The following is a 57671-nucleotide window of genomic DNA, read 5'->3' as shown; positions in this document are numbered from 1 at the left end:
CGGAGGCCGGCTCCAAGAAACGCTATGCGGGTTTGGTAGTGAAAGGGGGCGAGGAGAAGCTGGTATTCAAAGGTCTGGAAACCGTGCGCAGCGACTGGACCCCCCTGGCCAAGCAGTTCCAGACGCAACTCTACGGGATGGTGTTTAAGGGTGAAGATCCGTCCGACTATATTCGCGAGACCGTGGAGAAAACCCGGGCAGGGGAGATGGACGAGCTGTTGGTGTACCGCAAGCGGCTCAGACGCAAGCTGGCGCAATACGTAAAAAACGTTCCGCCCCAAGTGCGCGCGGCGCGGCTGGCCGATGAACTCCGACAGCAGCAGGGGCTGGCACCCCGCTACCAGAACAAGGGCTGGATTCGTTACGTGATCACCCTAAATGGTCCGGAGCCGGTGGATTACTGTCAATCACCGGTGGATTACCAGCACTATATCGACAAGCAGCTCAAGCCCGTGGCGGATGCCATATTACCTTTCATAGATCTGGATTTTGACACTCTGGTGGACGGCCAGCTGGGCCTGTTTGGAGGGGCCGAGTGATGGAGGAAAAGCGCATGGAAAGGAAAACCCTTGTCGCACTTTTGTCCATCAATGCATTCATGTTTTTCCTTGAGCTGGTGCTGGGGTTGATTGCGGAGTCAACCGGTTTGCTCGCGGATTCTCTGGATATGCTGGCGGATGCTTTCGTGTACGGGGTGTCGCTCTATGCGGTTGGTAAGGCGGTGGCGAAAAAGGCAAGTGCAGCGAGAATCAGTGGTTATCTGCAGATTCTGTTGGGCGTGGGCGTGCTCTTCGAGGTGCTTAGGCGTCTGTTTTTTGGCAGCGAACCGCAAAGCACCTTGATTGTTGTGGTGGGTATCGTGGCATTGCTGGCCAATATTGTGTGTCTTGGGCTTATCTCAAAACACCGTAGTGGCGGTGTACACATGCGCGCTTCCTGGATCTTCTCGGTCAATGATGTCCTCGCCAATTTAGGGGTTATTCTGTCCGGTGCTCTTGTTGCGATTCTCGGCAGTAGATATCCGGATTTGTTGATCGGTATGATCATTTCTGCGCTCGTTGTCCGAGGTGGTATCCAAATCGTGCGCGAAGCCAGGGAGGCAGAGAAGTCTGTTCAAGACCGCTGATAAAAAGGCCAGGGCGTCCGCGTTCGAGTGTTAGAATGCCGGCCTGTCTGGTACATCACTGGAGAACTAGCGACATGAATACTGCTCCCGCATTTTATCCAATCGGCACCCCCGGCACGCCATGGGGCGATTCTGAACGCAACCAGTGGTTGTCGCGTCAGGTCCGTCACCGCAGCTACGGGTCTGAGGTGGTAAGCAAGATCGAGTATTTGCGCGCGCGCTTCGATGTGGAGGAGTATGGCCGCCTGGAATACGGCGACGAGAGCTTTCCGCTGCTGGCAATCCGCAGCCGCGATTGGAATGACGATCTGCCGGTGGTGCTGGTGACGGGTGGGGTGCACGGGTACGAAACCAGCGGTGTGCACGGTGCGTTGCAGTTTGTGGATCAACATGCCGCGGATTACGCCGGCCGCGTCAATCTACTGGTCGCTCCCTGCGTCAGCCCCTGGGCCTACGAGCGCATCCACCGCTGGAACCCGAATGCCATCGACCCGAACCGCTCTTTCCGTGAAAACAGCCCGGCGGAGGAGTCCGCGGCGCTGCTGCGACTGGTTGCACCCATTCGCGACCGCGCATTGATGCATATCGACCTGCACGAAACCACCGATACCGACGAAACCGAGTTCCGCCCCGCGCTGGCGGCGCGCGATGGCAAGCCGTTTGAGCCGGGCGGCATTCCCGATGGCTTCTATCTGGTGGACGACAGCGAAAACCCGCAGCCCGAGTTCCAGCAAGCGGTGATCGCGGCGGTGGAGAAGGTCACCCATATCGCCCCGGCGGATGACAACAACGAGATCATCGGCTCACCGGTGGTCGCGCGCGGTGTTATCGAATATCCGCTTAAGCAGCTGGGCCTGTGTGCCAGCATCACCAACGCCCCATACAAGACCACCACAGAAGTCTACCCCGACAGCGCTCGTGCCACTCCCGAGCAGTGCAACGCCGCGCAGGCCGTCGCAGTGTGTGCGGCGATTGACTATGCGCTGGCGCACCAGTAAGAAAGAGCTTTTACTGGTTGGGTAAATTTATGCGCTGTGGTCGCGGAGGCAGGCATTCGGAGTGCGCGGTTCCTCTGGAAAGCATTGTGCTGAAGGCCAAGCTGAGCCCCGATTGTCAGAACGTTTCCGTATGGATACGTTCTGGCTGAACGCCACTCTGGCGGAGGGTGGCGACGATATCGGCCAGGAAGCCTTCGGGGCCACACAGGTAAAAGTCGGCATCCAGTCCCGGGACCAATTCTTTTAGCAGTTCAATGCTGATGCGTCCGCGATGATGGTAATCGTTTCCCTGTCGGTCAGTGTTGCGGGGTTTGCTGTAGACAGCGTTGAAACGGATCTTGTCGTGACGCTTCGCCAGTGCGCGCACTTCATTGGCCAGGGCATGGTGACGGCTGTTGCGCACACCGTGGATAAAATACACGGGCCGTTCGCCTGCCTCCCCAGCCAGGGCATGCAGCATGCTGACCATTGGTGTTACGCCTACACCAGCGCTGACCAGCGCGATGGGGCGGTCATGATGCGCCAGCACAAAGTCGCCCCTTGGCATCCGCGTGTTAACGATGTCTCCCACGGCGAGTGTGTCGTGCAGATATCGTGAAACCGTACCCTGGGGTTCGCGCTTCACGGTAATTCGGTAGCGGCCCTCGCCGGGTGCATTGGACAAGGAATAGGTGCGCCTGATCGGCTGTGTATGTCCCTCGATGCGCACTTCAATCGGCAGATGTTGGCCTGGTGTGAAGTCCGCCAGTGCTGCGCTGTCCTGTGCCACGAATTCGAATGATGTTACGTCTTCGCTTTCTTTCGTCTTTTTGATCAGCCTTAATGGTTGTGAGGGTTCTGGTGCGCTCCACCGCAGTGGCAGGACGCCGTCGAGTTGCACAATCTGCTCGATATCGAAGGCGATCAGGCGCTGTGCGCCGGGGTGCCGCGCCACTTCGGCGGAGTCCCAGTCGATTGTTGCCTGGCCGCTGATCTGCAGCAGGCTGCCCGTGTCAAAGTCCACAAACAGCAGCGCAGCGCGGGGATCGGCAACGAGGTTACCAATGGTGTTGAAGTGGTTGTTGCCAGAATAATCGGGCAGGATCAGCCGCCTGTCGTCGAGGACGGTAACGAACCCCGCCGCGCCCCCGCGATGGGAGGCGTCCATCCCATAACCCACGTGTTGGCCCTGGCCGCGGTAGCCGCTCCCGATAAACAGTGTGGTCGCCGATCCGATCCATGCCTGCATACTACGGGTAAGCCGCTGATAGCGGGTCGCGGACGCGTCGCCTGGCTTGACGCCGACCTGATGCCAGCTTCGCTCGGTAATGTATTGCGGACAGTTGCCGAACGACTGGCCAACAGCGAAGGTGAGGCCATTGGCCCCGGCCGCGTTAATTGTCCCATTCACACGATTGCGTCGCCGCGTATCCAGCTCGATGCCGAGCAGGCCGAGCTCCGCACCCGCAGTCAGCGAGTTTTCCAGCGCATCTCCTGGCAATGCGCGCGCCGCAATATGCAGGCTCGTCGGGTCCGGTGTGCTTATGAAACCGGGCGTCCCTGTGAGCAAGGTCACCCAGGGCCGCCCGGTAGCATCCCGTGCGGCAGCCACAACGAAGGGCAATTGCTTGAAGAACTCCCGATGCTGTTCCGGTAGAAAGGGTCGGACCACCTGGCGCGCCCAGGGTTCAATAGCGTCGCGAACCCCAAGCCGGGCCTGCACCGCCTGCTCGCCTTGATGGAACGGTGACGCATCATCCGATTTCCCATGCAGTGCTTGCATCAGCGCTTCCTCCGGTGTTCAGACGGCGATCAGTTCGAGGCGGATATTGCCCGGAATTCGGCACATCATATGCTGGAGGCCGGAGCTGCCCAGGCCCTCGGGGGCAAACTCAATGTCCAGGTCGTTGCGCTCCCGGAGTTCTGCGTACAGCTGCTCCAGATCCGATGTGGTACCGACGCGAAGCGCAAGGTGGTGAAGACCGATATTGGTGCGGCGGTTGAAGGGAATGGCGTTGGCAGGATCTTCTGCCTGCCACAGTGTGATCATGGTTGCGCCGTCGTTTAGAAAGACCGCTGGGTAATCGGCAACTTCACCGACCTGCTCAAAACCGAGCGCATCTACGAAGAAGGCACGAGCGGCGGCGAGATCGGGCACGGTCAAGCCTACATGATGCACGCCCCGGGTTTTTGCGGAATTCTGGTTCATGGTGTCCTCGCTGATGGGTTTTTCAGTTGATGGCCCAACTGTAGGGAGGAGGGTGGTGTTAATAAATGCCGCCATTCTGATAACATTGCTGCATTTACTGGAGTAATCGGTTATGGATAAACTAGCCGCCATGCGGGTCTTCGTCGAAATCGTCGACCAGGGCAGTTTGACCGCGGCGGCAGAGGCATTGGGCCGCTCACAGCCGTCCGTGGTACGAACGCTTGCCGCGCTTGAGGACCACCTCGGGGCCCGGCTGCTGCGGCGCACCACACGCCGTATGTCCCTGACGCCGGAAGGGCGTGACTATCTGGAGCGCTGCCGCCGGATACTTGCTGACGTCGACGATGCCGAACTGGCCGTCGGCCAGAATGAAGCCGAACCCCGGGGAGACCTTCGCATCACCACGCCGGTGCAGTTCGGGCAACTGCATATGGTGTCGGCAATCTCAGACTTCCTCTCCCGATATGAGCACGTTCGCGTCGATCTGCTATTGCTGGATCGCGTTGTCGACCTGGTTGACGAAGGTATCGACCTGGCGCTGAGAATCGGCCCCCTGGCGGATTCTTCGATGACGGCAATCCGTGTCGGAGAAGTGCGCCGGGTTGTCTGCGCCAGCCCGGCGCTGCTGGAACGAGTCGGGGTGCCGGACCATCCACGCGCATTGTCCCAACTGCCATGCATACGACTGCGGAATCTATCCTCGACGAGTACGTGGCCATTCCGTGATAGCGGACACGACGTCGCCATCAGAGTGAGCGGAAGATTGAGCTGCAACCATATTGCAGCGGGTGTTGCTGCTTGCACGGAAGGTGTGGGCTTCGGGCAGTTCCTCTCCTATCAGGTTCAGCAATTCATCAGTGAGAAAAAATTGTGCAGGGTGCTCGAAGATTTTGAGCCCGAGCCCTTGCCAGTACATCTGGTCTACCCGGGCGGCCGACTGGTATCGACGAGACTGCGAGCGCTCATCAATGCATTGAAGGATTCGCTTCGCAACAGTGAAGCACTTTGGTGATTGGGAAGACCGGTACTTTGATATTTCCGCTGGCCTCTTTGATGGTGATCGTTAGAACAAGGCGCTCTCATCCATGAAAGCACACCGTATGATTTAAGTAGATGAACACTAAAACTCCCGCCAGGCACTGAAGCTACCAAGCCTGGGCGGCTCCTGCTGTTGCTCGAATTCGCGGCTGCGAAAGTAGTGGGCAAAGGCGAATCGCCAGTGCTCATAACTGCCCGCCACGCCAATGCCCAGGTCTGTCATTAGCGATTCGCGCGTGACGCTGTGACTGTTTTTCCAGGTGTTGCCGTCCAGCGTTACGTCATACAAAACGCCGCGTATGTTGGTGACGATAAAGCCGTGCAGTTTCAGTCGGCGGCTGTAATCCATATGGCGTGTGGGGGCGGTATTTTCTGATGCTGGCAATTGGGGAGCACTGCCGAAGTTGTTTGGCAGCTCCGGACCAAACCGCCACTCGGCACCGATATTGAGATCGGTGACCAAGTTTCCCAAGCTGCCTCCGGTGCGCAGTATCAGATCCTGTTGCCAGTCGTCGCCGGTGGGGTTGAACTGCAGGCGTCGCAGACGCTGGGTCGACAGGCGAAAAACAACTTCGTCGCGAAGCTGGTTGTCCCACCCGCGAAATGTCTCCGAGCCCAGTAGCTTGTGCACGCCTTTCTGCAATTCTTCTCCCAGTGCCGAGGGGCCTACCATGCCCAGGCTCAGGCCGGTACTTTGCATGCGATTTTCGTTTCTGCCGTTATAGGTTACTCCGGCAACCAGCACGCCGGCATAGGGGCGGTCTTCCTTCACCAGCTCGCGGGTGTGCCAGTCCCCCGGAGTAAAGATGCCGTGGCCAACGGTCAGCACCATGTTGTACTGATCCCAGCCCTTTGGTTGCAGCCAGCGCAATCCATGATTCAGCCGGCGGTAACCGGATGGCAAGCGGGAATCCTGAAAGCTGTCGACGGTCTGCGAAAGAAAACCGACATTGATACCGTTGGAGTATCCGCGGTCGCTGCCGGCAAAAATGTCGTTGTCGATACGCAGGGTGATGGCCTGCAGCGCGCTGTGGGTATTGTCGGTATCTTCCGCGAGGGACGATGGGCTGAGCGTGCACAGCAGTGCGGAAAAACTGAAGAGAAACAAGTGAAAAAACCGAAGGGTTTTGAGGGAATTTTCGATACGAAAATAATGGGTACTTCTGGGCATGTGACTTCTGAACAGTTGTGGGTTGGGCGGGAAGGCCCTGGTTGGATGCGAATATTTGGGCGGGAGGGCAGTATTAAAGTTTGGTTACCGTGGGATATGTTCGCTTCGTCTCACCTCTGTGGATGCAGCGATTGATTGAGCCATCGTGCATCGGAAATTGGCGCAGCTGGGGCGGTGGACGCTCGTCGATCAGAAGGTCACGGTGGCGGTAATCGTATCCTGGTAGGTGCCGGGGGGCTTTGCGCCCTGTATCGGAACCCGGCCATACACGGTGAGCGACTGGGCAGCGCCGCTGCCGGTGCCGCCCACCATTGTGCCCGGGGTATCGCCCCACGTCTGTGTGCGCGCGGCATCCTGGTAGAGCTGGTAGTCGACGGTATCCGGGCCCAGCTGCATCTTGCGGTCGTTGATGTCGGCGTTGTCGCCGCCATCCAGCGCTACGGTATAGGCGCCGTTCAATGTGCAGGTCACCGACAGGTTGCTGCTGGCATCTGTCTGGGTGACGCTGGTGACGGTGCCGAAATCGAGCGGGCTCGCAGATATGCTGCAGTTGGGTTCGATCTGCAGTTGTGACGTCAGGGTGTCGGGCAGGCTGTACACTCCGCTCATTGCGGCACAGGTTTGCAGGGTTGATCCTTCGCGCGCTTCGATGGCGCTCAGTACCGACTGATACAGGCCCACCGTTTTTCCCGTTTGCGCGGCAAATACCCGCCCGTATACCGTTGCCACCTGTGTGCCGCCGAGCAGTGGAAATTCCAGGATCCGCTGCTGGCCGCCGGCGACATTTCCCCACACCAGGGTGCGCGCGGCGTCGCGAAACAATTGATATTGCACGTCGAACGCGCCGCTCACCATACGCCTGTCGGCAATGGAGATGCCGCCGCTGCCTGCTGGCAGGCTGATACAGACGCGACGCAGGAGCAGGCTGCCGAGCGCTGGGCACTCGACGGTGATACTCGCGCTTACATCGATCTGGTGTGTCGGCAGGCCGGCGATGGTGCCGAAGTCGAGAACTGGCGTCACGGTATAGTTGCATGCCTGTCCCCAGGCGTTACCCACCCCCAGTAGTAAAACCAGCAATAGAGCGCGCCGGATCATCATGGCACCTCCATGCAATCTTGCGGCGACAACCGCAGACGTGTGAAGACGGTTGCGGGCTCGGCGATGGGGTTAATGGTGTAGTTACACACCCGTTCCCGTTGCCGTACCTCGATACGTGCCCCGCCGGAAATGTCCTCCAGGTAGACTTCACCATCAAATCCCACGGGAACCGCGCGGCTTGCATTTTCCTGATACAGGGTCGCGCCACTGCCGGCGTTTACTGCGCGGCCGGACTGGTCGAGGAGGGTGATGATGGCCGGTTGCATTTGTGCAACCGGGAACACCACAAACTGGCCCGCGTGATCGGCGGGTATTGCGAATTGTTCCAGCTCGTTCACCAGGAAATTTGCGGCCAGTTGGTCCGGATCAATACCGATCCGGTTGCGCTGCCAACCGCGGAGGTCGGGGATAAGTAAGTAGCCTTTGTCGTCGGTGTGTCCGTAGAGGCGGTTTTCGCTGAGTATCGGTATGTCTTCGACGCCGGTGTACACCAGGGCGAAGGCATCGTGGATGCGACGGCTGGCGATCAGCTGGCGGTCCATAACCGCGACACTGCCGCCGGCTTCCAGGAAGTAGCCGTGTTCGTCGCGGTCCCAGTCGAGACCTGCGCGCGCTTCCATATAGCGGCCGCGGGTTTCAATGGCGGCCTGGCCGTAGTCGCCGTCGATGTCGCCGCCCTGCAGCCACCAGCCCCAACCGCCATCGTAGGGGGCGGTGCGGCGGAGCAGGGCTCTCGGTTCGTTGTCGCCGTCGCTGCGGCGTTGTACTCCAACGGAGAGGTAGGCCAGATGTTGCAGCGGGACACTGAAGGTGAGGCTGCCGCCGGAGCCGTTTTCGTCGTCTTTGAACAGGGCGGCGGAAACCGATAGCCGCCGGCCGATGTTTTGTGTCCAGCTCAGGCTGTGGGTGCTGAAAAATTCCCGCGGCAGGAATGGAGCGCGGTGGTCGCGCCGGCGCAGGTAGCTGTAGCCGAAGCTTCCCCGGCCCATCTGCAGCCACACGGTGGCGCGGTCCTGGGCGTTGAGCCAGCGCTCGGTGAGGGTGCGGTCGGTATCCATATCCGCGAGGTCGCGATAGCCGCGGGACCGGCGCAGGGTCTGCAGATCGAAACCGACAACAGGCCCGATCCACTGGTAGCCGAGGCTGTACTGGTGTCCGGATTTGTCGTTCTCTCCCGGCACCTGACCGTCGCTGTAGGCGAGGGATGCGGATGCCAGGCCCCAGCGGCCGCCCGGCGACCAGACACCGCCGATTCCGGTGAGGCCGAGATCTTCCGCCAGTTCGGCATGGGCCTCGAAGGTAAAGGCACCGGTGACGCCTTGCAGCCAGCTGGCGCTTGCCACCGGGTGCTCGCCGTAATCGTTCCAGCCACCTTCGAAGTCGGTGCGCAATACACCCGCCTCGAGGCTGAAGTCACTGAGGCCTGGCGCCAGGCGGCGGTGGTCTACATACAGCGGCGCGCTGGTCTCGGTGGTGCGCCCGAGGGCATCAGTTACCACCAGCGTGGCCATACCGGCACCACCGATTCGGGGCAGGGCATCGAGCACAAAGGGGCCGCTGTCCACGGCGTTGTCGTACTGCAGGATATTGTTGACATAGAGCTCTACGGTGGAGGGCAGCGCGGCGCTGCCATCGAAACGCGGGACCGGTAGCGTAATCAGATCCGGACGCACGCCGAAGTTGCGTCGCCACTGCAGGCCGGCCATGCGCACCGGGCGACTCCAGCTGTGGCCGCCACTGATCAGATCGCCAGCGGTCCATGTCCACAATTGTTGCGGATCGCTGTAGGTCCAGTAGCTGTCGAGGCGGCGGTAACCGATATCCTCATCGCCGCTACGGCTGACTCCGGAAACCTGCAGGCTGCCATAGTCTCCGAACCAGTTTAGCGATGTGCCGAGGGACGTGTTGCTGCGGCCCTGCCAGTGGCGACCGTAAAAGTCGTAACTGAACAGCAGCCCGTGATCGCGGCGCACCTCAACCGGTGGCGGTGGCCGGTAGCCCAGGTGCTGTCCCTGGCGCAGGCTGGGCGGCGCGTGCAGTACCAGGGACTGGGTGGGGACGTCATAGCGATAGGCGAGCCCGGGCAGGGAATCCAGTGCTATCCAGCCTGTGGGGTCTTCCTCCGGTAACTGCAGTCCAATTTCCTGCAGGTCGCCGACGATCACAAACAATCTGTTGTCGCGCAGCTGTGCGTGCACGATCAGCCGGGTGGTGGTTTCACCGTAGAAGGCTTCCAGATACAAATCCTGTTCGCGATGCACTGCGGGCAGAAATGTATCGGCATCGTCGGCGGCCAACATGTGGTGCTGCAGCCGGGAACCGGCCTCCGCGCTGATGGCGAGTGCGCCGGCGAGCAGGCCGATGAGCACGCGTTTCGGGAGGCGACCGCAATAATTATTGTTGCAGCGGAAGCGTGGTGGGCTGGCCATTGAGCAGTGTTTCCAGTCGCACGTCTCGCGTGAGGTCCGCCGTGGGAGAGACAGAGTTTTCTGGCAACGCCCAAACCCTGCGGCTACCGGGTAACACATAGCCGAGCAGGCCCGCGCTCAGCGGCAGTGCCCACCCGGAATCGTCCATCAGTTGACTGGCGCCCAACTGGGCCGCCCGCCCGCCGGAATTGATGCACTCCAGCAGTGCGGCATCATCGCGCACGCTGCAGGAGAGTTTCGCGTCGGTCGCATCCTGCGCGCGCACAAACAGCGGCAACACGTAGCGCATGCGTACATTCACCCGGCCGTGTGCTTCGCCGTTTGTTGTTGGAAGCTCGTCCACCACCAGCCGGAAGCTGTGGTCGTTGCCCGAGGCGGGAGGTCCCAGCCGCACCAGGCGCACTATCTGCTCCGCGCCGGGCATCAACTCCACGATGGGCGGGCTGGCTACCACCGCATCACTGGCGATCAGCTGGTCTTTCCCCTCCGCCTGATGCCAGGCGAACACCCGCACCTGGGCCGTTAGCCGCGCGTCGCCGCTGTTGGAGAGGCGCAGGCGTGAGGCACTCTCACCCGCGTCAATCTGCAACAGTATCGGTCCTGCCTGTAGCTGACCTTTGGCGAAGGTAGGGGAGCACACAAGCAGAGCAACTGAGAACGCACACCATAGTAGGAGGTATCGCGTTACTCGCATATCAGAAGGTTGCCGTGGCGGTGATGGTGGAATTGTAGGTACCGGCGGGCTTCGGGTTTTGCCCGGCGCCGGTCAGGCCGTAAACATCAAAGGCGTCGGCACCGCCGGTGCTGGTGAAGTCGATGGTAAAGGTGCCGCCGGTGCCGTCACCCAGAATCTCGGTGTTCGCCGCGTCGCGGTAGAGGTTGTAGTCGATGGTATTGGTGCCGTCGTCCATTTGTCGGGTAGTGAAGCTGCTGGTGCCGCCGGTGCCCGCACTGAAGGCGACGCTTACCGGCGCCAGGCCGGTACAGGTCACTGTGCCGGAGGTGGAGCCGGAAATAGAGGGTGTCAGGTCGTTGACGGTTCCAAAATTCAGATCGTTTATGGAAATGGTGCAATCGTTCTCAATGGTGATCGAGACCAGGAAGGTGGTGTCTTCGGTGGCGGAAAATACCGGTGTTGAAAGCAACAGGGCGCACAGGGAGAGAGCCTTTCTTTTGTTCACGATGACCTCAGCTTTTATGGGGGCTGCCGGAAAATTCTTGTTCCGCCTAAAAGCTAGTTCATTTCCGTGCGACCGCCTGATGAAATCAGAGAAATGGCGGGAAAAGTTGCTCCTCATTAAGCAATTCCCGCCATTTCCTGTGAACAGTTCAATCAGGAAAGTGAGATCCTTGTCGCTGTAGTTTTTGCTGTTCCACAGCACAGCACTACAGTGGCCGTGGCGGCGGTCAAGAGGTGGTAACTTCCGCGTTCAATGTCACCGGCGCACTGAGCGAATTGGTGATCAGGCAGTTCTCCTCGGACTTTTCCAGCAGCTTGTGCGCCTTGTCTGTATCCGTGCCCTGGGGCACTCGCAACGTGGCATTGACTTCAAATTCGGTGAAGCAGGTTTTGCGTCCGTCTTTGTCCAGGGTGCCGGTTGCGCTGCATTCCAGGTTGGTCCAATCGAGGTTGTTGTACTTGGCAATGGCGCGGAAGGTCAGAATAAAGCAGTCCGCCACTGCCGCTACCAGTAATTCCTCCGGTGACCACTGATCACCCGGGCCATCAAACTGGCTGGGTGCGGCGGAGGCCAGGGGCGCCAGCCCCTCGGCCGTCAGGGTGATATTGCCTTCGGCCGTCGCGCTGGCGGCCACTTGGTAATGGTGGGGAAGGGTATCCATGGTATCTCCGTCAGGCCCATTAATAGTCCAGACAGGTTAGCACCGCCATCCCTCTGCCTCCATTACCTTGTTTACTGTACCGTTGACAGGATTCTGCTCCTGATGGAGTTTTCCCATTCTAGATAGGTGGAATACACGGGTGGCTTGGCTTTCTTTTTTGTCCAGTGCTCTGTTTTTGCCCGGCTGAATAGTATGGCTTCAGCGAAAAAAGGTGAGCCGCTGTTGCCACTTATTAAAGTAAGGGAGTATGGGTTTTTCTCCTGGGAGTAATAGGCTATAGAGTTTCTTGCCTGCCCATAGAGATCGACGTGGCGTCGGAAATTATGTTTGTCTGCTCTTTTTCTGGGGTCGAGAGTGGCAACCAGGTTTTGCCCGGTCAGCATGGCGGCTTGGGCCAGATCACACACATCAATAAACTCTGTCTTGTTGCTCGCGTAGCAGAAGTGGCGGCCATGAACTGAAGATTCATTTTTCAGAACGGCTACAGATAGCCTTTTTTGCGTGTTATATATTTCGACCTTCACTTTTTCTACCCCGATTTCCTCGAGGGATGTCTGAATGTAACCGAGCATTTTGTTGGAAGAGGAAAAGCCGAAGCGATTGTGGATCACAGTTACTTTTGTTGCACTTTTCGGCGGGTCACCAAGTAATTGAAAGACGGATAATAGATAGGCCTGTATTCCATCTTTACCATGCAGGCATAAAGCGTCGTTGTCATAGGGTACATGCGACAGTGCAAATTTTACCGCCTCATCTTTCGAGTATTCTAAAAGTAAAGCTATGCATGTTCCCAAACCGTCTGTTTTGAGTACATCCGTATTGGTGCTCAAAACGCCTACCCCGTTCATGGGGACATACTGGAACGTAAGCGGCATAAAAACCTCCTGTTTAATTGACACGACGAACGATCGGATAGACACCAGGGTGTTCGGCAACAGGGTATTAGGCGCCAGGGTACTCTGGTCCAATGTCGCCACTGCGGTGAGGCTCCTGACTCCCACGCCATCTGCTACCACAAGCAAATGGCCCGTGCGCTAAACGGTACGATGCCATGCTGACTCTAGCAAGAAACACTTGTGTCATTATTTGGTACTTCCGTACATGTTTTGGCGCCGCCACACAGCGCACCCGCGCAACTATCCTCTCCATATTCGCCCTGTTGCTGATGCTTCGAGGAATGAAATATGAATACCAATACTGCGCTGACTTTCCGTCCTGACTACGACGAGGTTATCCAGGACATCGCCGACTATGTGTTGACCTATCGTATCGACTCGGAAGAAGCCTTCACCACCGCGCGCCACTGCCTGATGGACTCTCTCGGTTGCGGCCTGCTGGCGCTGCGATTCCCGGAGTGCACGAAACACCTCGGGCCGATGGTGCCCGGTACGATGGTGCCCAACGGCGCGCGCGTACCGGGTACGGATTTGCGGCTGGATCCGGTGAAGGCCGCCTGGGATATCGGCTGTTGTGTGCGCTGGCTGGATTTCAACGACACTTGGCTGGCTGCGGAGTGGGGGCACCCGTCAGACAACCTCGGCGCCATCCTGGCGGTGACTGACTACCTGTCGCAGAAACATCTTGCGCAGGGTGGGAAGCCGTTCACCATGCAACAGGTACTGGACGCCATGATCCGCGCCCACGAAATCCAGGGAGTGCTAGCGTTGCAAAACAGCTTCAACCGCGTGGGGCTTGACCATGTACTGCTGGTGCGAGTCGCCTCCACTGCGGTTGCCACCATGCTCAATGGCGGCAACCGCGAGCAGGTGATGGCGGCGCTCTCCCACGCTTGGGTAGACGGCGGTGCACTGCGCACTTACCGCCACGCGCCCAACGCCGGTTCGCGCAAATCCTGGGCGGCGGGTGACGCCAGTAGCCGCGGTGTGCGTCTCGCTGATATCACCCTGCGCGGTGAGATGGGCATTCCCGGCGCGCTCACTGCAGAGCAGTGGGGCTTTTACGATGTGTTGTTCAGTAAGACTGTGGCAGACCAGAAGCTGAAGCCGGAAGACGAGCGCCGGTTTCGGTTCCCCCAGCGCTACGGCAGCTATGTGATGGAGAATATCCTGTTCAAGCTGTCGTTCCCCGCGGAATTCCATGCCCAGACCGCCTGCGAGGCCGCGGTGATCCTGCACCCACTGGTGAAACACCGTCTCGACCAGATTGAGCGCATTATCATTACTACCCACGAATCTGCCATCCGTATCATTTCCAAGGCCGGTCCACTCGCCAATCCCGCCGACCGCGATCACTGCCTGCAGTACATGACAGCCGTGTCGATGATATTCGGCGACTTGCAGGCAGAATATTACGAAGACGGCTTCCACCGGGCGCACCCGGAGATCAACCGGCTGCGCGAAAAAACAGAGGTGGTGGAGGAGCCCCGCTACAGTGCCGACTATCTGGATCCGGCCAAGCGTTCCATTGCCAATGCCGTGCAGGTGTTTTTTACCGACGGTACCGCCACGGAGAAAGTAGAAGTGGAATACCCGGTAGGGCACCGGCGCCGGCGTGGGGAGGGCATGCCACTGCTGGAACAGAAATTCCTGGCCAACCTGGCTACGCGTTTTCCGGAACAGCGCTGCGCGGAAATCCTGGCCTTGTGCAAAGAGCAGAAGGCGCTTGAGGTCACTCCGGTCAACGAATTTATGGCGCTGTTTGTGATCTAGAATGCGCGGGTTGATAGCGCATCAGCACAATATCCCGGCCCTGTTTTTCGTAGGTGTGAAAGCGATCCACGATGGCCGATGGCTGGCCCTCCAAGGGAGACTCAATAAACCCGAGTGAGGCATAAAACGGCATAAGGTGCCGGTAGGGGAAGGTAAATGTCTGCGCATCGAACTTCTCCGCCATGCCGTTCAACAGCAAACGCGCCACACCACGGCCCTGCCAGTCCGGTGCTACCGCCACGCCCGCCAGCAGCTGGCTGTCGGTCAGCTGTCGCAGGCAACCACAGGCAATAATGCTATTCTTGGCATCCCTAACCACCGCGCAGGGATCATGCCGCTTCGCCTTACCACGAAACTTGTGCTCACGATAGAACTTGTTGGCCAGCGGCATCTCCGCATCGGAGAGCCACTGCACCGAAAAAGCATCCATTACCATCACCTATGTCGCGTCCACTCTGCTCAACCTGCCAACGCCCACTGAGCGTCTGTTACTGCAGCGCGCTGGTGCATATCCGCAATCGAATCAAGGTGCTGATCATACAGCACCCCCTGGAACAGAAGCACCCGTTCAACACCGGGCGGATGGCACATTTGTGCCTGGAAAACAGTGAATTGATTGTGGCAGAGCGGCTTGCGGATGAGCAATTGGCTCAGTTGCTGAAACCCAACTCGGCCTTGCTTTACCCGTCACTGAGTTGGTTGCCGGACGTGGATCCGGTCGAGCCCGGCACGTCGCGGGCCGGTACGCTAGAACAGTTAACTGTGATTGATGCCACCTGGCGCAAATCCAAGAAGATGTTGCATTTGCATCCAGACTTGCAACGGTTGCCACGAGTCAGCTTTGAGGGGACGTTGGCTTCTGAGTATCGTATTCGGCACTCGTCCCTCGGCAACAGCCTGTCGACGCTGGAAAGTATTGCGCTTGCCATGCAGCAGCTGGAGCCAGGGAGCGATTTTCAGGCCATGTTGCGGCCATTCAAGCATATGGTTTCGTTACAGATTGACGTGTCAGGGGCAGGTGAGAGGGGCCACAGATAACGTCGATTAGCATGGCTGCTTATTGATGTATACCCGACACCTGTTGGGTGGCGAATCAATACCTTTGCATTTATTGTCGCCCGATCAGGTTGGCAAGTGCTGTTGTTTAGAGTAACGACAGCACTTGAGGGGCGCCACTGCATTGAACCCTCGCGTTACGAATCCGGTCAGCCCGATTTTCCACCGCTGGTATCAATATACAGAGTCGCGTTTCCGCACAGAGTCGGTGCTCCATAAACACAGGGCAGCGATATACAGAAATGAGTATGGAGATTCAATAATGGCTGATCCGCATTACGCAGCGCATATCAAAGTGCTGAATGCTGCCACCAAAAATAACGGAAGACTTGGGTGGCGTTTTCACCAGAATATGCCTGAATGCCGGCCAATTGTGGGGAGAGGTGTCTGCTGGGCGATTTCGCTTGAGTATCTGAAACTGATTCGGAGAGGGTTCGATCCGGGCCAGTACTACGGCGCTTATATGAGCATCCGAAATGGGAGGTCAGTGTATCGCGGCGTAAATATTGATGCGTTAATGACGTTGGTTGCCGCCAACCGCGCGTTGAACGAGGACGAAAACTACTTTGACTTTCAGTTACAGAGCCAGAATGATTTCATCGTTCTCAGCCGCCAGGGCGACGTTGATCTGAATCCGGTCGAGGTGCTCGCTCATGCAGATCGGATGGCAAACGGCACTATCAACCGCAATATGATGGTTTATATTGATGGGGAAAACGGTGGGCACGCGATGGCCTACCGGCTATTCAACAATCGGGTTCGCTTCTTTGACCCGAATTTCGGTGAGTATCTGTTTAATTCGCCGGCTAGTTTCATGGACTTTTTCACCTATTTCCTGCCGGCCATGTACGAGGATGATTACGATACATTTTCATACGCGGACCTTTCTGCATGAGCGGCATGCTGGTCGTCTAAGCCCAATGTGATGGTGCGGCAGTTCAATCGAGGATAAAACCGAGCTGCCGTGCTTTCAGAACCGCTTGCGTTCGGTTATCACAGTCAAACAGTTTCAGCAGATCTGAAACATACTCTCTGACCGTGGCCGGAGAAATATTGAGTTGCGCGGCAATTTCCTTGTTTGGCAGGCCCAGCGATAACAGTTCCAGGGTTGTTACCTGGCGCGGTGAAAGTGCCATGGGGCCGTTATTGTTCTGACCGCCGACAACTACCACTTCACCGTCCATTACATCTCTGAGTGCTTTGAGCATTGTGGCTTTGCCGCTTGTTTTCGCAATAAAACCGTCGGCTCCATACCTTAACATCTGCTGGATGCTGGCATGGTGATCGACGGTAGATACTACTATCAGTGGAAGTGCGGGATGGCGGGCTTTGAGTTCTTTCAGGCCGTTGAGTCCGCTGGTGCCCGGGATATGGATATCCAGCAGTAGCAGGTCAATATCCGGATGTTTTGCCAGGGTCGTCAGAGTGGAGCCAAAATCGCCGGCTTCGAAAATCTGGACGGCAGGGAATGCTTCCAGCAGTAGCAGATATAGACCATCCCGATAGAGCGCGTGGTCTTCTGTGATCAGTACTTTGAAACTCATTCCTTTACTCATTCTGGCTGATGCCAAGGTAAGGTTGTTACACCGGGTGGAAGATTGGCACAGGAAATTCACTTGTGGTGACGGGCAGCGGAGTGGGGTGGTTGTTTGTCATGCGCGAAAGGGTCGGTTCGTGATGGGCGGGTAATCTACCATCTACTGTTGTCCAGTTCTATCGTGCCTGATTAGCGCAGCACTGCTGGCCAGGCCTTTTCTCTGGCGCAAAACCCGACATTTGTCGGGTACCCGCCTGTCCGAATAAGACGTAAATTATCCGCATTGTTTGGGTTTGCGTTCTTGTACATCGGGAGACTCTTTACGCTCAAGCGTTGGCCTTTTCTGTTTTTACCAGAAAGGGCTTTTTTATTTTAAGCGTTCAGCAATATACCCGATAACCATATCTCATGTTTCAGAATTCTGAAAATTTTCAGATTAATTCATATTTAAACGGTTATTTACACGGTTATTCAAACGATTATTTACACGGTTGCTCAAACGTTTATTCCAATGCCTGTTTACACGGTTAGTTAAACGATGACTCGCATGGTTATCTCCTACCTTTCTATTCACTTTCGATAAGTTCGTATTATGAGAAAATCAGGAATCCTTACAGGAATAATAAGATGGCGTCACCTGCTGGTGATACTGCTCCTCACGACCCTGACCGCCTGCGGCGGCGGTAGCAGTGGCGGCGGCGAGAGCGTCGAACAACCTTCCGGCGAAGTGCCTTCTGATACACCGCCGGAAACGGAAGATCCACCGGAAACAGAGGAGCCGCCGGAAACGGAAGAACCTCCGGAAACGGAAGAGCCGCCGGAAACCGAAGAGCCACCAGAAACGGAAGAACCTCCCGCACCTGATACTGCGCCGGATGCATTCTCTTTCGAAGCGCAGTCGGATGTCGCATTCAGCGAGGTGATCGAATCCAACATTATTGTTGTGACTGGTACAGATTCGTCGGCACCGATCAGTGTGGTGGGTGGCGAATACGCTATTGATGGTGGCGACTTCACCAGTGCTGAAGGCACCGTGGAACCCGCTCAAAGCGTACAGCTGAGATTGCTCTCTGGCGACTCATTCGGTGTAGTCACCAGCATGACACTGACCATCGGTGGTATTAGCGCTGAATTTACGGTGACCACTTTGCCGGATTCCGTAGCCCCGCAAGCCAGTGTGCATTTCCCGCTGCCCGTCTCTTCCACTACCAGCCAGACCATCATCGTGCGTGGAACCGCCGTGGACGAGGAAGAGAGTGAAATTGTCAGCGTTCTGGTCGAAGACGTTGCTGCAACCAGTGACGACGGCTTCGCTACCTGGCAGGCCGAAGTGCCTGTACCGCTGGGGAGAACCACTCTGCATGTCACCACCGAAGACAGTGCTGGCAATATTGATACCGATGCCGCCCATTTTCAGCTGACGTCAGGCACTTTGGCAGGCGCCTTTGCCTCGCCGACAGCCATAGAGTTTGATGCGGAGAACAACCGCGCCCTGGTCGTTGACGCCGGGTTGGACGCGTTGATCGCGGTGGATCTCACCACCCGCGTGCGCACGATTATTTCTGCTGAAAATGTCGGCATCGGCCAACCTTTCAGTCAGCCGGAATCGCTGGCATTTGATGCGGCCAACAACCGTGTTCTGGTGATCGACAATGCCGCTGGTGGTGTTTTGTTCTCGGTGAATCCGGCCACGGGTGATCGCACTGTGCTTTCCAGCAGCACTGTGGGCGGCGGCGATGTGAGTTTCAGTTTTCCGTCCGCGGTAGCCTTGGACACTGACCGCAACCGCGTGCTGGTACTGAACAACCAGTTCGAAAATGCCAGCCAGTGGACTGTGTACGCAGTGGATCTGGATACCGGTTTTCGCAGCCGTGTGGACACCGGTGGAGTGCTCTTTAAAGACCCGGAAGATATTGCCGTCGATGCGCTCAATAGTCGCGCGCTGGTGGTGGATTCCGGCAGGCGCTCGGTGATCGCCATTGATTTTGCCACCGGTGCGCGCACCAACTTGTCCGGATTTACCCAGGGCGGAAGCCTTATCGGCGGGGGCGACAACATTTTCGATTCGCCGGTGTCCATCAGCATGGATGCGGCCAACAACCGCGCGCTGGTAATGGACGCCACCATTGATGACAGCGGGGCCCTGTTCGGCGTGGACCTGACCTCCGGTTTTCGCAAAGTGCTCGCCGGTCCCCGTACAGGTGGCGGTTTTGTCGGCTCCAATAGTCCCGCGTTTAAAACGCCGGTTTCAGTGGTGCTCAATAGCAATAGCAGCCGCGCCCTGATTCTGGATGATGACACCGACATTATTCTCAATGTAGCCACAGACGGGAGCGGAACACGTCGCCTGATCGACAATCCGGGAACCAACGCACTGATTCAGAGTGCGACCGGTATGGGCATCAACGCCGATCAACGCGCCGTGTATATCGCTGATGTGACCCGCGGTGTCCTGATGGCAGTGAACCTGCGTAACGGTGAGAAAACCTTGGTGTCCATCGGCACCTTGGAGAGTCAGGGTCCTGCATTCAACATCCCAGGGGGTGTTGTGATCGATGACGAGAATAATCGCGCCCTGGTCTCGGATGCCGCCATCGGCGTTATGGCTGTAGATCTGAACAGTGGCCTGAGAACCATTCTTGCCGGTAGAGGCAATGGTTCCGGGGTCACACTGACGCAACCTACGGCCATCGCCCTGGACGTGGTCAACGGGCGTGCCCTGGTGGGAACTTCCTCACTGGATCCGCTTATTGCCTTTATGGATCTGCCGACCCTCCATCGCACGACGCTAACCGGCGCCGGCGCGGGCAACGGCGTGGAATTCGAAGGTGCACGCGCCATCGTTCTGGACGAGGAAAATCACCGGGCACTGGTGGTGGACCGCGATAGCGTGATCATTGCCGTTGACCTGACCACTGGTGAGCGCACCACACTCTCCGGAAACGGGGTAGGCGAAGGTGCGGCTCTCAAGGGGCTGCAGGGCGCGGTGCTCGATAAAACGAATAACCGGCTGCTCACGGCGGACTTCCTCGCAGATACCGTGATTGCCGTGGACCTGGTCAGTGGTGACAGAACCGTGCTGTCCGGTGCTGGCATTGGCAGTGGCGCCAGTCTGGACCAGCCCTCCGCCATGCAGTTACTGGATAACGACATCGCGCTGGTGCTGGACCCCGCCGTACATGAAGTGTTTGCCGTAGACCTGATCACGGGAACACGTACAACCGTGACGCCCTGAGCCGGGTAACCGGAAAAGGGTTTGGCTAACGGGTACCCGACATTGTCGGGTACCCGTTTGTCTGTGTGATTCATAAATTCGACGCAACAAATTGTATTGCAGTAGGGGGACGTAGGATGGGTATGTTCGTAGTGATAGGGCGCTGGTTGTTGGCAGCCAGCCTGGTAGTTTGGTTGACCGGCTGCGGTGGCGGCTCCGGAGGTTCCGGCGATTCTGTAGCAGAGAACCCGACGCCTTCCGAGCCGGACCCCTCCACGCCGGAAGAAGACGGTGGAGATGAGAATGAAGATGGCGATGAAGGGGACGGGGACGGTTCTACGCCGCCCGAAGAGGAAGCGAATGAGCCGCCGGTAGCGTCAATCCAATTCCCCCTTTCCGGCAGCCGGACCACCGGCGCATCCATCAGTGTGCGCGGTACGGCTAGTGATCCGGATGGCGATGCCATTACTTCCGTCACTGTGAATGGTGTGTTGGCCGACACCGACGACGGCTTTGCCAGCTGGCGGGTTCCCAGCCTTTCTCTGCCGGCGGGCACCGATACGCTGGAAGGTCTCGTGCAGGATGCTCGCGGTGAGGTAAGCAGTTTCAGCCTGACTGTCGAACAGGTCGAAAACCCCGGACCCGCATTGATCGCGCCCCATGGCCTTGCCTTCGATTCCGCCAATGGTGAGCCGCGTCTGCTGGTCGCCGATGATACTTCGACCTGGGGTGCCGGTGCTTTGCTGGCCCTGGAGTTGAACGACGGGCCAAACCTCGGGCGCCGCAGCGTCATTGGCCAGAAGGGGGATGGCAATGGCATCGATTTTTACCAGCCGGTAGGGGTAGAGTTGGATACTGCCGCCAATCGGGCCCTGGTGCTGGATTTTGGCGCGCTTGCGTACGGGAATGGCAAGGTGATTGCGGTCGATCTTGCGACACAGGCGCGAACGCTGTTGCTGGACGGGCTCAACTTTCCGCTATCGCTGGCGTTTGATGCCACCAACAACCGGGCCTTGATCGGTGATTCAGGCAATGCTGACAAGCTGTTGGCACTGGACCTGGACGACCTGGCATCCGGCACCTCGACCGTTGTCAGTGCCGGGTTTCCCTCATCTATCGACCTCGACTCTGGCAATCCGGATCGTGCCCTGATGGTGGACGGTCTGGTCAATGTTGAAGCGCTGTTCGATGTTGATTTGACTGCGAAAAGCAAAACCAAGATTGCGACCTTTGCCGATCCGGACGTCGTGGCATTTGACCCGGCAGGTGGTGGCGACCTGGCCGTGGTTACCGATGGCGATGCGTTCTTCAGTGTTAACCTGAATGATGGCAGCAAGACGCTGCTGTCCGGTACAGACAGTGAGGGCGTAATAATCGGGAAAGGGCCGCGATTCCGTTCAATTGAAGACATATTGTTTGATCCCACCGACCCCAGCCGGCTTTGGGTAGCGGATGGCTACCTGAAAAAGGTCTATGTGGTGGATGTCAACAGTGGCGATCGGTCAGTGCTGGCAAACAGCTGGGGCCAAGGCCCGAACTTCTTTGCTCCCACCCAGGTAGCCCTGCTGCCCGGAGCCTCCGCCGATCTGTCGCCATCGCTGGTAGTGCTGGATGATATCCGGAGTTGGAGCGGCAGTGAGTTTTACCGGGTAGACCTGACACCCGGCAGCGCTCTTGGCGACCGCGTGCTGCTGTCCGGCTTCGATGCGGATAACCCCAACCAGATTCGCGGTTCCGGCCCGGAACTGAGCTGGCCGGAAGATCTGGTGGTCGAGGCGGACGGGCGTATGCTCGTGCTGGATGGCGAAGATGACGAAGCCGTGATCGTCGCAGTGGATACGCAAAGCGGCGACCGCTCGATCCTGTCCGGTAAGGATGCAGCGGGGGATCTCATCGGCGCTGGGCCCGCATTCAATGGTATTCAATCCCTGGCGCTGGACGCTGCCAACAATCGGCTGTTCGCTGCGCAGAGGGGGGCGTTGTTTGCGGTGGATCTGGAGACGGGAGACCGCACCCTGATTTCGGCGGGCGCTGGCGAAGATCCGGCAACGGATATCGGTTCGGGGCCGGCATTTACTGCGCCGCTCTCGCTGGCGCTGGATGCGGATAATAATCGCCTGCTGCTGCTGAACGGCGCTTATTCCCCTGGCAGCGGGAAACTGATGAGTGTGGGTCTGGCGACTGGCGACCGCGTGGTAATTGCCGACTCGGTTACTGGCGCCGGCGATGTAATGCAGTACCCAGTGTCCGTCTCTCTGGATGCCGCCAACAACCGTGTCCTGGTGTTGGACGCGTTGTCCGGCAAATCCGCCATTGTTGCCGTGGACCTCGACACCGGCGACCGCAGTGTGATTTCCGGTTACGACCTGGGGCCGGATGGAGAGCGCAACAGCGGCGATGAGCAACTGTTCGGCGGCGGCAGCCCTTTTAACCCCGAAGCGGATCTGGCAGATGCGGTACTGGATGCCGGGCAGCGGATACTGTACGTCACCGACAATGCCAGCGGCAGCCTGATCGCGGTGGATATCGACAGCGGCGACCGCGTGTTGGTATCCGGGTTTGCGTTTTGATCCAGGACCGACACCCGCAGAGCGCAGGTGTCGATGAGATGGACCCGGGGTGACGCGTATTTTCAATCACCGGGCCCGGTCATGATACCGGTACTGATACTGGTATATCTGGGCCCAGGTTCATGGCGTCTCCCTGTTGCCGCAATGCGGTGTTGAGCAGGGCTCGAAGCTGGGCGGCAGGAGGGATGGCAGGCAGCCTTATCCACGATATTGGAAGAGGCTGCACGCCATCGCCAACACAAGCACAAACCAGTCGTCCGGCCAGTTGCGCCTGTGTATCGGCGCACACTGACGTCTGTGTCAGAAAGCGGGGCTCGCAGAGCAGCAGCGATAGCGGCTCGGAACCTTTACTGACCGCCTCCAGTGAGCGAAATGATACTACCTTGCAGGACCATTTCCGGAAGCGATCCGACAGGTCCGTTTTCAGTGTTTCATCCTCTATCACCAGCCCGACAACGACGGGCATTTGCTGTTCTGGTTTGAGGGCTGCCGGGCTGCTGATCGCCTGCTCTCGCCTGGGAACGGTAATACTAAAGCAGCTGCCTCGGTCGGGAATGGATACGACCGTTACCGGGTGCTTCAGCAGTTCGGCAATATGCCGGACGATGGACAGACCAATGCCGGCCCCCGGTGTTGTTGCAGCATTTATTCCTGAGCGCTGATAAATATCAAAAATCTGCTCCCGGGCGGTGTCGTTGATACCGCAACCGGTATCCAGCACCTGAATCACGACATGGCTGCCACGCCGCCGGCAACCGACCACCACCTTACCTTCATTGGTGTATTTCACGGCGTTGGAAATCAGGTTCCTCAGCATGCGGCTGAGCAGAACCGGGTCGCTGGATACGCTAAGCGAACAGGGCTGGAAGTGGATCTCGATACCTTTCTCTTTCGCCAGCATCTGGAATTCGTACTGTAAATGGGAGAATGCATCGGTAAGGGAGACTTTCTGATAATCCGGTGTGATGGCTCCCGATTCCAGCTTTCCCAGATCCATGATTGCGTGGAAAGCTTCTTTCATCTGCCGATGGGTGCTTTTCATGCGATAAAAGATTTTCTTACCGTCCTGGTCATGGATGTGCGGCTGTAAATGATCCAGAAAAATGCTCATGGAATTGAGTGGCTGACTCAAATCGTGACTGCTGTGGGCAATGAACTGGGATTTGGCCAGGCTCATGAACTCGGCCTTTAGCTTTTCCTCACGCAGGGAGCGAAGGCGCAGGATCAGTGCTCCGGCGTGCAGAACCAGATGAGCAATATGGATATAAAGCACATGGATCATCTTGTAGGACTCGGTGACGCTCTGTACATTCTGCGCCGGTCCGTGGATGACCATAAGCACCTGTATCAGCGAGAGCACCATCGGGAACCAGCCAAGCAGATAGATGATGTAGTAACTGCCTTCGGCGCGAACCCTGGCGATACCTGAGCCAAGGATACAGAAGGAGACAAGCAGGTAGTTCGCAGCAAACAGGCGTGCGGTTGTGGTGAGGGGGAGTAGTGCGCTGAGCGTCAACATGGCGACAGACGTGACTGCCGCCGCGATGAAACATTGAAACCAGAATCCGTCGCGACGATTGATCTTCAAAAAGCTGGCGGCAAAGGCCAGTTGACCTAGAGTGGTTGAGGACGCCAATATCCAGAAGGCAGGGCCTATCTCGTAGTCCCACTGCCAGAGAATAACGGGAATGCTGCTGTGTTCCAGATAATAAAGCAGCATCAGCAGCGCAGCGAGCGAGGCCCAGAAAAAGGGTGTTTCGCGAGTGATCGTCCAGCAAATCAGGCCCAGTAGAATAAAGCCGAGCGTAATACCAATGGCGAGATAATAGGTAAGGTTGAGCCAGGTAACCCAGCTATCGTACTCCTGGGCACTCATCAGGGCCATGTAGGGGTGCCAGGTGTTGTGCTTTGCCGTCACCTCGACTACCAGCAGAAACGCTTCCCCGGGCTGCAGGGTGATGGCCGTCGCCCGCCCGATGGGGTTTACGTCAGTTCCATCAGCGAAGCCGGTGTTTTTCAGTGTGTGGATGACCCGGCTATGGTCACTTTGAATCAATATTCTGGGCTGCTGAAAGCCAAAGTTGCTGATATGGAAAACCCAGCGGCTTTCTCTCGTATCGTTCACGGCACGGGTATAGAGCCAGTAGCGCTCGTGCTGCCTGAAATCCGGTTTCAGTGAAATGGAGAGCGTCTGGGGAATCTGCATTGCCGCCTGCTCCAGAGTCATACCTGGTGGCGCGGGAATAAAACCGGATGAATGTTCCCGCGATACCAGAGGGTAACGGGTCGTCGTATCCGTGAGAGTAAAGGGAGAGAAATCGCTGTCTGCCTGCGCGGTGTGCATTCCCATCAGTAAGGCCAGCAGCAGGCAGCAGGCCGGTATCGCGCAGCGACGGATTAAAGTACTAATCCCGGGCCAGCTTGTCAGGCATTGTCGTTGTTGTTTCATGCTGTTCCATGCGGCTGATGGACAGCCGCCCTTCCCATGAGCGGGGCAGAATGCCGGGCACCCCGGATGAAGTCAAACATATCAGTATCGCTTCAATGCCAGCGTCAAACGGAATGCCGTTGATATCGACAGCGGCGACCGGGTGCTGGTCTTCGGTATTGTTTCTGGTGGGGTAGACTTGTTTGCGTCATCAGCTATCAGCCAGTCCTACCAGCCTATGAATGATGCCTTGATACAGGCAGAGAATCTTTACTGCGCATACCGCAATGGCGCGGAGCAGATTGCTGTTCTGCGTGGGTTGTCGCTTGAACTGCGCCGAGGTGAAGCGGTGGCGGTCATAGGGCCTTCAGGTTCGGGCAAGAGCACGCTGTTGAACCTTCTCAATGGCCTGCTGCTGCCGGACAGCGGCATGTTGCGGGTGTTCGGTCGCGCCCATTCTGATCTGACGGACAGCGATTGGGCGGAGTTGCGCCGCACTCGCATTGCCACGCTGTTCCAGGATGGCAACCTGATTCCCACTCTTACTGTTTCCCGCAATATTGTTTTTCGCGCCGGGCTGGCGGGTCTGGAAACCCATGAAGGCGAAGTGCTACTTGCGCGCCTGGGTATTGCCGAGGTTGCGCATCGCTATCCTGACCAACTGTCCGGTGGTCAGCGCCAGCGAGCGGCGCTGGCGTGTGCGTTTGCGATGCAGCCAGAGCTGATACTGGCCGACGAACCCACCGGTAGTCTCGATTACACCACCGCCCAGCGCGTGGCGCCGCTATTCTTCGACGCGATCCGCGAACGCGCGCTGGGCGCGCTGATCGTCACTCACAATCCTGAATTGGCGCAACGCTGCGACCGGATTCTTGAGCTGCGGGAAGGAGCCCTGCACCTATGGGACTCGGCACTGTCTTCCTGAGCCATTACCGTCGCCATCCGGGGCAATTGGCTGGTCTGCTGTTGATTCTGGTGTGCGCCGCCATGCTCTGGAGCGGCGTTCGCTCGTTGACGGCAGCGGCAGGAAATGCGGTGGCTGACTCCACGGCGGTGTTGGAGCCACTTCTGAGTGTGGTGCGGGTGGACGGTGAGCCGTTGTCGGTGGAGGATTTTGCGCGGTTGCGTCGCGCGGGGCTTTGCGCATCGCCGCGTTTGGAGGTGCGCTTCACAACGGGTGAGAGTGAGGCGCCGGTTGTGATTGGCATCGACCCCTTAAGTGCCGCATGCCTGCGAAAATACCGCCAGCGGCGGGGCGAAAGAGCATTGGCGGAGGGTGCGGCGTCCGTGGCGAGCACCCTGATGGCCGGGTTGGCGGGTTCCGATCATCCGCTGCTGTTGGGCAGTGCCAGCGATCTGGCGCGCTGGCGGCAGTTGTCGCTGCCGGGTGTAGAAGATATTGAGACAGATGTAATCGACGGTGTGCCGCGCGGGCAACTGTTTGCGGATATTTCAGTCGCCGCGGATCTGGCTGGGGCTGGGCACGGCAGGCTGCAGATTCTATTGCCCGCGGCGGAGGTGGAACGGGTACCGCTTCCCGCCGCTTATCGCGCCGAGGTCGAAGACTACGGGGTGGAGCCGGATCCACTGGTGGAGTCTTTCCTGCTGAGTCTCGATGCCCTGGGGGCGCTGATGCTATTGGTGGCCGCACTGCTGGTGCGCAGTGTCTACCGCTTTGCGCTGGAACAGCGCCGCCGCAGCCTGGAGATTCTGATTCGCCTCGGGGTGACGGTGGGGAGATTGCGTATGGCCCTGATCGCCGAGGTGCTGCTGATTGCGCTGGCCGGCGGTACGGTTGGAATGTGGCTCGGCGAGTGGCTGGCATCGGCGATGGCCACGGGGTTTGAGAGCACGCTCAGCGGTTTGTTCAGTGTCGACACCCTGGTCATGCGCGCGCCCACACCGGAAACCTGGCTCGGCATGGTACTGATCCTCGCGGTGGTGGTCGGTTGGGCCTGTGTTGATTTGCTGTTGCTGGGGCGAAGAGATCGGCACGGCGGGTTACACGGCAGTGGGATTCAAGCGGGCGGCCCCCAAACGGATACCGGCGCGACGAGCCGCTGGCGGGGGCTGTTGGCACTGGTGCTGCTGGTGCTCTCGTTGATCGGCTTGCGGGAGGCCGGCCATTTGTGGCTGATATTTCTCGCTGCCCTTGGCTGTCTGATGGGCGCCGGTCTACTGCTGCCTGATCTGCTGAACAAGCTGCTCGCCTGTGCGGAGCGCCGCTGCCGGCGGCCGCTGTTGGAGTGGTCCTGTTCCGAGATGCGCGCGCTGTGCAGACTGTTGAGCCTGCCGTTGACCGCATTGGCATTTGCTATCGCCACCGCCATCGGCGTGCACGCGATGGTCACCGGCTTTGAATCCACCTTTGCCCGTTGGCTCGACCAGCGCCTGCAGGGCGATCTCTATCTGGACCCCGGTGTGCCAGTGGCGACGGAGGAGTGGCGCGCTCGGCTGCGGCAGATACCCGGGGTAACCAGCGTCTTGCCTATGGTGCGCACCCGTGCCTTGTTGTATTCAGCGCGCGCCGGTCAAATTAGTACGGAGCAATCGACGACGGATCTGTTGCCGGTAGATGTGTTGGGGGTAGACCCGGCCTCGCCGTTATTGCAGGCGTGGCCCTTCCTTTTTGAAATACCGGATCTCTGGGCGGAACTGGCTCGGCGTGGAGTGCTGATCAATGAGCAACTGGCGCGCCGTCAATCGATTGCTGTGGGAGATCGCATCCGCTTTCGCCTGGGTGCAAGGTCGCACACGCGCGACGTCATCGGAATCTATGCCGATTACGGTAGGCCCGAGGGGGAGTTGATGCTGCCGCTGGCCATGGTGTCTGATGCGCTGCCTGACCGCTATTCCACCTTTGTATTGGGCGCTGCCGACATTCATAGCGTCCCCTGGCAAGATTGGCCGCAGCAACACCCGTGGCTCGGGCGCAGCCGCCTGCGGGATCAGGCCGGTTTGAAGCAGTCCGCCAATGCGGCGTTTGCGCGCACTTTTCAGATGACCCGTATGTTGAACGCACTCACGTTGGCACTGGCCGGCACCGCGCTGGCGCTGATGGGACTGGTGATATTCCGCCTGCGGCAGGGCAGTTACACCATGCTGTATGTCTTCGGTGAGCGGTGTAAACCGTTGCGGCTGCGTCTGATTGGCCACAGCGTGTTGGTCACTGGGCTGCTGGCGTTGCTGGCGATTCCGTTGGGTGTTTTTCTCAGCTGGGTACTGGTGGCACGGGTCAATCCCGCGGCGTTCGGCTGGGCGCTGCCGCTGCATTTTTACCCCGGTTTTTGGTTGCAGGTGTGGTTGGTGTGCCTGCTGATTGGCGCAGTTGTCGGTGTGCTGGTGGGCAATCCAGTGCGGCTGGAGACACTGAAAAATGAGTAACGCGAGCCGCCTTCTTCTGGTGCTTTTGTTGTTGACCGGCTGCGGGAGAGGCGCCGAGCGCGATACCTGGTTCAGCGCGCTGCGCGAACCGCCGGCAGGTTTCCGCCAGGCGGCACCGGGTATGAGCGTGCGTCTGCCGCGGGATATGGGCCCGCACCCGCAATATCGCCTGGAGTGGTGGTATCTCACGGCCAATCTGCGCAGTAGCGACGGCAAGCAATTTGGCGTGCAGTGGACACTGTTCCGCACCGGCATTCGTCCCGGTCCATATTCCGAGCCGGTGCCGGGTTGGCGCCGCAATGAAATCTGGTTTGCCCACGCAGCGCTGAGCCGCCCTGGTGAACACCACTTTGTCGACCGCAGTGCCCGCGGCGGCACTGGCCAGGCCGGGGTAACGGCGCAGCCATTCAGAGCCTGGATCGATCACTGGCGACTCGATACCCTCGTTGAGAATACCTGGGTGCTGGACGTGGCCGGTGAGGGCTTCTGCTACCGTCTGCAGTTAGAGCCGCAGCTCCCTGTGGTACTGCATGGCGAGCGCGGCTTCAGTGCCAAGTCTGCCGGTGGCGGGGGTTCGATGTACTTCAGTTATCCATTGCGGGTGAGCAATGGCGAGATCGAAGTCTCCGGTGAAAAATTTGCGGTAAGCGGGCAGGGCTGGTTCGACCGTGAATGGAGCAGTCAGTACCTGAAGTCGGACCAGCAGGGGTGGGACTGGATGGCGCTGCACCTGGAAGACGGGCGCCATCTGATGCTGTTCCGCGTGCGCGGCGCCGAGGATTTCCAGTCCGGAACCCTGGTCGCTGCCGACGGCCGTGCGCAAACCCTGAAGGGAGACGCCTTCAGCCTGCAACCCATCGCCTATCTCGACAGTCACTTTGGCGAAGTACCGGTAGTCTGGCAATTGACGGTGCCCTCTATCGAGCTGGACCTCGAAATCCGGTCCTGGCCCGGCGATTACTGGAACCGCGGTGTCACGCGCTACTGGGAGGGGCCGGTTGCGGTAACCGGCAGCCATAGGGGGGAGGGGTATTTGGAAATGACTGGCTACGGGCATAGTCAAAATTAGTGGAAACCGTTCTCCCTTGGAATAGCTCGCTCTGCATCAGGTGTTGCTTTATCCTTCGTTCCCCTGGCCGCCCCAGGGGGTAACGTGAGGGCGGTATAAGGATTAAGCAATTTCCAGGCGCATCACTGGATGTGCCACTGAACGTTGAGCTTCAACGAGACTGGTGAGTAATGAAGAGAAGTCGCAATTCGTCGGATCAGCGTTATGCGCACGTTGAATCGAGAAAACAAGAGGGGGCGCACTATACCCCTGACATAATTGCTGACTTTATTGCCGACAATATGATTGCCAGTGCGAAACTGGGAAAAGAAGTTTGTATCGCCGATCCGGCCGTGGGTGATGGTGAGCTGCTGATCAGTCTATTGAAGCGACTTGGCAAAAAATCAAAAAAGAGCATCCGCGTGTTTGGGTTTGATACTAATCGGAAGTCGCTGCAGATCGCGGAAACGCGCATACGGGCAGTGTTTCCGGATGTAAACCTGACGCTTCTGAATCGGGATTTTCTGCAGGTTTGCCTGGAGAAAGGCGGCTTAAGCAATAGTGGTGACCTTTTTGCTGGCGACGATATCCCGCCTTTCGATTTGTTGATCGCCAACCCCCCGTATATTCGTACCCAGGTTCTGGGTGCGGATCATGCCCGGCAGCTGAGCAAGTGTTTCGGTCTTAAGGGGCGTGTCGATATCTATCAGGCGTTTCTGATCGCTATGAAAGCGGTCATGAAGCCCGACGCCATCTGTGGTGTGATTGTGTCCAATCGCTTTATGACGGTGAAGGGCGCGGAGAAATTCCGGGAAAAACTGTACGAGTCGTATTCGATCCTCGGTGTATGGGATTTCGGTGATACGCGGGTTTTTGATGCCGCTGTTCTACCTGCCGTCATTATTATGTCTACATCGGCGGCCTCGGGCAGGACAAATAGTATCCCTTTTTCGTCGGTGTATCTGGCGGATGGGGAGGCATCAGAGGGTAACCTTCCGCATGTTAGAAATCAGGTGGAAGCGTTGCAGTGCGAAGGGTTGGTTTCCGCTCCAACAAATACGTACCGGGTGTCACACGGTATCCTGACGTTTGACGTGAACCCCGGCAGTGTATGGCGGCTTGAGTGCGCAACTTCGGAGCAGTGGCTGAAAAAAGTAAGCGCAAAAACCTGGTGTACATTCAAAGACGTGGGGAAGATCCGGGTAGGAGTGAAAACCACCGCCGACAACGTGTTTATCCGCCAGGATTGGAAAGCCGAGGTGGGTATTAAACCGGAATTGTTGATGCCATTAACGACACATCATGTGGCAGGGCACTTCCGCTGTAACGACAAACCCAAGAAAACCATTCTCTATACACACACCGTGGTAAATGGGAAAAGAGCTTCGGTGGATCTGGCCAAGTACCCGCGCTCTAAAAAATATCTTGAAGAACACCGTGAACAACTGGCCGGGCGCAGCTATGTCATTAAGGCGAAGCGTCAGTGGTTCGAAATATGGGTGCCGCAGAACCCGGCACTATGGAAGCGGGAAAAGGTTATTTTCCGGGATATTGCTGAGCATCCCACCTTTTGGATGGACGAAGAGGGAACAGTCGTCAATGGCGACTGCTACTGGATGCTGCGCGACAATACCAGTATGCCGGAAGATATTCTGTGGCTGGTGTTGGCGGTCGCAAACTCGACGTTCATCGAACGATTTTATGACGTGAAGTTCCAGAACAAGCTCTACGCCAACAAGAGACGCTTTATAAGCCAATATGTGGAACAGTTTCCTCTGCCAGATCCATCAGGAAAGCGTGCGCAATCACTGATCAACCTGGCAAAAGAATGCTACCTGGAAACGCGGTCGGATAAAAAGCGGTCCCTGGAAGCCAGAATTGACAAGCTGGTATGGACCGTATTTGGCGTTTCCATGCGATCCGATGTTACGGATTGAAAACCGACTTCCCGTTGATGCCCTGGAAAAAGGTCATCGGAATCGTTCTTTGGCACTTGTAACTCTTTTCCGACACATAGGTAAAGTATCGGCCCAGTTTGTCGCCAGTGCACAGTACGCCGCCTTCAACAATGCCGCTTGCCGGGTTGGTGAAGGCGATGAAATAGCGCATGTTGCGTGTGTTGAAGCCGCCGCATTTCGGGACGCTTTCCAAAAACTCGGGAGAATAAAGTCCAAGATCGACGGTTTGGGCGTCCTGCACCTTCACTTCCAATGCCTGGTTTCTTATGTCCGGGTAGCCGCCGATAAGTCCACTGCCGCGCATTTTGTATCCAAAACTTTTCAGGAAAAGAGACTCGAGAACCTGCCCCCTGTTTTTGGTGGCACCGGGGCTGATGGTTTGGCCAATAATCTGCTTTGCAACAATATCTCTGATGGTGGATATCGGGAGTAGGGATTCGTGGGTGGGTTCGTCGTGGATACTGTAGTTGCTGAGATTGCGGATGTTGTCCGGATTTCCCACCTGTTCTGCTTCATCGAAGAATAGGAGTCCGCCTGTATTCTCCAGTATCTTCTCGCGGGAATGCTGAGAAATCATAAGCTGGTTTTTCACGGTGGGGCGCCCGAACTGCCCGAATTTCTTGACAATGTAATCCGGGGTGAGAACGACGATGCCGGTGATGATATTGAGCGTGGCGTCGACTTTAGCAAGCACAAAGCGAATCTCACTGGAATTCAGCTGCGTGCCTTCATCGTACTCAATTTGAACCGATTGGGAGTCGGGGTTTCTATTCCAGACTTGTAAGTTGTAAGAAGTCCCGGTAGAGACAACATAGGTGTCAATATATTCCAGCAGTATTTTGGGAACGCCCTTTTTCCTTGGCGGTATTATTTTGAAATCGCCGGAAGTAGCTGCGCTGGGTGGGGAGTCGGTAGCCAGTATGCTCCCGATCAGTTTTCTGAGGTTGGCGCCATCGGTCCTTGGTTTGCCGGAAAGTTTGAAAGGACGGTTGATCAAAGTCTGCAGTTTTTTCGCCAGATCCTGCGGAGAAGTCAGCTGATCCTTTGAGGCCGGCGGCCGCTTCAAAATTTCTTCCATGAAATAAAGTCTTCTATTTGTGTTTGCTCAACAGAGTGGGTACATCCACGTTAAGCGCGGCGGCTAATAACTCGAGTGAGCTTAAGCTCACGTTTCTCTCTCCGCGTTCGACAGCGCCTACGTAGGTGCGGTGAAGGCCGCATTCATTCGCGAGATCTTCTTGTGAAAAACCTCTTGATGTACGGAGGTGCTTGATGTTCTCGGAGAGGATTGTCGTTAATTCGCTGCTTGGCTTTCGCATCGGAGGTCCCGTGAATTCAAAAAGGATTAAAAGTGCATGATGCCTTTAGATCTACAGACTATAAGTAGCAATTCGCGGTGCGCCAAACGGCCTTCATTTGTGAAAGATTGATGTGGATTGGGGGCGTGTGAAGGTGGACTGGTTGGTCACAAAATCCGCGCGGCGCGACGTCTCAATGCTTGCAAGTTAACCGCCTTCGGGCATACTTCGCCGGCGGTTAAGTCCGTCGTCGCAAACATCACGACACCTAAACTTGATGTCCGTTCTGGGCGCTGGGAATCCCAAAACGAGAGTGTTGCCATGGCATCGCCTCGTACCCGGCTTCCGCCCGAGGGGTCCTGGCATTAGTCCCTATTTTGTCCGCGCTGTGGAGCATAGCCGGATTGGACACAGGAAACTCTCATGACTGATACCCGATTCTTGTCTGAATTCTCGAATACCTACGCCAATATCTTTTCATTCTGCGGCCTGCCGCTGTCCCGCGACCTTGCCGGGGCGGATGCCGTGGTGATGGGCGTGCCGTTTGATCTCGCCACCACTGGCCGTTCCGGTTCCCGTTTCGGGCCATCCGGCGTGCGCCAGGCCTCCGCGCAATTGCGCTGGGAGCACAAGCGCTGGCCCTGGCCCTTTGCACTGGGCGACAAGCTCAAGGCCATCGACTACGGCGATATCGTGTTCCGCGATGGCGACAGCGCGGCCATGGCGGCGCTGGTGGAGCAGCACGCGGACTACATTGTTTCCGCCGGCAAGACCCTGCTGACCCTGGGGGGGGACCATTTCATCACACTGCCACTGCTGCGTGCGCACGTGCGCAAGCACGGCCCGGTGGCACTGTTGCACTTCGACGCCCACACGGATACCGAGGCCACCGATTTTGTCTACAACCACGGCGCCATGTTCCATCACGCCGTGCGGGAAGGGTTGTTGGATACCGAGCGCAGTATTCAGGTGGGTATTCGCACCGAGTACACCGTGGCGACCCATCCCTTCGAAGTGCTGGATGCGGCCTGGATGAACAACCACTCCCTGGAACAGAACCTGGAGCGCATCCGCGCCCGGGTAGGGGGGGCGCCGGTGTATCTGAGCTTCGATATCGACTGCCTGGACCCGGCCTTTGCGCCCGGCACCGGCACGCCGGTGATGGGCGGCCTGACCTCAGACCGCGCGCTGCAGATCATCCGCGGCCTGGGCGACCTGAACATCATCGGCATGGATGTGATGGAGGTGGCGCCGTGCTATGACCACGCGGAAATCACCAGTCTCGCCGGTGCCACCCTGGCGCTGGAGATGTTGTACCTGCTCGCGGCTCGCAAAAAGTAACCTTCAGGTATCTCTAATCAGAGTCATTCCCGCGCAGGCGGGAATCCAGACGTACTGTGGCAACTGGACCCCCGCCTGCGCGGGGGTGACGAGCAGTGATTTTTAGATGTATCCATCTGCCATTCGAGACGAACTACCCTGAAATCTGGATAATGCGCGCCCGTGCCCTCGGGCGCGCCACATTCACAGATGCCGGTAGTTCGCCCCATGGAAATCAACGTCAACTTCCTCGACAACCTCAGACTTGAAGCCAAGTTTGACGACTTCACGGTCATCACCGACCAGCCTATCCGCTACAAGGGTGATGGCTCGGCGCCGAGTCCGTTCGACTATTTCCTCGCCTCTTCAGCGCTGTGTGCCGCGTACTTCGTGCGGGTCTACTGCCTGTCGCGAAACATCCCCACCGACAATATCCGCCTGTCCCAGAACAACATCGTCGATCCGGAAGACCGCTACAACCAGATCTTCAAGATCCAGGTTGAGCTGCCGGAGGATATTTCCGAGAAGGATCGCCAGGGCATTCTGCGCTCCATCGACCGCTGTACGGTCAAGAAGGTGATCCAGACCGGGCCGGAGTTCCAGATTGAGGAAGTGGAAAGCTTGACAGAGGATGCGCAGGCGCTGCTGATGGTGCAGCCGGATGCCGAGCACCAGACCTTTATCGAGGGCAAGGACCTGCCGCTGGAGCAGACCATTGCGAATATGACGAAGATTCTCGCCGACCTGGGAATGAAGATCGAGATCGCCTCCTGGCGCAATATCGTGCCCCACGTGTGGTCGTTGCACATTCGCGACGCGGCTTCTCCCATGTGCTTTACCAACGGCAAGGGCGCAACCAAGGAGAGCGCACTGTGTTCCGCGCTGGGCGAATTTATCGAGCGCCTGAACTGCAACTTTTTCTATAACGACCAGTATTTCGGCGAGGAGATCGCCAACGCTGCGTTCGTGCACTATCCGAACGAAAAGTGGTTCGAGCTTACTGATGACGACGCGCTGCCGCCGGGCATCCTCGACGAATACACCCGCGGCATCTACGACCCGGAAGGCGAGCTGGCGGGTTCCAACCTGATCGATACCAACTCCGGGCGCATTGATCGCGGTATCTGCTCATTGCCGTTCACCCGCCGCTCCGACGGCGAGACGGTGTACTTCCCCTCCAACCTGATCGAGAACCTGTTCCTCAGCAACGGCATGAGTGCGGGCAACACCCTGGCGGAAGCGCAGGTGCAGTGTCTGTCGGAAATTTTCGAGCGGGCGGTGAAGAAGGAAGTCATCGAGCAGGAGATCGCGCTGCCGGACGTGCCGCGCGATGTGCTGGTGAAATACCCGGAAATACTGCAAGGCATCGAGGAACTGGAGAAGCAGGGGTTCCCGATCCTGGTGAAAGACGCCTCCCTCGGCGGCCAGTTCCCGGTCATGTGCGTGACCCTGATGAACCCACGCACCGGCGGTGTATTTGCGTCCTTCGGCGCGCATCCGAGCCTGCCTGTGGCGCTGGAGCGCAGTCTTACCGAGTTGATGCAAGGCCGCAGTTTCGAAGGCCTGAACGACGTGCCGCCGCCCACGTTCAACAGTCTGGAAGTGACCGAACCGCACAATTTTGTGGAGCACTTTATCGACTCCACCGGTGTAGTGTCCTGGCGCTTCTTCAGCGCCAGTGCCGATTATGAATTTGTGGAGTGGGATTTCTCCGGCAACCACCACGACAGCAACGACACCGAGGCCAATCGCCTGTTTGCCATCCTCGAGGAGATGGACAAAGAGGTGTACATGGCCAGCTACAGCGAACTTGGCGCGCCGGCCTGCCGGATTCTGGTACCGGGTTACTCCGAGGTGTATCCGGTGGAAGACCTGATCTGGGATAACACCAATAAGGCGCTGGATTACCGTGAGGACATCCTCAATCTGCACCGCCTTGACGATGACGCGCTAGAGGATCTCGTGGAGCGCTTGGAAGAAAGCCAGCTCGACAATTATGAAAAGATCACCACCCTGATCGGTGTCGAGTTCGACGAGAACACTGTGTGGGGCCAGCTCACCATTCTTGAACTGAAACTGCTGGTGTGTCTCGCGCTGCAGCGCTACGAGGAAGCGCAGGAGTTGGTGGAGAGTTTCCTGCAGTACAACGACAACACCGTCGAGCGCGGACTGTTCTACCGCGCAGTGCAGGCGGTATTGGAAATTGCGCTGGACGATGATCTGGAATTGGACGATTACATCGTCAACCTGCGGCGCATGTTTGGCGAAGCCACCATGGAGGCCGTGGTGGGATCGGTGGATGGCAGCGTGCGTTTTTACGGCCTTACACCCACGAATATGCAGTTGGAAGGCCTGGATAAGCACCTGCGTCTGATCGAGAGCTACAAGAAACTGCACGCGGCGCGCGCGGCAGTTTGATTGCTCTTGTTGTAGGAGTCTGCTTGCAGGGCTGAGCTGAGCGTTTTTGCGAGCACCGCTCGCTGCTCAGGTCAGCGACCGGCCATGGATGGCCGGGCCGGACACCGCTCCGGGGAGGGCTGCTTGGCACGGGGCCTGAATGTTCGCCTGCAAGCAGGCTCCTACGAGGATGCTCATTTCTGGCTGTGTGGCTGGGTCGGAGCGCAATTTGTAGGAGCCTGCTTGCAGGGCCGGACACCGCTTCAGGGAGGGCTGCTTGGCACGGGGCCTGAATGTTCGCCTGCAGGCAGGCTCCTACGGGGATGTTCATTTCTGGCTGTGTGGCTGGGTCGGAGCGCAATTTGTAGGAGCCTGCTTGCAGGCGAACGGTCCGGAGCACGGAAGAGTTCGCCTGCAGGCAGGCTCCTACAGGGGAGCGGGTTAGAATTTGAACTCGGTACCGATACCGAAGTAATTGCGCTCGTAGCCGTCTGCGGCAGTTTCATCGGTGTAGAAGGTGAACACCTTGGCCGCCGATGAAAGTTTGTAATCGAGTCCCAGGCTAAACGTTTCGCCATCGTCCTTGATGATGTCGGACTGGCCGTACTGGGCTTTCGCGGTCCAGTTGTTGATCTTGTACGCCACAGAAGTCATCCACCCGTCCTGCTTGCTGTGGTCTGCTTTTTCCTGTTCCTCGTACAGCGCACCCAGCTGGAGGTTGCCGAAGCTGTACTGGGCCACCAGGCGATTCACATTCCAGTCATTGGCTTCCACGTCCTGATCAAAAGCGTAGGCCAGGTACACGCCGTTGTTGTCATAGGCGAGCGATACTGAGGTGCCGTTATCGCGGGTGTCGATCAAGTTGCCTTCGCTGTCAAAAATCTCCGCATCCTTGTTGCTGATGTACGCCGCTGACGCCCGGAAGCCGGCGAAAGAGGGCGTTGTGTACTGCAGGTTGTTGGATTCGCGATTGTCGCTGCGGGTAATCAGGCTTTTGATATCGCCTTCCAGGTCGTTAAACAGGTCGACACGGTTCTGGGCTTCTTTCAGGGGCGTGTCAAACTTGCCCCCGATCACCTGACCGAAACCGCCCTCAAGGCCCGCATAGATATTGCGCTGGCTGAAGGTTTCTTCCGCTTCACCGTCGATATCTACTTCGTATTCCATCTTGTAGATACCCTTGATACCGCTATCCAGCGGCAGCTCGCCTTTCACGCCCAGGCGAGAGGCGTTGCTTTTAATGTCGGTATTGGCGCCGTCACCCTCGTCGTTGGACTGGAAGGATGCATTGGCCTTGCCGTAAAAGGTGAACACGTCGGACTGGGCAAGGGTTGGAACAGGAAGCGCAGCGGCCAGTGCCAGAGTGAACGCGGTCTTTTTCATGGTCGGTCTCGTAGAGTGACTTAACGGGGTGAGCCATAGCTCGGATGCCGCGCAGTTTGCTGCTCTTTTGTTACAAACATGTGAAAGATGAAAGGTTGGTGTAAGTTTTGTTGCGGCGTCGCCGTTTAAAATCACCAAAAGTCACGAATGTCTTTTCCGGTGTGAATTGTTGCTGCTTGAACCACGCAAGTTGCTCCGTTCTAATCCCAGGATGTGGTCGAAGGGTCATGGCGCAGGAAGCGATGAAATGGCCGGCTCGACGTAAAGGCAGGCCGAAGAAATTGGAATTCAGGGGGCTCGGTGAAGGGATTGCGCGGGTCGTTCGCGGCCTTGTGGTCGCTGGCGCTGGGGATTGGCCAGGTGGCATTCTGGCCCGCGCTGCCGTGGGATGCCGACACCGCGGCAGCTCTGGCCCTTGGGGTCATATCAGTCGCTTTGCTGGCGGTTATCGGCGGCTGGCTTTCCCGGTTTGCGGCCGCGCCGCGTTTTGCGCTCGGCTATCTGCTATTGCCGTTTGTACTGGGGAGCTGCTGGGCGCTCCAGGCAAATCACCAATCTCTTGCCGAGCGCCTGCCCCTGGCACTGCACGGTACGGATAACAAGGTTACCCTCGAGATCGAAGGCCTCCCGGAAGCTTCGACGGCGGTTGCCAATTTCGGATCGCCCGGCGTCGTTCCGGGATTCTTCGACAGTCGCTTCCGCGCGCGGGTGCGGGACTCTGAGCGGCGGGAGTTTGTCGGCAAGCGCCTGTTGCTGCGCTGGTATCGGGTGGACCCCGATACCATGGCGAAGATGATTCCGGGCAGCCGCTGGAGCATGACGCTGCGCCTTAAGCGCCCGCGAGGCAGTATCAATCCCCATACGTTTGATTACGAAGCCTGGTTGCTGGAGCAGGGGATCTACGCCACGGGTTACGTGCGCGAGCGCGGTGCCGCGCCTGAGTACCTTGGTGTGGAGCGCGGTGTCGGGTCGCTGGTCAGCGGCCTGCGCGAACACCTGCGACGGCAGATTACCGCGCCCGATGCCGGTGGCCACGCGTTGAAGCAGGAGGAATTGATCCGCGCCCTGCTGCTGGGGGACACGGGCGGGGTGGACTCCGCAACACAGGATCTGTTGCGTAGAACCGGTACGGCGCACCTGCTGGCGATTTCGGGGCTGCATGTGGGCATGGTGGCGGGGTTCTTCCTGCTCCTGGGTGGTCTGGTGAGCCGGGTGGTGGGCATTTTCCGACCGCATAACCCCCTGTTGGCCGCCGGCGCTGCCGGCCTGACTGCGGCGATGGCATACACCCTCGTCAGCGGCGCGCCCCTGTCAGCCCAGCGCGCGCTCATCATGACGACGATTGCCATCGTTGCACTGGTGTTTCGCCGCAGATTCGGCGCAGGTCTGGCGTTTGCCACAGCGCTGGCCTGTGTATTGCTACTGCAGCCCCTTGCGCCTCTGAATGCGGGTTTCTGGCTTTCGTTTGTCGCAGTGGGTGCGCTATTGCTGCGTTTCCGTGGGCGGAGCAGCGGCGAAGATGACGAGACGGCGGGGCAAGAGCGGCCCCGTATTCAAGTGTTTCGCCCCCTGAATTATCTGCGCACCGCGCTGCAGAGCCAGTGGGCAATTCTTGTCGGTCTGGCGCTGCCGTCTATCTTGATCTTTGCCGGGGTCAGCTTGAGCGGTTTGCTGCTCAATCTTATTGCGATTCCCTGGGTTGGGTTCACCATTTTACCGCTGATCTTTCTCGCCGCGCTGACACCGGCGCCGCTGCAGCTGGGGTTGTGGCGGCTGGCGGATATCCAGCTGGGCTGGCTGCTGGATTTCCTGGCCGTCGCCGATAGCGCTTTGCCGGGATGGCAGTCACTCCCGCTTCCCTCCCATCTGATCCTGCTTCTCGCGCCGCTCAGCTGTGGGATATTGCTGTTACCACGCGGTCTACCGGGGCGCGCCCTCGGCTGGGCGCTTCTGCCGGTGCTGCTGGTGGGGTTGTCGCCCTGGACGCGGCCGTCAGAACCGTATCTGGCACTGACGGTGCTCGATGTGGGGCAGGGTCTTGCGGTGGTTGCTGCCACCGAACGGGAAACGCTGGTATTCGATACTGGCGCCAGCTCTGGTAGTGGCTGGAGTGCGGGCCGCAGCATTGTGGCGCCGTTTCTGTTGGCAGACGGACGCCAGCGGCTGGATGCACTGGTGGTAAGCCACGGCGACCGCGACCACGCCGGTGGGGTGCCGGGCGTGATTTCGCAGCTCCGGGTCGACACTCTAATTACCCCTGGGACACTGGCGTCGCGATGGCCGGGGGCCGCAACATCAGGCCCCTGCGTTGCCGGCGGGCGGGAGTTATGGGGCGAGCTTCACATCGAGTGGTTGTGGCCGCGCACCTCAGGGTTGAGCGGGGATGAAAACGACCACAGCTGTGTGGCCCTGCTCACCTGGCGCGGTGTGCGGATACTGCTGACCGGCGATATCACCAGTAATGTCGAGGCTCAGTTGTCAGCCCGTTATCCTGCGTTTGCTCCTGTGGATCTGCTGATCGCCCCGCACCACGGCTCGCGCACATCCTCATCACCCGCGCTGCTCGACTGGGCACGGCCGGCGCGGGTGGTGTTCAGTGCCGGCTTCCGCCACCACTTTGGCCACCCGCACCCGGAAGTGGTGGCGCGATACACCGGTATCGCCAGCCAGTTGTTCAGTACCGCGGAGCAGGGTGCAGTCAGTTTCCGCTGGCAATCAGGCCGCAGCGAACCGGTGGTGAGGCTCGCTCGCCATGCCCCCCGATTCTGGCTGGCTGAATCGGGGCGGAACGGCGCCGGCGAAAGCGTGGCGGAATTCCTGTTTTGATTGTGTTCCGCCGCAGCCCGGTATCGGCGACCGCATCGCACCGGCCAAAAGTTCGCTCAAATACGTAGAGCGATGAGAGCTGGGTCAAGGTTTTCAGCACGCATACGGTGCTAGCTTCACCACAGATTTCAGCAAACTGAGGTACTGGTGAGTTGCATGAAAACCAATTTCATCCTAAACGCGGCACTGCTGGCCGCGAGTCTTTCAGCTGCGGGCACGGCAGTGGCCGGGGACTGGAAATATTCCCTGGGTACGGATGTCAGCAGTGGTGACTACGGAGATGTCGCCGACACTGACATTACTTCCATGCCGTTCACCGCGAGCTTTTCTCCCGATAATCGTTGGACCTTCAAGGCATCCCTTCCCTGGACCCAGGTAGAGGGGCCCGGTGGTGTGATTCCCGGTGGCGATGGCGGAATTGTTCTGGGCAATGGCAATGGTCGCGGCAACGGAGGGAACCAAAATGATGACGAAATTGTAATGATCGAGGAGTCCGGGCTGGGCGATCTGTGGTTGACAGGCAGCTACAGTCTCGACCCCCTAGGTGGGCAGTACTTCATGGATCTGTCAGCCAAGTACAAAGTGCCTCTGGCGGATGAGGATAAAGGTCTCGGCACCGGGCAGGCCGATTACACGTTACAGGCAGAACTCTTTACGTCCATCGGCCCGTACACCCCTTTCATGACCCTCGCCAGAAAATTCAAGGGCGACTTGTCGGAAGTCGAGCTGCGCAACGTCTGGTATACCTCTGTAGGTAGTGGTTACCGCCTCAGTGATACATCCAGTATCGGCGCGTCACTTGATTACCAGCAGGCGGCGACAGACAGTGCCGATGCGCAAACCGAAATTTTTGGCTACTTCAGCCACAGGCTGGATAACCAGTGGAGCGGAATGCTGTACGCGTATCTCGGACTTTCCGACGGCAGCCCAGATCAGGGATTTGGCGTACAGATAAGCTATCGCCCCGAAAATTGATTTGTTCAACCGAATAGTTAACAGGAGAAACGGCGATGAGGATTCCATTCAAATCCACGGCTATCGCGGCAGCGTTGATGGGAATTGTGAGTGTGCCATTGGCGTGGTCGGACGATGATGTCCCTTCGGCGGATACAGAAGTCGTGGAAATGGCGAACAGCGTTCCGGGTGATCAGATTGCTGGCTATTTCAACGATTTCTTTGGCGGCGAAGAATACTCAAAATCCGTGGTTGCGGGCTTGCGCGACGGCAGCATCCACTATGTCGAGCCGCTGCCTGAGAGCACAGAGGAAACGGTGCCTGAGGGCGCTGAGACTGAGACCGGAGAACTCCCTGAGCTGGAAGACGGCGCGGAAGATCATGTCGGCATGGGCTACGGCAATGTGCTGATTACCATGGCGCTTGCCGAAGAACTGGCTGCGGCGTCCGCCGCGGCTGCATTGGAAGGGGAGGTGGGCCTGACCGCTGATGAGTCCCTGAACGAAGTGCTGCGAATGCGCCAGATAGAAGGCATGGGGTGGGGGCAGATTGCCAAGGATCTTGGTGTAAATCTTGGTGAAGTGATCAGTGGCATCCGCTCCAACCGTCCGGAAAAAATGGATCAAGTGGCGAGTGTAGACGCGAAAAGGACCATGCGTGCCGACGCTCGTGCTGAAAAACACGGCAAGAGCACGATTGAACGCGGTCCCAAGGTTGAGCGTGTGGCCAAAGTCGAGCGCCCAGTGAAACCGGAGCGTGTCGAAAAAGCCGAGCGCCCGGAAAAGCCACAGCGCCCAGAGCGTCCCGGAAAGTAAAATAGCTCCACTGAGTTGCTTGTTGTAAGCCGCCTTCGGGCGGCTTTTTTATGTGTCTAGCGTCTCGCCTGATTGGTCAGCAGAGGCGCACTTCGACAAAGGGACCTGATATGTAGTCCCGTTCACATGGATGAAAAACATGCCCTGGCAGCGCTTAGCCATGGCTGATACCTGTGGTAGAGTCTCTGCCTTGAGCTGAAGGCCAATTGGCCAGTAACTAAACAGATTCCGTTCCGCTGTTTTGGGGCATTGAAAAAGTGTTAGAAATAATAAAATCCGGCGGCTGGTTGATGCTGCCAATCCTGCTCTGTTCCGTGGCTGTTATCGCCATTTTTATCGAGCGTCTGTGGACGCTGAATGAGCGCAAGATCGCTCCGCGGGCGCTATTGGGCGACGTCTGGAACAGCCTGAAAAACAATCAGTTAACCACAGACAAAATCCGTGAACTGCGGGATTCCAGTCCTCTGGGACGCATTTTTGCTGCGGGCCTGTCCAACTCCAAACATGGCCGCGAGGTCATGAAAGACAGTATCGAAGAGGCCGCCAGCCAGGTGGTGCACGAGTTGGAGCGCTTCCTAAACGTGCTGGGCACCATCGCCGCGGTTGCACCGCTGATCGGCCTGCTGGGCACTGTGGTGGGGATGATCCAGGTATTTACGGCGATCATGCTGGAGGGGACCGGTAACGCCGGGGTGCTTGCGGGAGGTATTTCCCAGGCACTGATCACCACTGCCGCGGGCCTGAGCGTTGCGATTCCGGCGCTGATGGCGCACCGCTATTTCCAGCGTCGGGTGGATTCCATTGTCGTCACCATGGAGCAGGAAGCCGTAAAACTGGTGGATGCGCTGCACAGCGACCGCCGCGTCGAAGCTGCAGCCTGAGCGCTTGGCCGAACCATCAGGAGCGCACGATGCAATTCCGCCGCCAGAGTACCGAGCAGGAGGGGGTCAACCTCACGCCACTGATCGATGTGGTATTCCTGCTGTTGATCTTCTTCATGGTGTCTACCACCTTTACCAAAGAGAGCCATTTGCAACTGAATCTGCCGGAGGCCGCAGGGCCTCAGGTAGAGAGCCCTCCATCGACGATTGAAATTCTGATCAATGCGGACGGCTCCTACTCTGTGGATGGGCGGGCGCTCATCAATAAGAAATTGGTGACGCTCAAATCTGCACTGTCGGAAGTGTCCGGTGGCGAGTACAATCGCCCGCTGATCATTACCGCGGATGCCACCGCAGAACACCAGGCGGTGGTTCGTGCCATGGATGCCGCCGGCCAGCTGGGATTTGTCCATCTCAGCATCACCACGCGGCAGCCGGACGAACAGTAATCTATAAAGTGTTGAACGCCGGGCGCGCTAACCGTCGCGCCCGTTCGCCGGCTGCTGTGCTTTGGGCCGGTAGCCGGTGAAATGCGGAAAACACGCTGCCAAGAGTTATATGGAAAAATCCTCTCAGCCCCCGTTGAAGCCACAGCAGGGTGCCCAGACTTACCGTCGCCTTCTCTCCTACGCCATTCCCCAGTGGCCGCTGTTTGTGATAGCGGTGTTTGGTTTCATGCTGTTCTCCAGTATGGAGGTTATGCTCATTGCGGTTACCGAACTGCTGCTGGATGCGGTTGGTGTCGGGATAGAGCAGGGGCGGGGTTTCCTGTCGCAGTATGTGGCGAGATTTTTTCCCGGCGGGATTATGCCGCAAGAGACGGCGCGCTGGCTGGTGCCGCTGGTCATGGTCATCATCATTGGCCTGCGCGCTGTCGGCAATTTCGTCGGCAGTTACGGCCTCGCCTATGTGGCGCGGGCGGTAATTCACCAATTGCGCACCGAGTTGTTCGAGCATATCGGCCAGTTGCCCAGTGCTTATTTTGACCGTTACACCGGGGCCTACCTGATCTCCAAGGTGGCGTACAACGTTGAGCAGGTTACTAACTCCATCACCAAATCCCTGAAGGTGATTATCCGCTCTTCATTTACCTCCATCGGTCTGCTGACGTACCTGTTGATGGTGAATTGGAAGCTGACACTGACCTTTTTCCTTTTCGTGCCCATTATTGCCGCCATTGTCAGTGTGGTCGGCAAGCGATTCCGCAAGTTGAGCCACCGCATCCAGAACACCATGGGCGACGTGACCCACGTTACCCAGGAGGCCATTAACGGCTACGAAGTGGTGCGCATGTACGGCGGGCGCAAGTATGAAAATGCCCGCTTCCAGGCTGCCAGTAACGCCAACCGCCAACAGTTCATGAAGCTGGTGGTGGCGGACAATGCCAGTGTGTCGGTAATCCAGATCATGGTGGGGCTGGCGACGGCGGTGCTTGTATGGTTTGCGCTGGCGCCGGGCATGGTGGAATCCATGACTCCGGGCGTGTTTGCGTCCTACATCGGTGCCGCGGCCTCCCTGGCCAAACCTATTCGCAACCTGTCTGAGGTTTACGCGGAGATCCAGAAAGGCATTGCGGCGGCGGAAAGTATTTTCGAGGTGTTCGATGCGCCCAAGGAACCGCTCGGCGGTACCCTGCGGCTGCCGAGCCCAGTCACCGGAGCTGTGGCATTCGAACACCTCGGTTTCTGCTACAACGAGGGCGGTCCGGCAGTCTTGAGTGACATCGATTTCCATGTGCAGGCGGGGCAGACGGTTGCGCTGGTGGGCGCATCGGGTTCTGGCAAGAGCACGCTGGTTAGCCTGTTATCCCGTTTTTACGAGCCGACATCGGGGCGGATTCTGTTGGATGGCGTCGACATCACCCAGGTGCCGGTTACGACACTGCGCGAACAGATCAGCCTGGTGTCCCAGAATATTGTGCTGTTCAACGATACGGTGTATCGGAACATCGCCTACGGTGAGCTGGAAGGCAAGCCTGAGGAAGAAGTACAGCGCGCGATTGACCTTGCGCACGCGCGCGACTTCATTGAAGAGCTACCGCAGGGAGTGCAGACAGTTCTCGGTGATAACGCACAGATTTTGTCTGGTGGTCAGCGCCAGCGTCTGGCCATTGCTCGCGCACTGCTGAAAGATTCGCCAGTTCTGGTTCTGGATGAGGCCACGTCCGCGTTGGATAACGCATCGGAGCGCCACATCCAGGCCGCGTTGGCCGAGGTGATGAAAAACCGCACGACCTTTGTCATTGCGCACCGCCTCAGCACTATAGAGAACGCTGATCGAATCCTGGTAATGGACCAGGGGCGTATTGTTGAGAGCGGTACCCACAGCGAGCTGCTGGCGAAGGGCGGGCGCTACGCGCTGTTATTGCAGCAGCAGACCAGCGATATTGGTTGATGTAAGCCAGAAGTGGGCTTGCTGGGCTTAACAGACCGCAGCCGGTGTTGATCAAGCCTGGATGACAACGCAGGGACAAACGAAAAGGAGTGCAGGGCGCAATGTCGCTGGAAGACTGGTTGAACAAATGCTGGTATCCCGCCGCCGACAGCGGGCATGGGCCCGCGTCACATCTGCCGCTGTTGGCACCATTGGAAATGGTATTCCGCCACGGCAGCCGCTGGCGCAGACAGCGCAATCAGCCCGCTCCACTGCCAGTGCCGGTGATTGTGGTGGGCAATATTACTGTCGGAGGCGTTGGCAAGACGCCGCTGGTCGCAGAGCTGGGGCGCTGGCTGCAGGAGCGCGGGCACAAGCCCGGGATTATCAGCCGCGGATACGGCGGCCGCGCCAGGCACTATCCCTACAATGTCACTGCGCAGTCCCACCCCCTGGAATCCGGCGACGAACCACTGATGCTGCACCTGATGACCGGGCTTCCGGTCATGGTTTCCCCCAAGCGGATGGAGGCCGCCGAGGCATTGATTGCGGAGCATGGTTGCGACGTGATTCTTTCCGACGACGGCCTTCAGCACTACGGCCTTTGGCGCAGCCTTGAAGTCTGCGTGATCGACGGTCTGCGAGGCCTCGGTAACGGGCACTTGCTACCACGGGGGCCGCTGCGCGAACCGCCTGGACGGCTGAAGGAAGTCGACATGGTGATTGTGAATGGCGAGCCCTCCGAGTCGGTATTGTCCCAGTGTGGCGAGATGATCGACTTTACGATGGAGCTGGTGCCGTCCCGCTGGCACCAGTTCAACCTCGATCAGACCTCTACGCTGAAGCTGGAATCCGGGCCGGACCTAGGCCCGTGTCACGGGGTGGCGGCTATCGGCAACCCGCAGCGTTTTTTCAATTCACTGCGCCAGCTGGGTTATACGGTGATGGAGATGGCGTTTCCCGATCACCATCAGTTCAGCCAGCAGGAACTACAGCTGGATGGCATTACGCCGGTGATCATGACCATGAAAGACGCGGTGAAATGCCGCGATTTTTGGCAGAGCCACTGGTGGGCCATGGAGGCGACGGCACAGCTGCCGGACCTTTTCTACCAGCGCATTCACCAACACCTTGAGAGCTTCAAGTCCGCATGAGAGAGCAGAGTGCTTCGTTTTCTTTCGACGTGATCATTCCGGCCCGTTATGGCTCCAGTCGCTTGCCGGGTAAGCCGCTGGCCGATATTGCCGGCAAAACGATGGTGCAGCGGGTGTACGAGCGCGCGCGGGCGAGTGCCGCGGAACGGGTCATTGTCGCCACCGACGATGTCCGCGTGGCGGACCTGGTGCAAGGGTTTGGCGGCGAGGTGTGCATGACCCGCGCCGACCACCCCTCCGGTACCGATCGTCTTCAGGAGGTGGCTACCCGGATCGGCGTATCTGCGGACCGGATTCTGGTCAATGTCCAGGGGGATGAGCCATTGATCCCTCCGGCAGTCATCAACCAAGTGGCGCAAAATCTCGCCATTAACAAGACTGCCGGTGTTGCGACGCTGGCGGAACCCATCACCTCCTGTGAAGACTTTCTCAACCCGAATATCGTCAAGGTGGTGGCGGAGTGCACCGGCCTGGCCCGCTACTTTTCCCGCGCCCCGATTCCCTGGCCGCGGGATGCTTTCGCCAGCGAGCGCAATCTTCTGCCGGAAGGGTTGAACCCGCGCCGCCATATTGGCATCTATGCTTACCGTGCAGGCCTGCTGAATCAGTTTGTCACCTGGCCTGTAGCACCCATAGAGCAATTTGAGGCGCTGGAACAGCTCCGTTTCCTGTACAACGGCCACGCCATCCATGTGGCAGATGCCTGCGACGAAGTTCCGGGTGGGGTGGATACGGAACAGGATCTCGAGCGGATGCGTGCGCATTTTGCATAACAATTGAGGCATTTGCAGGGAGGTGTCATGCGCTCCTGCCTGCGGAGTGCCGTAGCACCGGTATTTCATGATTCAGCCTGACGTTGATTTACAGCCTTTCAACACCATGACCATCGCCGCGCGGGCGAGATATTTTTGCGCAGCGACGACGCTCGAAGAGCTGCGTGAAGCCTTGTCATTTGCGCAGGAGCAACAGCTCCCAATACTCCCTCTCGGCGGCGGTAGTAATATTGTGCTAACCGGGGACTTTCCCGGTCTGGCATTGCATATTGGCCTGCAGGGCCTGAGTTTTGAATCTCTGTCCGACGGTGTGCGGATTCGCGCCGCGGCCGGGGAGAACTGGCACCAACTGGTCATGCGCAGTGTTGAGTCGGGTTATGGCGGGCTTGAGAACCTGGCCCTGATTCCGGGCAATATCGGTGCGGCGCCTATCCAGAATATCGGCGCCTACGGGGTTGAGCTCAAAGACAGCTTTGAACAGCTGACCGCCATGGAAGTCGCCAGTGGAAACCTGGTTACGTTCAGTGCCGAAGAGTGCCAGTTTGGCTACCGCGACAGCCTGTTCAAAAATGCCGGCAAAGACCGCTACTTGATTTGTGAAGTCGTACTCAAACTGCGGGCAGAGTGGCGGCCACAGGCGTCTTATCCCGCTCTGCAACAGTACTTCGAGGAGCGTGGTCTGGCGGTAGATTCACTGACTCCCAGCCAGGTGGCTGGAGCGGTAATCGACATTCGCAACAGCAAACTCCCCAATCCAGTGGAAATTCCCAACGCCGGCAGTTTTTTCAAAAACCCCCTGGTGAATGGCTCGCAATACGCCCGGTTGAAGGCGCAGCACCCGCAGTTGGTGGCTTTTGCTGCGGGCGAACACTGGAAGCTCGCCGCGGGTTGGCTGATAGACCAGGCCGGATGGCGAGGTTTCCGGCGAGACGGGGTGGGCGTGCATGATCGTCAGGCGCTGGTGCTGGTCAACCCGGGGCATTGCTGCGGCCGCCAGGTGGTCGCCCTGGCGGAAGACATTGCCAGGGACGTCCAACAGAAGTTTGGCGTCACCCTTGAAGCGGAGCCGCGCTTCTATCCATAAGCAACACCCGTTTCACCGGAGGATTGCCGGCTATAGCGGGGTCTATTCGCGCCGATCAGGCGCTGGAATAAAATTCCGCCTTGTAAGCGAAATGTAAATACACCTGGGCAGATTACCGGGCGGCTTGCCCGACACAAGCGTGGGCCGCTTCTCAACGTGAAAATTCAGTGGCAGCAGCTCCTTCGGCGCCTCCCGCGGTTGTGCAGCATGAAGTCGTGTGTCCGGATTAATTCCCCCCATATCGGCCTGGGAATTGAGAGAATTTTCTATGTTCTGACTGCGACTAATTGGTACAGTCTCGCTATGCACCATTAGGTTTGTCTGGTATGTTCTCCGAGGGCTCTGTGGATGGATCTTTGCGGGTATAACCCGCTGAGCAATAACAAGAAACTCGGTTTTGCGCAAAGTGGTTGAGGTAGGAAATTCTTGCGCTGGACCGTCTGAATATCCGTGGTTGGGGCTAATTTGATCAAAGTCTTAGTGGTAGACGATCACGACCTTGTTCGCATGGGCATATCGCGCATGCTCAGTGACGTTGAAGATATTGAGGTGGTAGGTGAAGCCAAGAGCGGCGAGGAGGCCATTGCTTTTGTTCGTGAGTCAGAGGTAGATGTCATCCTGATGGATGTGCGGATGCCCGGTATGGGCGGACTGGAAGCGACGCGTAAACTGATTCCCCGCTTTCCTCAGGCAAAAGTAGTTGCAGTGAGCGCACTGGACGACGACCTGTTTCCGAGTCGTCTGATTCAGGCCGGCGCCCCGGGGCTACGTTACCAAGGGGGCGGATCTGGACGAAATGGTCCGCGCTATCCGCGCGGTAATGGCGGGAGAAACGTACATCAGCAGTTCCATGGCTACCCGCCTGGCACTGCGCAATGTGTGCGGCGGGACATCGCCATTTGAAGACCTCTCCGAGCGCGAGCTGCAGACCGCGGTGATGATCGTAAACGGCAATAAGGTTTCAGAAATTGCGGAAACCTTGTCGGTCAGCCCAAAAACGGTCAATACCTACCGTTACCGGATTTTCGAAAAGTTGGGTCTGCACTCGGATGTGGAGTTGACCCTGCTGGCGGTCAAGCACAATATCCTTGATCCGGAAGAAGTACTCTGACCGTTGCTGATATCTGTTTGTATTTCCCGATCCATAATCCAGAAAAACAGGGGCCCAGGCAGGCCCCTGTTTTTTTATCTGTGACGAATGATTTAAACGACTGATGTTCGACAGCAAACGTTTTCTCACCACTGTCACCCGTAAACCTGGCGTTTATCAGATGTTTGACGCTCAGGGTAAGGTGCTCTACGTCGGCAAGGCGAAAAACCTGCGCAACCGGCTCGGCAGTTATTTTCGCGCGACTGGACTTACCGCCAAAACCATGGCGCTGGTGGAGAAAATTGCCGACATCGAAGTGACGGTTACTCGCAGCGAAACCGAAGCTCTGGTGCTGGAACAGAGCCTCATCAAGTCTCAGCGCCCCCCGTACAATGTCATGCTGAAAGACGATAAGGGGTACCCCTACATCTTTCTTTCGAGTAAAGACACGTTTCCCAGAATTGCCTTTCACCGCGGCTCAAAGCGCAAAGCCGGACAGTACTACGGGCCTTTCCCCAATGCGTCGTCGGTGCGCGACAGCCTGAACTTTTTGCAGAAGACCTTCCGTATCCGCTCCTGTGAAGACAGTGTATTTGCCAACCGTTCGCGCCCGTGTTTGCAATACCAGATCGAGCGCTGTACCGCACCGTGTGTCGAGTTCATTTCCCCAGAGGACTACCAGGCAGATGTGCGTCACGCCGAAATGTTTCTCGCCGGTAAAAGTGACAGCATCATTCGTGAACTGGCGGAGGAAATGGAGCGTGCATCGGTAGCACTGGAGTTTGAAAAGGCCGCGCGCCTTCGGGATCAGATTGTTGCGTTGCGTCGTTTGCAATCAGATCAGGTGGCAGAGGGTAGCGGAGGGGATGTGGACGTGCTGGGTGTGGCAACAGAAGGGGGGCTCTGCTGTGTGCATGTGTTGTTCATCCGTCAGGGCCGGATACTCGGCAGCCGCAGTTATTACCCCAGTGAAAAACTGGGACTGGACGCCACAGAACTGCTCTCGGCATTTATTCCGCAGTTTTATCTTGGCGCAAACCGCGAGATCCCGAGGCAGATCCTGGTTTCAGAGCCCCTCGAAGACCTGGAGGTTATTGCCGAAGCTCTGACGGCCCAGGCGGGTAAGGAGATCCAGCTTGCAAGCCGGCTGCGAGGAAACCGCGCCACCTGGGTGGAAATGGCCCAGCAGGCGGCACAGCAGAACTTGCAGAGCCGCACGGCGTCCCAGCAAAAACTGCAGGACCGGTTTGAACATTTGCAGAAGGTGCTGCGTCTCGAAGAATTACCTGAACGGTTGGAGTGCTTCGATATCAGCCACTCCAGTGGTGAGGCCACCGTCGCCTCTTGTGTGGTATTTGATACCGGTGGTCCAGTCAAATCCGATTACCGGCGTTTTAATATTGAGGGTATTGCCGCGGGTGACGATTACGCAGCCATGGGGCAGGCGCTGAAACGGCGCTATACCCGTCTTTCCAGCGGCGAGGGCCGCTTTCCCAATATCCTGTTGATCGACGGGGGCAAGGGGCAGGTGCGCCAGGCGGTGGATACCCTGAACGAGCTCGGCGTGACAGGGGTCCAGATCATTGGTGTGGCCAAGGGTACCACCCGCAAGGCGGGCTTCGAGACGTTGCATGTGGTAGCGGATAATCGCGAGTTGGTGCTGGAATCGGACTCTCCCGCGCTTCATCTGATTCAGCAGGTGCGGGATGAGGCGCACCGTTTCGCCATCACCGGCCACCGGCAGCGCCGCGACAAAAAGCGGCGGGAATCGCCACTGGAGGGAATTCCTGGTGTGGGCCCGGCACGCCGCCGCGCACTGTTGCACCACTTTGGTGGCTTGCAGGAGATTCGACGGGCATCGGTCAATGAGCTCGCAATTGTCGAAGGAGTGAGCCGCAAACTGGCTCAGGATATATACTCGGCCCTGCACAACGAGTGATCTATGGTCGGTGGACCTGCCATTGGCGTTTATTTTTTTCCTGCAGATTGCTAAGTTACGCACTGCCGACGAAGTGTGTTCTGCGAATAGAAGGATCAGCATGACTCTCGCCAACCAATTGACCCTGCTGCGCGTGGCGCTGATTCCGGTGTTTGTGCTGGTCTTTTACCTTCCCTACCAGTGGAGCTACATTGCTTCGGCGGTGATTTTTTCTCTCGCCGCCGCCACAGACTGGCTCGACGGTTACATTGCCCGCAAGCTCAACCAGAGCACGCCATTCGGTGCTTTTCTCGATCCGGTAGCCGACAAGCTGATGGTTGCGACGGCACTGGTGTTACTGGTGGATCTCCACAACTACCTCTTTTTCACCATTGCCGCTGCGATCATCATCGGGCGGGAAATCGCGGTGTCCGCACTGCGCGAATGGATGGCGGAGCTCGGTCTCAGAAGCAGTGTGGCGGTCAGCTATATCGGCAAGATCAAGACCACTGCGCAAATGGCGGCCATCATCGTGCTGTTGGCATTTGATGTGCGCGAGTTTCCGGTGATGGAATCCATCGGCTATATCCTGTTGTATGTGGCCGCCGCGCTCACTATTTGGACCATGTTCATCTACCTGCGTGCCGCATGGCCGGCACTCACCGCAGATGATCCTAACGATCTCTGACGTAGGCCACATTTCTTTCGAGCGGTGATTTTCGCGCCGCGCCAGTTGCTGTACGATCGTTCCATTCGAGCAATAACGCGACAATGGAGTGATCCGTGCAGAGGCCAGCAGTCTATAGTGCCTTCTTCCTTTCCCTGTTTCTTATTTCGTCCTCAATCCTTGCCGGCAGTGCGCATGCACCGTCTTACCAGCGCCATGAATGGCTGCCACATTGGTCGGATTCTGACCAGGACTGTCAGGACACCCGCCACGAGCTTCTTATCCGCTACTCGCTCGCACCGGTTACCTATACCCGCGCCGATCAATGTAAGGTCGCAACCGGTTTGTGGATGGATCCATACACCGGCCACTTTTATGAGAAGGCGTCGGATCTCGATGTTGAGCATATCGTGCCGTTGAAGTGGGCCCACGACCACGGCGCGGCAAACTGGAGCCAGGAGAAGAAGCGCCAGTTTGCGGAAGACCCGGATAATCTGTGGCTTGTTGACGATGGCCGCAACCAGAGCAAGGGACACAGGGGGCCGGACCAGTGGATGCCGCCTTACGGTCCGGTGCGCAGCCACTACCTGCGGCGCTTTATGGCGGTGGTGCAAAAGTATGGCCTGGAATCCACTCCGCACGAGTCGAGGATTTTTCTGGCAATGCTGGAAAGCCGGAACGGATGATATCGAGGAGAAGGTATTCTATGGGCCGAGCTGCGCCAGGATTTCTCCAAAGCGCAGTTCCGCGGGGTAGGGCCGGGATGACCAGCCCAACCGCACAATGACAACGCCGTGAGAGGGACACAGCATCAGCTTTTGCTCGCGGTTGCCCAGCATGAAATAGCTGTCGGCCGGCAGGTTGGGGTAAAGCGGCGGCAGCTTCCCACCAAGATTCAGCCAGAACTGATAACCGTAGCGGGTATCGTTGACGCTACGGTTCGGCTCGGTAGCGCGTTTGATCCAATCGCAGCTGAGGATTTGTTTTCCGCCTGCGCGACCACCATTCAGCATTAGCGCCCCAAGCCTGCCCCAGTTTTCCGCAGTGGCAAAGGCGTAGGAGCTTCCCACAAAAATGCCTTCCGAATCCGTTTCAAAAAAAGTGCGGTGCATCCCAAGGGGCGCTAGAAGCTCCTGCTCAAGAAAATGCAAAGCGGCTTCCGTACCGCCGAGACGCTGGTGTATCCAGCGCGCCAACAGATTGGTGGTGCCGGAAGAGTAGGAGAAATGTGTGCCCGGCGTGTGGATGAGTGGGCGCCCGAGGGCATAGCGGGAAGGGGCGTAGTGAGGGGGTGCGTTGCTACTGCCATAGAACAGCATGCGTGTGGCATCGGCGCCGGGCCTATATATCTCATCAAAGGCGAGCCCGTCGCACATCTGCAGCAGGTTGTGCAGGGTTATTGCGCTTCGCCCATCGTTTTCCCAGTCGGGAAAGAGTCGGCACTGGTCGGGGGTGGCAAGGCCGAGCGTCTCCATTCTTCCCCACAATATGGCGAGCAGGCTTTTACTCATGGACCAGCCCAGCAGGCGCGTCTGAGGTGAGACACCTGCACCGTAGGCCGCCGCCATCACACGGTCTTCGTGCATTACCAGCAGCGCGCGGGTATTCAGCCCCTGCCGGTTGTCGTCGTCAACCAGGGCGAGCAGCAGAGTCTGCAGCGACTTGTCGTAGCCGCGTGCGCTCGGTGTCCGGCCAGTTTCACTGGCGATATCCTCCGCACCAGTCTCGCCGGATATTGCCGATGGATCATCGTCCAACAGTGCACCGCGAGCCGGACAAAAACGCGCATGTGTCGCAATGCAATTCAGTAGGCTGGCGGACGTTGTGTAGCCGGTGTGTTGGATGCGTACCAGGGCGAACAGGGGAGAATAACTGACAAGATCCCGCCGGATACGGACGTCGCTGAAACCGGAAATATGCCGCGCCGAACAGGATAGCTTTGCGCTGAACGCAAGTAGTGTGCGCAACGAATCCCGCAGCACCTGAAACCCTTCCGCGAGCCGACGCCGCCAAACCCACAGGGGTGCCGCAATCGCGAACACAATGAAACTAGTGATGAAGAGGAATGTACTGGCACTCATGGCGACGATACATGGGCAGTTAAACTGGAACGCAGCTTAAAAAAATAAAGCCAGCTGTCGTGGAAAAGTCTAGGAGAAAAAGAGGGGCAGAGCTGGATTTGAACCTGCGGGACCACAAGGCCGGGAGCTTTTAGATTCACTCCTGGTCGCCATATTCAACCACGTTTTAGCATAGAATGCCGGCTTCCGGGTACTTCTCGCCTGGCTATGCGGGTTCTCCCAATTTCGTATTGACACTTTGTTTACGCTGCTGCCGCGATCAATCTTTAAATTAGTACATTCGTGCCAATTTAGATGAAGCCTTGGTGCTTTGAGAGGGGGTGGAAATCCTGGCCTTAGTCTATGTCTTGGGTATCACTCAAGGTAATATTGGTCGTCGCGAGTAGATATAACGGTTATGTTCGCAGTCAAGTGGTTGCGCAAAATCACAAAGGAGAGAATATTGAAATTGATACAAAGGTGGGTGCTAACGCTGTTGTGCCTCTTTGCCGCAATTGCATGCTATGTATTCGGAATTCCGATAGGCGGTGCCATCTTCCTGGTTCTAGGTATAATTTTTGAAGGTATATTTTGGGTGCGACTTTTCAATAATTCTCGCAAAACAAGGTTATGAAAATTTATGTGGGTCTGCTAACTGCAGTTCTTGTACTGTGTGGTGTATTTTACGCAGAAAATGAACTTGATGAGCAGCATGCATTAGATATTAGTCGCGAGCGTAGCCATTGGTGGGATAGTGCGGTGTTCTATCAAATCTTCCCGCGTTCGTTCCGAGATTCGGATAATGACGGTCATGGTGATATTAATGGAGTCAAAGAAAAACTTGGGTATTTAAAAGGTTTGAATGTAAATGGAATATGGTTGACGCCGATATTCGAGTCAACTACATACCATGGTTACAATACGACTGATCACTATAAGATTGATCCAGCGTATGGAACGATGGACGATTTTGAGAATCTTGTAGCTGCGGCTCATGACAAGGATCTCCACCTCATACTAGATTTGGTGCTCAATCATGTTTCTGATAAGCATCCATGGTTCATAAAATCTGCGAGGCGTGAGCCGGGGTATGAGGATTTTTTTATATGGAACAATGAACAACCGGAAGGATGGGGAAATGCATGGGATGAGGAATCACACCCGGATTGGGTGTGGTTTTGGAGTGAGGAACGGGAGCAATTTTACTATGCTGCGTTTGGTCCTGGAATGCCCGATCTAAACTTAGAAAACCCAAGAGTTGTCCAGGCGTTGAAAGAGGTGGCCGACTTCTGGCTCGGAAAGGGCGTAGATGGCTTTCGTTTGGATGCTGTTCGATACTTGATTGAAGAAGGTCCTATACCACTTCAGGCAGATACCGATTCGACAATACGGTTTTTGGCGGACTTTTCGAGTCATGTCAAATCCAAAAATCCAGATGCGATGCTGATTGGGGAGGCCTGGGCGGATCAAAAAGTTACAACTAAGTACTACGATAATAGCCGGGGATTGGATGCGGTTTTTGACTTTAATTTCGGCGGCCTTGTTAAAAGCGTATTAAGTGAAAGTCGTGATCGTGTCGGAGGATTTGGGGGTTCGCCAATTTCAAGAGGAGGGTTGTCAAGGGAAGACATTTGGGAAAGTTTAAATGTCCGAAAAAAAGCTACTCCTTTCTTTTTTTACGCCTCCTTTTTGACAAACCACGACCAGCCTAGATTCAAGTATGATTTTAATAGTGACAGCATAGCGAAAATTGCGGCGAGTATTTTAATTTCTGTTCCTGGTCCGATATTTCTATACTACGGAGAGGAAATAGGCATGACTCAGGATAAAGTGGGGAATCATGTTTTTCAACGGGCTCCTATGCAATGGGATGAATCAAAGAATGCAGGGTTTAATCGGAGTGCGAGTGTTTGGCTGAATGACAGTGTTTGGTTTGAAAACGAATTGCCCTATGTGAGCTGGTGGCCGGGTTACTGGTCATCGATTCAGTCAACTGCTAGTTCTGTTGCGGCTCAGAATGGAGATTCATCATCGCTATATAGTCTGTATAAAAGACTTTTAGACATTCGTCAGGATAATCCGGAAATTCGCATGCCCGACGTGTTGAGGTTCCATCCGGTCGACAATGAAGATGTAATGCTGTTGAGCTATGAGCGTGCAGCGGAGAAGGCTTGGGTTGCAATAAATTTGCGAGCAGACAAAATGTCCAAGTTCCGAACGCCGGTCTCCATGCGAGGAAGCGGGTTTGATCAAGTTAAGCAAGTTCAGCTTGAAATAGGTTCAGAATTAGAGCTTGATGCAGGTGGGGCAATGATTTTCTAAGATCGCTTACGTGCTTTTCGATGTTTTTGGGCGAGCTAATTTCCCAAGGGTAAACGTGAACGCGAGCAGCAGCGGTACCGTTGTCTATAAATTTCAATAATCCATGTTTCTTGCGCCAAACTTAATTTTAGCGTTCGAAAGATCGATAGCAGTTAAGAATGATTCACGTGGGTCTTCAAACATTGTTATTGTTTTTAATTTTCCAGCGTGATCAGTTCACTTAACCCTGTTGGTGCAGGTCTAATTTAAAAAGCTCTCTACCTGAGTCGGCCTCAGAGAATCTCTGCGGCCATAATGCCACGCAATCACATAGAGTCTGGCTAATCGCCCGACTAACCCTCGCGGGTCTAAATCGCGTAAAGAGCTTGTAGATGATGCGATAAATTGGCCCGTGGATCAATTGTTTTGCCTTTCACTGAAATGTAAGCGCCGTTAAATCGACACACTTCCCCTAACCATACTGAGCCAAATTTTTTGAAACAGGCTTCAAGGGCACATTCCACGGTAGAAGGGCTTCGAGCTTCTCCAGCGTGTCGGCCTCACCGATTCGGTCCAGTACATAGTGGATGTAGGCTGAGGGCTCCAACTGATTGGCCTTG

Annotated in this window: 47 protein-coding genes (1 of these 47 running past the window's edge); 30 read left to right on the top strand and 17 right to left on the bottom strand. The window is 57.3% G+C overall.

Features of this window, described 5'->3' with window-relative positions; genetic code table 11:
• The 3 genes from FDY93_RS04820 to FDY93_RS04810 all read left to right on the top strand — a co-directional run.
• Positions 1 to 539: the final stretch of a DNA polymerase II gene (locus FDY93_RS04820; RefSeq protein WP_138234623.1), read on the top strand. It extends 1843 nt beyond the left edge of the window; 539 of the gene's 2382 nt are visible here — the last part of the coding sequence; its start codon lies off the left edge, out of view; it ends in the stop codon at positions 537 to 539.
• Positions 540 to 553: 14 nt separating this feature from the next.
• Positions 554 to 1126, top strand: a complete 573-nt coding sequence (locus tag FDY93_RS04815) for a cation efflux transmembrane domain-containing protein (protein WP_246068464.1) — start codon at positions 554 to 556, stop codon at positions 1124 to 1126.
• 74 nt (positions 1127 to 1200) lie between these two features.
• Positions 1201 to 2124: a M14 family metallopeptidase gene (locus FDY93_RS04810; protein WP_138234622.1), complete on the top strand. Its 924-nt coding sequence runs from the start codon at positions 1201 to 1203 to the stop codon at positions 2122 to 2124.
• A gap of 115 nt (positions 2125 to 2239) precedes the next feature.
• Here the strand turns inward: FDY93_RS04810 and FDY93_RS04805 are convergent, their stop codons facing one another.
• A complete protein-coding gene (locus tag FDY93_RS04805; protein WP_138234621.1) occupies positions 2240 to 3886 on the bottom strand; it encodes a pyridoxamine 5'-phosphate oxidase family protein in 1647 nt (548 codons plus the stop codon).
• An 18-nt stretch (positions 3887 to 3904) separates the two neighbouring features.
• The gene (locus FDY93_RS04800) at positions 3905 to 4387 is read right to left on the bottom strand and encodes a VOC family protein (protein ID WP_220446100.1); all 483 of its coding nucleotides are present in this window, start codon (positions 4385 to 4387) and stop codon (positions 3905 to 3907) included.
• A 37-nt stretch (positions 4388 to 4424) separates the two neighbouring features.
• On the opposite strand from FDY93_RS04800, the gene FDY93_RS04795 reads away from it, so the two are divergent.
• Complete coding sequence (locus tag FDY93_RS04795) at positions 4425 to 5324, top strand: LysR family transcriptional regulator (protein WP_138234620.1); 900 nt, start codon at positions 4425 to 4427, stop codon at positions 5322 to 5324.
• A gap of 108 nt (positions 5325 to 5432) precedes the next feature.
• On the opposite strand, the gene FDY93_RS04790 is transcribed toward FDY93_RS04795, so the two are convergent.
• The 7 genes from FDY93_RS04790 to FDY93_RS04760 all read right to left on the bottom strand — a co-directional run bounded on the left by FDY93_RS04790 (position 5433) and on the right by FDY93_RS04760 (position 12870).
• Positions 5433 to 6521 (bottom strand): lipid A deacylase LpxR family protein, encoded by a 1089-nt coding sequence (locus FDY93_RS04790; RefSeq protein ID WP_138234619.1) that lies wholly within the window; start codon positions 6519 to 6521, stop codon positions 5433 to 5435.
• Between the two features lie 189 nt (positions 6522 to 6710).
• The gene (locus tag FDY93_RS04785) at positions 6711 to 7622 is read right to left on the bottom strand and encodes a Csu type fimbrial protein (protein ID WP_138234618.1); all 912 of its coding nucleotides are present in this window, start codon (positions 7620 to 7622) and stop codon (positions 6711 to 6713) included.
• Positions 7619 to 10051 carry a fimbria/pilus outer membrane usher protein gene (locus FDY93_RS04780; RefSeq protein WP_171018893.1) on the bottom strand — a complete coding sequence of 811 codons (2433 nt, stop codon included), beginning with the start codon at positions 10049 to 10051 and terminating at the stop codon, positions 7619 to 7621. Before FDY93_RS04780 ends, FDY93_RS04785 begins: the two co-directional genes overlap by 4 nt.
• Positions 10017 to 10745, bottom strand: coding sequence for a fimbrial biogenesis chaperone (locus FDY93_RS04775; RefSeq protein WP_138234616.1), 729 nt, complete (start codon positions 10743 to 10745; stop codon positions 10017 to 10019). The genes FDY93_RS04780 and FDY93_RS04775 overlap by 35 nt, the downstream gene beginning before the upstream one ends.
• 1 nt (position 10746) lies before the next feature.
• Entirely contained in the window at positions 10747 to 11232 is a 486-nt protein-coding gene (locus FDY93_RS04770) for a Csu type fimbrial protein (protein ID WP_166216008.1), read from the bottom strand.
• Positions 11233 to 11458: 226 nt separating this feature from the next.
• A complete protein-coding gene (locus tag FDY93_RS04765) occupies positions 11459 to 11893 on the bottom strand; it encodes an OsmC family protein (RefSeq protein ID WP_138234614.1) in 435 nt (144 codons plus the stop codon).
• Positions 11894 to 11964: 71 nt separating this feature from the next.
• A complete protein-coding gene (locus FDY93_RS04760) occupies positions 11965 to 12870 on the bottom strand; it encodes a hypothetical protein (protein ID WP_138234613.1) in 906 nt (301 codons plus the stop codon).
• Positions 12871 to 13077: 207 nt separating this feature from the next.
• Here FDY93_RS04760 and FDY93_RS04755 point away from each other — a divergent pair, with 207 nt between their 5' ends.
• A complete protein-coding gene (locus FDY93_RS04755) occupies positions 13078 to 14562 on the top strand; it encodes a bifunctional 2-methylcitrate dehydratase/aconitate hydratase (protein ID WP_138234612.1) in 1485 nt (494 codons plus the stop codon).
• On the opposite strand, the gene FDY93_RS04750 is transcribed toward FDY93_RS04755, so the two are convergent.
• On the bottom strand, positions 14540 to 14992 hold the full coding sequence (locus FDY93_RS04750) for a GNAT family N-acetyltransferase (protein WP_240914255.1): 453 nt from the start codon (positions 14990 to 14992) through the stop codon (positions 14540 to 14542). The two genes, FDY93_RS04755 and FDY93_RS04750, sit on opposite strands and share 23 nt — an antisense overlap.
• Before the next feature lie 11 nt (positions 14993 to 15003).
• Here FDY93_RS04750 and FDY93_RS04745 point away from each other — a divergent pair, with 11 nt between their 5' ends.
• Both FDY93_RS04745 and FDY93_RS04740 read left to right on the top strand, forming a co-directional pair.
• On the top strand, positions 15004 to 15600 hold the full coding sequence (locus FDY93_RS04745) for a tRNA-uridine aminocarboxypropyltransferase (protein ID WP_138234611.1): 597 nt from the start codon (positions 15004 to 15006) through the stop codon (positions 15598 to 15600).
• Positions 15601 to 15880: 280 nt separating this feature from the next.
• The gene (locus tag FDY93_RS04740) at positions 15881 to 16513 is read left to right on the top strand and encodes a YopT-type cysteine protease domain-containing protein (RefSeq protein WP_138234610.1); all 633 of its coding nucleotides are present in this window, start codon (positions 15881 to 15883) and stop codon (positions 16511 to 16513) included.
• A gap of 43 nt (positions 16514 to 16556) precedes the next feature.
• Here FDY93_RS04740 and FDY93_RS04735 read toward each other — a convergent pair whose 3' ends face one another.
• Complete coding sequence (locus FDY93_RS04735; RefSeq protein ID WP_138234609.1) at positions 16557 to 17162, bottom strand: response regulator transcription factor; 606 nt, start codon at positions 17160 to 17162, stop codon at positions 16557 to 16559.
• 585 nt (positions 17163 to 17747) lie between these two features.
• Between FDY93_RS04735 and FDY93_RS04730 the strand changes: the two genes are divergently transcribed.
• Together FDY93_RS04730 and FDY93_RS04725 are read left to right on the top strand one after the other, a co-directional pair.
• Positions 17748 to 20390 carry an NHL repeat-containing protein gene (locus tag FDY93_RS04730; RefSeq protein WP_138234608.1) on the top strand — a complete coding sequence of 881 codons (2643 nt, stop codon included), beginning with the start codon at positions 17748 to 17750 and terminating at the stop codon, positions 20388 to 20390.
• Positions 20391 to 20512: 122 nt separating this feature from the next.
• Complete coding sequence (locus FDY93_RS04725; RefSeq protein WP_138234607.1) at positions 20513 to 22939, top strand: hypothetical protein; 2427 nt, start codon at positions 20513 to 20515, stop codon at positions 22937 to 22939.
• A 79-nt stretch (positions 22940 to 23018) separates the two neighbouring features.
• Here the strand turns inward: FDY93_RS04725 and FDY93_RS04720 are convergent, their stop codons facing one another.
• A complete protein-coding gene (locus tag FDY93_RS04720; protein ID WP_138234606.1) occupies positions 23019 to 25388 on the bottom strand; it encodes a sensor histidine kinase in 2370 nt (789 codons plus the stop codon).
• 178 nt (positions 25389 to 25566) lie between these two features.
• On the opposite strand from FDY93_RS04720, the gene FDY93_RS04715 reads away from it, so the two are divergent.
• The 4 genes from FDY93_RS04715 (at position 25567) to FDY93_RS04700 (ending at position 31736) form a co-directional block, all read left to right on the top strand.
• A complete protein-coding gene (locus FDY93_RS04715) occupies positions 25567 to 26292 on the top strand; it encodes an ABC transporter ATP-binding protein (RefSeq protein ID WP_246068463.1) in 726 nt (241 codons plus the stop codon).
• Complete coding sequence (locus tag FDY93_RS04710) at positions 26268 to 28751, top strand: ABC transporter permease (RefSeq protein WP_138234605.1); 2484 nt, start codon at positions 26268 to 26270, stop codon at positions 28749 to 28751. Before FDY93_RS04715 ends, FDY93_RS04710 begins: the two co-directional genes overlap by 25 nt.
• Entirely contained in the window at positions 28744 to 29820 is a 1077-nt protein-coding gene (locus FDY93_RS04705) for a lipocalin-like domain-containing protein (RefSeq protein ID WP_138234604.1), read from the top strand. The genes FDY93_RS04710 and FDY93_RS04705 overlap by 8 nt, the downstream gene beginning before the upstream one ends.
• Positions 29821 to 29990: 170 nt before the next feature.
• Entirely contained in the window at positions 29991 to 31736 is a 1746-nt protein-coding gene (locus FDY93_RS04700; RefSeq protein ID WP_138234603.1) for an N-6 DNA methylase family protein, read from the top strand.
• Here FDY93_RS04700 and FDY93_RS04695 read toward each other — a convergent pair.
• Positions 31726 to 32835 carry a nuclease gene (locus FDY93_RS04695; RefSeq protein WP_138234602.1) on the bottom strand — a complete coding sequence of 370 codons (1110 nt, stop codon included), beginning with the start codon at positions 32833 to 32835 and terminating at the stop codon, positions 31726 to 31728. The two genes, FDY93_RS04700 and FDY93_RS04695, sit on opposite strands and share 11 nt — an antisense overlap.
• A gap of 13 nt (positions 32836 to 32848) precedes the next feature.
• Positions 32849 to 33076, bottom strand: a complete 228-nt coding sequence (locus FDY93_RS04690; protein WP_138234601.1) for a helix-turn-helix domain-containing protein — start codon at positions 33074 to 33076, stop codon at positions 32849 to 32851.
• Positions 33077 to 33478: 402 nt separating this feature from the next.
• Between FDY93_RS04690 and speB the strand changes: the two genes are divergently transcribed.
• Positions 33479 to 34396 (top strand): agmatinase, encoded by a 918-nt coding sequence (speB, locus tag FDY93_RS04685; protein WP_138234600.1) that lies wholly within the window; start codon positions 33479 to 33481, stop codon positions 34394 to 34396.
• 207 nt (positions 34397 to 34603) lie between these two features.
• Positions 34604 to 36793: an OsmC domain/YcaO domain-containing protein gene (locus FDY93_RS04680; RefSeq protein ID WP_138234599.1), complete on the top strand. Its 2190-nt coding sequence runs from the start codon at positions 34604 to 34606 to the stop codon at positions 36791 to 36793.
• Between the two features lie 420 nt (positions 36794 to 37213).
• Here the strand turns inward: FDY93_RS04680 and FDY93_RS04675 are convergent, their stop codons facing one another.
• Entirely contained in the window at positions 37214 to 38155 is a 942-nt protein-coding gene (locus FDY93_RS04675; RefSeq protein WP_138234598.1) for a porin, read from the bottom strand.
• A 300-nt stretch (positions 38156 to 38455) separates the two neighbouring features.
• Between FDY93_RS04675 and FDY93_RS04670 the strand changes: the two genes are divergently transcribed.
• The 14 genes from FDY93_RS04670 to FDY93_RS19700 all read left to right on the top strand — a co-directional run bounded on the left by FDY93_RS04670 (position 38456) and on the right by FDY93_RS19700 (position 53376).
• Positions 38456 to 40981, top strand: a complete 2526-nt coding sequence (locus tag FDY93_RS04670) for a DNA internalization-related competence protein ComEC/Rec2 (RefSeq protein WP_138234597.1) — start codon at positions 38456 to 38458, stop codon at positions 40979 to 40981.
• 156 nt (positions 40982 to 41137) lie between these two features.
• Positions 41138 to 41956 carry a hypothetical protein gene (locus tag FDY93_RS04665; protein WP_138234596.1) on the top strand — a complete coding sequence of 273 codons (819 nt, stop codon included), beginning with the start codon at positions 41138 to 41140 and terminating at the stop codon, positions 41954 to 41956.
• A gap of 35 nt (positions 41957 to 41991) precedes the next feature.
• Entirely contained in the window at positions 41992 to 42750 is a 759-nt protein-coding gene (locus FDY93_RS04660) for a hypothetical protein (RefSeq protein ID WP_138234595.1), read from the top strand.
• 257 nt (positions 42751 to 43007) lie between these two features.
• The gene (locus tag FDY93_RS04655; protein ID WP_138234594.1) at positions 43008 to 43631 is read left to right on the top strand and encodes a MotA/TolQ/ExbB proton channel family protein; all 624 of its coding nucleotides are present in this window, start codon (positions 43008 to 43010) and stop codon (positions 43629 to 43631) included.
• A 29-nt stretch (positions 43632 to 43660) separates the two neighbouring features.
• Positions 43661 to 44080 carry an ExbD/TolR family protein gene (locus FDY93_RS04650; RefSeq protein ID WP_138234593.1) on the top strand — a complete coding sequence of 140 codons (420 nt, stop codon included), beginning with the start codon at positions 43661 to 43663 and terminating at the stop codon, positions 44078 to 44080.
• Between the two features lie 109 nt (positions 44081 to 44189).
• A complete protein-coding gene (gene msbA, locus FDY93_RS04645; RefSeq protein WP_138234592.1) occupies positions 44190 to 46025 on the top strand; it encodes a lipid A export permease/ATP-binding protein MsbA in 1836 nt (611 codons plus the stop codon).
• Between the two features lie 101 nt (positions 46026 to 46126).
• Positions 46127 to 47158: a tetraacyldisaccharide 4'-kinase gene (gene lpxK, locus FDY93_RS04640; RefSeq protein ID WP_138234591.1), complete on the top strand. Its 1032-nt coding sequence runs from the start codon at positions 46127 to 46129 to the stop codon at positions 47156 to 47158.
• Complete coding sequence (gene kdsB / locus FDY93_RS04635) at positions 47155 to 47931, top strand: 3-deoxy-manno-octulosonate cytidylyltransferase (RefSeq protein WP_138234590.1); 777 nt, start codon at positions 47155 to 47157, stop codon at positions 47929 to 47931. The genes lpxK and kdsB overlap by 4 nt, the downstream gene beginning before the upstream one ends.
• A gap of 67 nt (positions 47932 to 47998) precedes the next feature.
• Positions 47999 to 49015 (top strand): UDP-N-acetylmuramate dehydrogenase, encoded by a 1017-nt coding sequence (gene murB, locus FDY93_RS04630; RefSeq protein ID WP_138234589.1) that lies wholly within the window; start codon positions 47999 to 48001, stop codon positions 49013 to 49015.
• A gap of 465 nt (positions 49016 to 49480) precedes the next feature.
• Positions 49481 to 49918, top strand: coding sequence for a response regulator (locus FDY93_RS04625; RefSeq protein WP_425462487.1), 438 nt, complete (start codon positions 49481 to 49483; stop codon positions 49916 to 49918).
• On the top strand, positions 49866 to 50126 hold the full coding sequence (locus tag FDY93_RS19945; RefSeq protein ID WP_425462486.1) for a LuxR C-terminal-related transcriptional regulator: 261 nt from the start codon (positions 49866 to 49868) through the stop codon (positions 50124 to 50126). The genes FDY93_RS04625 and FDY93_RS19945 overlap by 53 nt, the downstream gene beginning before the upstream one ends.
• Before the next feature lie 103 nt (positions 50127 to 50229).
• A complete protein-coding gene (gene uvrC / locus FDY93_RS04620; protein WP_138234588.1) occupies positions 50230 to 52044 on the top strand; it encodes an excinuclease ABC subunit UvrC in 1815 nt (604 codons plus the stop codon).
• A gap of 100 nt (positions 52045 to 52144) precedes the next feature.
• Complete coding sequence (gene pgsA / locus FDY93_RS04615) at positions 52145 to 52711, top strand: CDP-diacylglycerol--glycerol-3-phosphate 3-phosphatidyltransferase (RefSeq protein ID WP_138234587.1); 567 nt, start codon at positions 52145 to 52147, stop codon at positions 52709 to 52711.
• A 95-nt stretch (positions 52712 to 52806) separates the two neighbouring features.
• Positions 52807 to 53376 (top strand): HNH endonuclease family protein, encoded by a 570-nt coding sequence (locus FDY93_RS19700; protein ID WP_246068462.1) that lies wholly within the window; start codon positions 52807 to 52809, stop codon positions 53374 to 53376.
• Positions 53377 to 53394: 18 nt separating this feature from the next.
• Here the strand turns inward: FDY93_RS19700 and FDY93_RS04605 are convergent, their stop codons facing one another.
• Positions 53395 to 54771: a serine hydrolase domain-containing protein gene (locus FDY93_RS04605; RefSeq protein WP_246068461.1), complete on the bottom strand. Its 1377-nt coding sequence runs from the start codon at positions 54769 to 54771 to the stop codon at positions 53395 to 53397.
• 609 nt (positions 54772 to 55380) lie between these two features.
• Here FDY93_RS04605 and FDY93_RS04600 point away from each other — a divergent pair.
• Complete coding sequence (locus FDY93_RS04600) at positions 55381 to 57072, top strand: alpha-amylase family glycosyl hydrolase (protein ID WP_138234586.1); 1692 nt, start codon at positions 55381 to 55383, stop codon at positions 57070 to 57072.
• A gap of 451 nt (positions 57073 to 57523) precedes the next feature.
• Here FDY93_RS04600 and FDY93_RS04595 read toward each other — a convergent pair.
• Positions 57524 to 57671: transposase domain-containing protein (locus FDY93_RS04595; protein ID WP_181954057.1), on the bottom strand; the 148-nt coding region annotated here is incomplete at its 5' end.

It is taken from the genome of Microbulbifer harenosus (genome assembly GCF_005771435.1).
In the GTDB taxonomy this organism is placed as follows: Bacteria; Pseudomonadota; Gammaproteobacteria; order Pseudomonadales; family Cellvibrionaceae; genus Microbulbifer; species Microbulbifer harenosus.
This window is presented reverse-complemented; position numbering and strand designations above follow the sequence as displayed.

Excerpts from the sequence above, each read along its gene's own strand:
- FDY93_RS04730 (WP_138234608.1), top strand. The coding sequence starts at position 17,748 with ATGAGAAAATCAGGAATCCTTACAGGAATAATAAGATGGCGTCACCTG.
- FDY93_RS04775 (WP_138234616.1), bottom strand. The coding sequence starts at position 10,745 with ATGCGAGTAACGCGATACCTCCTACTATGGTGTGCGTTCTCAGTTGCT.
- msbA (WP_138234592.1), top strand. The coding sequence starts at position 44,190 with ATGGAAAAATCCTCTCAGCCCCCGTTGAAGCCACAGCAGGGTGCCCAG.
- FDY93_RS04815 (WP_246068464.1), top strand. The coding sequence starts at position 554 with ATGGAAAGGAAAACCCTTGTCGCACTTTTGTCCATCAATGCATTCATG.
- kdsB (WP_138234590.1), top strand. The coding sequence starts at position 47,155 with ATGAGAGAGCAGAGTGCTTCGTTTTCTTTCGACGTGATCATTCCGGCC.
- lpxK (WP_138234591.1), top strand. The coding sequence starts at position 46,127 with ATGTCGCTGGAAGACTGGTTGAACAAATGCTGGTATCCCGCCGCCGAC.
- FDY93_RS04725 (WP_138234607.1), top strand. The coding sequence starts at position 20,513 with ATGTTCGTAGTGATAGGGCGCTGGTTGTTGGCAGCCAGCCTGGTAGTT.
- FDY93_RS04780 (WP_171018893.1), bottom strand. The coding sequence starts at position 10,051 with ATGGCCAGCCCACCACGCTTCCGCTGCAACAATAATTATTGCGGTCGC.
- FDY93_RS04700 (WP_138234603.1), top strand. The coding sequence starts at position 29,991 with ATGAAGAGAAGTCGCAATTCGTCGGATCAGCGTTATGCGCACGTTGAA.
- murB (WP_138234589.1), top strand. The coding sequence starts at position 47,999 with ATGATTCAGCCTGACGTTGATTTACAGCCTTTCAACACCATGACCATC.
- FDY93_RS04785 (WP_138234618.1), bottom strand. The coding sequence starts at position 7,622 with ATGATGATCCGGCGCGCTCTATTGCTGGTTTTACTACTGGGGGTGGGT.
- FDY93_RS04650 (WP_138234593.1), top strand. The coding sequence starts at position 43,661 with ATGCAATTCCGCCGCCAGAGTACCGAGCAGGAGGGGGTCAACCTCACG.
- FDY93_RS04690 (WP_138234601.1), bottom strand. The coding sequence starts at position 33,076 with ATGCGAAAGCCAAGCAGCGAATTAACGACAATCCTCTCCGAGAACATC.
- FDY93_RS04805 (WP_138234621.1), bottom strand. The coding sequence starts at position 3,886 with ATGCAAGCACTGCATGGGAAATCGGATGATGCGTCACCGTTCCATCAA.
- speB (WP_138234600.1), top strand. The coding sequence starts at position 33,479 with ATGACTGATACCCGATTCTTGTCTGAATTCTCGAATACCTACGCCAAT.
- FDY93_RS19945 (WP_425462486.1), top strand. The coding sequence starts at position 49,866 with ATGGCTACCCGCCTGGCACTGCGCAATGTGTGCGGCGGGACATCGCCA.
- FDY93_RS04675 (WP_138234598.1), bottom strand. The coding sequence starts at position 38,155 with ATGAAAAAGACCGCGTTCACTCTGGCACTGGCCGCTGCGCTTCCTGTT.
- FDY93_RS04720 (WP_138234606.1), bottom strand. The coding sequence starts at position 25,388 with ATGAAACAACAACGACAATGCCTGACAAGCTGGCCCGGGATTAGTACT.
- FDY93_RS04750 (WP_240914255.1), bottom strand. The coding sequence starts at position 14,992 with ATGGATGCTTTTTCGGTGCAGTGGCTCTCCGATGCGGAGATGCCGCTG.
- FDY93_RS04790 (WP_138234619.1), bottom strand. The coding sequence starts at position 6,521 with ATGCCCAGAAGTACCCATTATTTTCGTATCGAAAATTCCCTCAAAACC.
- FDY93_RS04660 (WP_138234595.1), top strand. The coding sequence starts at position 41,992 with ATGAGGATTCCATTCAAATCCACGGCTATCGCGGCAGCGTTGATGGGA.
- FDY93_RS04600 (WP_138234586.1), top strand. The coding sequence starts at position 55,381 with ATGAAAATTTATGTGGGTCTGCTAACTGCAGTTCTTGTACTGTGTGGT.
- FDY93_RS04710 (WP_138234605.1), top strand. The coding sequence starts at position 26,268 with ATGGGACTCGGCACTGTCTTCCTGAGCCATTACCGTCGCCATCCGGGG.
- FDY93_RS04735 (WP_138234609.1), bottom strand. The coding sequence starts at position 17,162 with ATGAGTTTCAAAGTACTGATCACAGAAGACCACGCGCTCTATCGGGAT.
- FDY93_RS04795 (WP_138234620.1), top strand. The coding sequence starts at position 4,425 with ATGGATAAACTAGCCGCCATGCGGGTCTTCGTCGAAATCGTCGACCAG.
- FDY93_RS04810 (WP_138234622.1), top strand. The coding sequence starts at position 1,201 with ATGAATACTGCTCCCGCATTTTATCCAATCGGCACCCCCGGCACGCCA.
- pgsA (WP_138234587.1), top strand. The coding sequence starts at position 52,145 with ATGACTCTCGCCAACCAATTGACCCTGCTGCGCGTGGCGCTGATTCCG.
- FDY93_RS04680 (WP_138234599.1), top strand. The coding sequence starts at position 34,604 with ATGGAAATCAACGTCAACTTCCTCGACAACCTCAGACTTGAAGCCAAG.
- FDY93_RS04695 (WP_138234602.1), bottom strand. The coding sequence starts at position 32,835 with ATGGAAGAAATTTTGAAGCGGCCGCCGGCCTCAAAGGATCAGCTGACT.
- uvrC (WP_138234588.1), top strand. The coding sequence starts at position 50,230 with ATGTTCGACAGCAAACGTTTTCTCACCACTGTCACCCGTAAACCTGGC.
- FDY93_RS04765 (WP_138234614.1), bottom strand. The coding sequence starts at position 11,893 with ATGGATACCCTTCCCCACCATTACCAAGTGGCCGCCAGCGCGACGGCC.
- FDY93_RS04605 (WP_246068461.1), bottom strand. The coding sequence starts at position 54,771 with ATGAGTGCCAGTACATTCCTCTTCATCACTAGTTTCATTGTGTTCGCG.
- FDY93_RS04705 (WP_138234604.1), top strand. The coding sequence starts at position 28,744 with ATGAGTAACGCGAGCCGCCTTCTTCTGGTGCTTTTGTTGTTGACCGGC.
- FDY93_RS04745 (WP_138234611.1), top strand. The coding sequence starts at position 15,004 with ATGTCGCGTCCACTCTGCTCAACCTGCCAACGCCCACTGAGCGTCTGT.
- FDY93_RS04755 (WP_138234612.1), top strand. The coding sequence starts at position 13,078 with ATGAATACCAATACTGCGCTGACTTTCCGTCCTGACTACGACGAGGTT.
- FDY93_RS04800 (WP_220446100.1), bottom strand. The coding sequence starts at position 4,387 with ATGGCGGCATTTATTAACACCACCCTCCTCCCTACAGTTGGGCCATCA.
- FDY93_RS04740 (WP_138234610.1), top strand. The coding sequence starts at position 15,881 with ATGGCTGATCCGCATTACGCAGCGCATATCAAAGTGCTGAATGCTGCC.
- FDY93_RS04665 (WP_138234596.1), top strand. The coding sequence starts at position 41,138 with ATGAAAACCAATTTCATCCTAAACGCGGCACTGCTGGCCGCGAGTCTT.